Origin of the sequence: Pseudomonas sp. Fl5BN2 (genome assembly GCF_009908205.1) — a bacterium.
GTDB lineage: Bacteria > Pseudomonadota > Gammaproteobacteria > Pseudomonadales > Pseudomonadaceae > Aquipseudomonas.
Genome location: NZ_JAAARL010000004.1, coordinates 57,672 through 115,342, shown reverse-complemented (window position 1 = coordinate 115,342; position 57,671 = coordinate 57,672). Strand labels below are relative to the sequence as shown.

Annotated in this window: 50 protein-coding genes (2 of these 50 cut by a window edge); 15 read left to right on the top strand and 35 right to left on the bottom strand. The window is 62.8% G+C overall.

Going from position 1 to position 57,671, the window contains the following annotated elements; all coding sequences use genetic code 11:
- The 4 genes from GV819_RS06835 to GV819_RS06820 all read right to left on the bottom strand — a co-directional run.
- Positions 1–76 carry the 5' end (the start) of a CpsD/CapB family tyrosine-protein kinase gene (locus tag GV819_RS06835; RefSeq protein ID WP_161754791.1) on the bottom strand. The gene continues 569 nt to the left of window position 1, outside the view, so only the first 76 of its 645 coding nucleotides appear in the window; it begins with the start codon at positions 74–76; its stop codon lies beyond the left edge, outside the window.
- 1 nt (position 77) lies between these two features.
- Complete coding sequence (locus tag GV819_RS06830; RefSeq protein WP_161755279.1) at positions 78–830, bottom strand: sugar transferase; 753 nt, start codon at positions 828–830, stop codon at positions 78–80.
- A gap of 63 nt (positions 831–893) precedes the next feature.
- On the bottom strand, positions 894–1,913 hold the full coding sequence (locus GV819_RS06825; protein WP_161754789.1) for an NAD-dependent epimerase: 1,020 nt from the start codon (positions 1,911–1,913) through the stop codon (positions 894–896).
- Complete coding sequence (locus tag GV819_RS06820) at positions 1,910–3,262, bottom strand: UDP-glucose dehydrogenase family protein (RefSeq protein ID WP_178124723.1); 1,353 nt, start codon at positions 3,260–3,262, stop codon at positions 1,910–1,912. Before GV819_RS06820 ends, GV819_RS06825 begins: the two co-directional genes overlap by 4 nt.
- 645 nt (positions 3,263–3,907) lie before the next feature.
- On the opposite strand from GV819_RS06820, the gene GV819_RS06815 reads away from it, so the two are divergent.
- Positions 3,908–5,209, top strand: coding sequence for an OprD family porin (locus tag GV819_RS06815; RefSeq protein ID WP_161754785.1), 1,302 nt, complete (start codon positions 3,908–3,910; stop codon positions 5,207–5,209).
- Positions 5,210–5,360: 151 nt separating this feature from the next.
- Here the strand turns inward: GV819_RS06815 and GV819_RS06810 are convergent, their stop codons facing one another.
- The 7 genes from GV819_RS06810 to GV819_RS06780 form a co-directional block, all read right to left on the bottom strand.
- Positions 5,361–6,296, bottom strand: a complete 936-nt coding sequence (locus GV819_RS06810) for a carbohydrate kinase family protein (RefSeq protein ID WP_161755277.1) — start codon at positions 6,294–6,296, stop codon at positions 5,361–5,363.
- Positions 6,297–6,309: 13 nt separating this feature from the next.
- A complete protein-coding gene (xylB, locus tag GV819_RS06805) occupies positions 6,310–7,806 on the bottom strand; it encodes a xylulokinase (RefSeq protein ID WP_161755275.1) in 1,497 nt (498 codons plus the stop codon).
- Positions 7,806–9,281: a mannitol dehydrogenase family protein gene (locus GV819_RS06800; protein WP_161754782.1), complete on the bottom strand. Its 1,476-nt coding sequence runs from the start codon at positions 9,279–9,281 to the stop codon at positions 7,806–7,808. The genes xylB and GV819_RS06800 overlap by 1 nt, the downstream gene beginning before the upstream one ends.
- Positions 9,282–9,299: 18 nt before the next feature.
- Positions 9,300–10,403 (bottom strand): ABC transporter ATP-binding protein, encoded by a 1,104-nt coding sequence (locus tag GV819_RS06795; RefSeq protein WP_161754780.1) that lies wholly within the window; start codon positions 10,401–10,403, stop codon positions 9,300–9,302.
- A gap of 23 nt (positions 10,404–10,426) precedes the next feature.
- Positions 10,427–11,257 carry a carbohydrate ABC transporter permease gene (locus tag GV819_RS06790; protein ID WP_161754778.1) on the bottom strand — a complete coding sequence of 277 codons (831 nt, stop codon included), beginning with the start codon at positions 11,255–11,257 and terminating at the stop codon, positions 10,427–10,429.
- 10 nt (positions 11,258–11,267) lie between these two features.
- A complete protein-coding gene (locus tag GV819_RS06785; RefSeq protein ID WP_161754775.1) occupies positions 11,268–12,194 on the bottom strand; it encodes a carbohydrate ABC transporter permease in 927 nt (308 codons plus the stop codon).
- Between the two features lie 156 nt (positions 12,195–12,350).
- Positions 12,351–13,661: an ABC transporter substrate-binding protein gene (locus GV819_RS06780; protein WP_161754772.1), complete on the bottom strand. Its 1,311-nt coding sequence runs from the start codon at positions 13,659–13,661 to the stop codon at positions 12,351–12,353.
- A 351-nt stretch (positions 13,662–14,012) separates the two neighbouring features.
- Between GV819_RS06780 and GV819_RS06775 the strand changes: the two genes are divergently transcribed.
- The 8 genes from GV819_RS06775 to GV819_RS06740 all read left to right on the top strand — a co-directional run bounded on the left by GV819_RS06775 (position 14,013) and on the right by GV819_RS06740 (position 24,957).
- Positions 14,013–15,035, top strand: coding sequence for an AraC family transcriptional regulator (locus GV819_RS06775; protein ID WP_161754770.1), 1,023 nt, complete (start codon positions 14,013–14,015; stop codon positions 15,033–15,035).
- A gap of 254 nt (positions 15,036–15,289) precedes the next feature.
- Positions 15,290–16,954: an AMP-binding protein gene (locus GV819_RS06770; protein ID WP_161754768.1), complete on the top strand. Its 1,665-nt coding sequence runs from the start codon at positions 15,290–15,292 to the stop codon at positions 16,952–16,954.
- A 14-nt stretch (positions 16,955–16,968) separates the two neighbouring features.
- Positions 16,969–17,730, top strand: a complete 762-nt coding sequence (locus tag GV819_RS06765) for an SDR family NAD(P)-dependent oxidoreductase (protein ID WP_161754766.1) — start codon at positions 16,969–16,971, stop codon at positions 17,728–17,730.
- Positions 17,731–17,742: 12 nt separating this feature from the next.
- A complete protein-coding gene (locus GV819_RS06760; protein WP_161754764.1) occupies positions 17,743–18,933 on the top strand; it encodes an acetyl-CoA C-acyltransferase in 1,191 nt (396 codons plus the stop codon).
- Positions 18,934–18,945: 12 nt separating this feature from the next.
- Positions 18,946–20,073 (top strand): acyl-CoA dehydrogenase, encoded by a 1,128-nt coding sequence (locus tag GV819_RS06755; RefSeq protein WP_161754762.1) that lies wholly within the window; start codon positions 18,946–18,948, stop codon positions 20,071–20,073.
- A 21-nt stretch (positions 20,074–20,094) separates the two neighbouring features.
- On the top strand, positions 20,095–20,868 hold the full coding sequence (locus GV819_RS06750) for an enoyl-CoA hydratase (protein ID WP_161754760.1): 774 nt from the start codon (positions 20,095–20,097) through the stop codon (positions 20,866–20,868).
- 334 nt (positions 20,869–21,202) lie between these two features.
- The gene (locus GV819_RS06745) at positions 21,203–23,374 is read left to right on the top strand and encodes a T6SS effector phospholipase Tle3 domain-containing protein (RefSeq protein ID WP_161754758.1); all 2,172 of its coding nucleotides are present in this window, start codon (positions 21,203–21,205) and stop codon (positions 23,372–23,374) included.
- The gene (locus GV819_RS06740; protein ID WP_306108852.1) at positions 23,374–24,957 is read left to right on the top strand and encodes a type VI lipase adapter Tla3 domain-containing protein; all 1,584 of its coding nucleotides are present in this window, start codon (positions 23,374–23,376) and stop codon (positions 24,955–24,957) included. The genes GV819_RS06745 and GV819_RS06740 overlap by 1 nt, the downstream gene beginning before the upstream one ends.
- Positions 24,958–25,089: 132 nt before the next feature.
- Here the strand turns inward: GV819_RS06740 and GV819_RS06735 are convergent, their stop codons facing one another.
- The 5 genes from GV819_RS06735 to GV819_RS06715 form a co-directional block, all read right to left on the bottom strand.
- The gene (locus GV819_RS06735; protein WP_161754756.1) at positions 25,090–26,241 is read right to left on the bottom strand and encodes an acyl-CoA dehydrogenase family protein; all 1,152 of its coding nucleotides are present in this window, start codon (positions 26,239–26,241) and stop codon (positions 25,090–25,092) included.
- A gap of 4 nt (positions 26,242–26,245) precedes the next feature.
- Positions 26,246–27,352: an enoyl-CoA hydratase/isomerase family protein gene (locus GV819_RS06730; protein WP_161754755.1), complete on the bottom strand. Its 1,107-nt coding sequence runs from the start codon at positions 27,350–27,352 to the stop codon at positions 26,246–26,248.
- 166 nt (positions 27,353–27,518) lie between these two features.
- Positions 27,519–28,928 (bottom strand): ArnT family glycosyltransferase, encoded by a 1,410-nt coding sequence (locus GV819_RS06725; protein ID WP_161754754.1) that lies wholly within the window; start codon positions 28,926–28,928, stop codon positions 27,519–27,521.
- Positions 28,925–29,917, bottom strand: coding sequence for a glycosyltransferase family 2 protein (locus GV819_RS06720; RefSeq protein WP_161754753.1), 993 nt, complete (start codon positions 29,915–29,917; stop codon positions 28,925–28,927). Before GV819_RS06720 ends, GV819_RS06725 begins: the two co-directional genes overlap by 4 nt.
- The gene (locus GV819_RS06715) at positions 29,904–30,317 is read right to left on the bottom strand and encodes a GtrA family protein (RefSeq protein ID WP_161754751.1); all 414 of its coding nucleotides are present in this window, start codon (positions 30,315–30,317) and stop codon (positions 29,904–29,906) included. Before GV819_RS06715 ends, GV819_RS06720 begins: the two co-directional genes overlap by 14 nt.
- Positions 30,318–30,699: 382 nt before the next feature.
- On the opposite strand from GV819_RS06715, the gene GV819_RS06710 reads away from it, so the two are divergent.
- Positions 30,700–31,563 (top strand): LysR family transcriptional regulator, encoded by an 864-nt coding sequence (locus GV819_RS06710; protein WP_161754749.1) that lies wholly within the window; start codon positions 30,700–30,702, stop codon positions 31,561–31,563.
- A 76-nt stretch (positions 31,564–31,639) separates the two neighbouring features.
- Here the strand turns inward: GV819_RS06710 and GV819_RS06705 are convergent, their stop codons facing one another.
- From GV819_RS06705 to arnB, 11 genes are all read right to left on the bottom strand, one after another.
- Positions 31,640–32,338, bottom strand: coding sequence for an HPP family protein (locus tag GV819_RS06705; RefSeq protein ID WP_161754747.1), 699 nt, complete (start codon positions 32,336–32,338; stop codon positions 31,640–31,642).
- A gap of 190 nt (positions 32,339–32,528) precedes the next feature.
- Positions 32,529–33,044: a GNAT family N-acetyltransferase gene (locus GV819_RS06700; protein ID WP_161754745.1), complete on the bottom strand. Its 516-nt coding sequence runs from the start codon at positions 33,042–33,044 to the stop codon at positions 32,529–32,531.
- A gap of 42 nt (positions 33,045–33,086) precedes the next feature.
- Positions 33,087–34,712, bottom strand: coding sequence for an ArnT family glycosyltransferase (locus tag GV819_RS06695; protein WP_161754743.1), 1,626 nt, complete (start codon positions 34,710–34,712; stop codon positions 33,087–33,089).
- On the bottom strand, positions 34,713–36,077 hold the full coding sequence (locus GV819_RS06690) for a UDP-glucose dehydrogenase family protein (protein ID WP_161754740.1): 1,365 nt from the start codon (positions 36,075–36,077) through the stop codon (positions 34,713–34,715).
- Positions 36,074–36,487: a 4-amino-4-deoxy-L-arabinose-phosphoundecaprenol flippase subunit ArnF gene (gene arnF, locus GV819_RS06685; protein ID WP_161754738.1), complete on the bottom strand. Its 414-nt coding sequence runs from the start codon at positions 36,485–36,487 to the stop codon at positions 36,074–36,076. Before arnF ends, GV819_RS06690 begins: the two co-directional genes overlap by 4 nt.
- The gene (gene arnE / locus GV819_RS06680; RefSeq protein ID WP_161754736.1) at positions 36,484–36,828 is read right to left on the bottom strand and encodes a 4-amino-4-deoxy-L-arabinose-phosphoundecaprenol flippase subunit ArnE; all 345 of its coding nucleotides are present in this window, start codon (positions 36,826–36,828) and stop codon (positions 36,484–36,486) included. Before arnE ends, arnF begins: the two co-directional genes overlap by 4 nt.
- A complete protein-coding gene (arnT, locus tag GV819_RS06675; protein ID WP_161754734.1) occupies positions 36,825–38,474 on the bottom strand; it encodes a lipid IV(A) 4-amino-4-deoxy-L-arabinosyltransferase in 1,650 nt (549 codons plus the stop codon). The genes arnE and arnT overlap by 4 nt, the downstream gene beginning before the upstream one ends.
- Entirely contained in the window at positions 38,471–39,355 is an 885-nt protein-coding gene (gene arnD, locus GV819_RS06670) for a 4-deoxy-4-formamido-L-arabinose-phosphoundecaprenol deformylase (RefSeq protein ID WP_161754732.1), read from the bottom strand. Before arnD ends, arnT begins: the two co-directional genes overlap by 4 nt.
- The gene (gene arnA / locus GV819_RS06665) at positions 39,355–41,361 is read right to left on the bottom strand and encodes a bifunctional UDP-4-amino-4-deoxy-L-arabinose formyltransferase/UDP-glucuronic acid oxidase ArnA (protein WP_161754730.1); all 2,007 of its coding nucleotides are present in this window, start codon (positions 41,359–41,361) and stop codon (positions 39,355–39,357) included. Before arnA ends, arnD begins: the two co-directional genes overlap by 1 nt.
- Positions 41,358–42,377: an undecaprenyl-phosphate 4-deoxy-4-formamido-L-arabinose transferase gene (gene arnC / locus GV819_RS06660; protein ID WP_161754728.1), complete on the bottom strand. Its 1,020-nt coding sequence runs from the start codon at positions 42,375–42,377 to the stop codon at positions 41,358–41,360. Before arnC ends, arnA begins: the two co-directional genes overlap by 4 nt.
- A gap of 5 nt (positions 42,378–42,382) precedes the next feature.
- Complete coding sequence (gene arnB / locus GV819_RS06655) at positions 42,383–43,522, bottom strand: UDP-4-amino-4-deoxy-L-arabinose aminotransferase (protein ID WP_161754726.1); 1,140 nt, start codon at positions 43,520–43,522, stop codon at positions 42,383–42,385.
- A gap of 461 nt (positions 43,523–43,983) precedes the next feature.
- On the opposite strand from arnB, the gene GV819_RS06650 reads away from it, so the two are divergent.
- Positions 43,984–44,925, top strand: a complete 942-nt coding sequence (locus tag GV819_RS06650) for a site-specific integrase (RefSeq protein WP_161754724.1) — start codon at positions 43,984–43,986, stop codon at positions 44,923–44,925.
- A 10-nt stretch (positions 44,926–44,935) separates the two neighbouring features.
- Here GV819_RS06650 and GV819_RS06645 read toward each other — a convergent pair whose 3' ends face one another.
- The 4 genes from GV819_RS06645 to GV819_RS06630 are packed head-to-tail and all read right to left on the bottom strand — an operon-like array spanning position 44,936 to position 48,873.
- Positions 44,936–45,148 carry a FecR/PupR family sigma factor regulator gene (locus GV819_RS06645; protein WP_161754722.1) on the bottom strand — a complete coding sequence of 71 codons (213 nt, stop codon included), beginning with the start codon at positions 45,146–45,148 and terminating at the stop codon, positions 44,936–44,938.
- A gap of 26 nt (positions 45,149–45,174) precedes the next feature.
- Positions 45,175–46,245 (bottom strand): ABC transporter ATP-binding protein, encoded by a 1,071-nt coding sequence (locus tag GV819_RS06640; protein WP_161754720.1) that lies wholly within the window; start codon positions 46,243–46,245, stop codon positions 45,175–45,177.
- Complete coding sequence (locus GV819_RS06635) at positions 46,242–47,852, bottom strand: ABC transporter permease (protein ID WP_161754718.1); 1,611 nt, start codon at positions 47,850–47,852, stop codon at positions 46,242–46,244. Before GV819_RS06635 ends, GV819_RS06640 begins: the two co-directional genes overlap by 4 nt.
- 4 nt (positions 47,853–47,856) lie before the next feature.
- Positions 47,857–48,873, bottom strand: a complete 1,017-nt coding sequence (locus tag GV819_RS06630; protein ID WP_161754716.1) for an iron ABC transporter substrate-binding protein — start codon at positions 48,871–48,873, stop codon at positions 47,857–47,859.
- 265 nt (positions 48,874–49,138) lie between these two features.
- On the opposite strand from GV819_RS06630, the gene GV819_RS06625 reads away from it, so the two are divergent.
- From GV819_RS06625 to GV819_RS06610, 4 genes are all read left to right on the top strand, one after another.
- Positions 49,139–49,573 (top strand): tetratricopeptide repeat protein, encoded by a 435-nt coding sequence (locus GV819_RS06625; protein WP_161754714.1) that lies wholly within the window; start codon positions 49,139–49,141, stop codon positions 49,571–49,573.
- A gap of 75 nt (positions 49,574–49,648) precedes the next feature.
- Positions 49,649–50,104, top strand: coding sequence for a glucosaminidase domain-containing protein (locus GV819_RS06620; protein ID WP_161754712.1), 456 nt, complete (start codon positions 49,649–49,651; stop codon positions 50,102–50,104).
- Positions 50,098–50,568: a hypothetical protein gene (locus GV819_RS06615; protein ID WP_368668872.1), complete on the top strand. Its 471-nt coding sequence runs from the start codon at positions 50,098–50,100 to the stop codon at positions 50,566–50,568. The genes GV819_RS06620 and GV819_RS06615 overlap by 7 nt, the downstream gene beginning before the upstream one ends.
- 31 nt (positions 50,569–50,599) lie before the next feature.
- Complete coding sequence (locus tag GV819_RS06610) at positions 50,600–50,869, top strand: hypothetical protein (protein WP_161754710.1); 270 nt, start codon at positions 50,600–50,602, stop codon at positions 50,867–50,869.
- Positions 50,870–51,067: 198 nt separating this feature from the next.
- On the opposite strand, the gene GV819_RS06605 is transcribed toward GV819_RS06610, so the two are convergent.
- The 4 genes from GV819_RS06605 to GV819_RS06590 all read right to left on the bottom strand — a co-directional run.
- Complete coding sequence (locus GV819_RS06605; RefSeq protein ID WP_161755271.1) at positions 51,068–51,580, bottom strand: sn-glycerol-3-phosphate transporter; 513 nt, start codon at positions 51,578–51,580, stop codon at positions 51,068–51,070.
- A 90-nt stretch (positions 51,581–51,670) separates the two neighbouring features.
- The gene (locus GV819_RS06600; RefSeq protein ID WP_161754708.1) at positions 51,671–53,149 is read right to left on the bottom strand and encodes an alpha/beta hydrolase; all 1,479 of its coding nucleotides are present in this window, start codon (positions 53,147–53,149) and stop codon (positions 51,671–51,673) included.
- Positions 53,150–53,281: 132 nt separating this feature from the next.
- On the bottom strand, positions 53,282–56,554 hold the full coding sequence (locus GV819_RS06595; RefSeq protein ID WP_161754706.1) for a carboxyl transferase domain-containing protein: 3,273 nt from the start codon (positions 56,552–56,554) through the stop codon (positions 53,282–53,284).
- Positions 56,555–56,586: 32 nt separating this feature from the next.
- On the bottom strand, positions 56,587–57,671 hold the 3' portion of the coding sequence (locus GV819_RS06590) for an AMP-binding protein (RefSeq protein WP_161754704.1). It continues 607 nt past the right edge of the window; the window shows 1,085 of its 1,692 coding nt (coding positions 608–1,692); its start codon lies beyond the right edge, outside the window — the gene reads right to left on this strand; the stop codon is at positions 56,587–56,589.

The window sequence follows — 57,671 nt, the reverse complement described above, 5'->3', positions numbered from 1 at the left end:
GGTCGAGCACGGTCACCGCCAGGTTGCTTTCGCTGGGGCTCTGGATATTCAGACTGGCAAAGGTTGCTGCCGCCATTTCAACTTGCTCCGTGGCCATTGAGGACCTTGAAGGGGGTTTTGATCAGGATCTTCAGGTCGAGCCAGGGGCTCTGCTGGAAGATGTACGTCATGTCGAGGGTTACCCGACCGTCGAAATCCACGTCGCTGCGCCCGGACACCTGCCACAGCCCGGTGATCCCGGGGTAGATGCTCAGCCGGCCGAGGTGGTGTGCCTTGTAGGTCTGGGCATGGAACGAGGTAGGGCGCGGACCGACGATGCGCATTTGGCCGAGCACCACGTTGATCAGGTTCGGCAGTTCGTCGAGGCTGGTGCGGCGCAGGAAACCGCCAATCCCGGTGATCCGTGGATCGCGGTCGATCTTGAAGTCCACCGAGTCCGGGCCGTGCTTGTTCAGGTGGCGCACCGAGTCCTTCAAGGCCTCGGCGTTGACCACCATGGTGCGAAACTTGTACATGCCGAAGCGCCGGCCACGAAAGCCGGTACGCAGCTGCACAAAGAACACCGGGCCGGGGCTGGTGAACTTGATCAGTAGCGCCACCACCAGCAGCAGTGGCGACAACAGCACCAGCAACAGCGCCGCCAGCAGCGCCGAGGTCAGGCGCTTGCTGCGTGACAGGGTCCAGGAGCGACCGCCGTCGCGGCCGGTGATCCAGCCGTGGTGCTGCAGATCGATGGCGGCCTGGACCTTGCGCCGGAACGGATCGTTGCGCCGGTCGATGCGAGCAGGGGCCGGCACCTCGGTTGCAGGCGATGAGAAGGGTCTTTCCATATCCACCGGAAGTACATCCATTGCAAAAGGTTGGGGGGAAACGCGCAGGGGCGGGGCGTCGGTTCAGGACGCGCCGCGTTGGTAGTAGCTCAAGTACCATTGGACAAAGCTGCGCAAGCCTTCCTCCAGCGGCACCTGTGGCCCGAAACCGGTGAGGTTTTCCAGGGCGCTGACATCGGCGCAGGTGTTGAGTACGTCCCCGGGTTGCAGGGGCAGGTAATCCACCTGCGCCTGACGGCCGAGGAGTTTTTCCAGGGTCGCCACGTAGTCCTTGAGCTCCACCGGGCGCTGGCCACCGATGTTGAACAGGCGCCAGGGCGCCATGCTGGTGGACGGGTCTGGCTGTTCGCGGTTCCACAGCGGATCGCGCACCGGCGGCTTGCCCAGCAGGCGTGCCAGGGATTCGACGATGTCGTCGATGTAGGTGAAGTCGCGCTGGTGCATGCCGTAGTTGAACAACTTCAGCGGTCGGCCCTGGCTGATCGCATCGGCAAACAGGATCGGCGACATGTCCGGCCGGCCCCAGGGGCCGTACACGGTAAAGAAGCGCAGGCCGGTGGCCGGCACGCCGAACAGATGGCTGTAGCTGTGGGCCATCAGTTCATTGGCTTTCTTGCTCGCCGCGTACAGCGACAACGGGTGGTCGACGTTGTCGCTGACCTTGTACGGGGTCTGCTGGTTGGCGCCGTACACCGAGCTGGACGAGGCGTAGATCAGGTGCTCTACCGGGTAGCGCCGGCACATCTCCAGCAGGTTGAGAAAGCCGCTGAGGTTGCTGTCCAGGTAGGCCTTGGGATTCTCCAGGGAGTAGCGCACTCCGGCCTGGGCGGCGAGGTTGATCACCACCTGCGGGCGGACTTCGGCGAACAGCCGTTCCAGGCCCTCGCTGTCGGCCAGGTCCAGGCGTTGCAGGGGGAAGTGCCCCACTTGCTGCTCCACCCAGCGCACTCGGTCGCGCTTGAGCTGGGGGTCGTAGTAGTCGTTGAAATTATCCAGCCCGGTGACCTGATGCCCATCCTTGAGCAAACGCAGTGCGGTATGGGCGCCGATGAAACCGGCGGCCCCGGTGATCAGGATATTCATGCGTCGAGCGCCTCCGGAACGCGATACGGCAGACCGATGCTCAGGTAGTGCAGGCCGGCGTCCGCAGCTTGTTGCGGGCTATAGAGGTTGCGACCGTCAACAATCAGGCGATCCTTGAGCGAGTCGCGCAGCATCTTGAAGTCCACCACGCGAAAGGCTTTCCATTCGGTGCAGATCACCAGGGCGTCGGCACCTTGCAGGGTGTCGTCGCGGGTAGCGCACAGCAGCAGGTCGTCGCGATAGCCGTACAGGCGCCGGCATTCGGTCATGGCTTCCGGGTCGTAGGCATGCACCTTGGCCCCGGCTTCCCACAGCGCTTGCATCAGGTAGCGGCTGGTGGCTTCGCGCATGTCGTCGGTGTTGGGTTTGAAGGCCAGGCCCCAGAGCGCAATGACCTTGCCTTGGAGGTTGTCCCCCAGGTGTGCCTTGAGCTTGCGAAACAGCACATGGCGCTGCTGTTCGTTGACGTCGCGCACGGTCTTGAGCATGTGCGGCTCCAGCCCGTGGCTTTCTGCGGTGTGGATCAACGCTCGCAGGTCCTTGGGGAAACACGAGCCACCGAAACCGGCACCGGGGTAGATGAAGTGATAACCGATGCGCGGGTCGGCGCCGATGCCCTTGCGCACGGCGTTGATGTCCACGCCCAGGCGCTCCGCCAGGTTGGCCATCTCGTTCATGAAGCTGATGCGGGTGGCAAGCATCGCGTTGGCCGCGTACTTGACCAGTTCGGCGCTGCGGTTATCCATGAACATCAAGCGGTCATGGTTGTGGTTGAACGGTGCGTACAACTCAGTCAATTGCTGGCGGGGCAGGTCGTGGGCACAGCCAACGATGATCCGATCCGGACGCATGCAGTCGGCCACTGCCGAGCCTTCCTTGAGGAACTCCGGATTGGAGACCACATGCACCCGCAGCTGGGACTTGCCCAGGTCCGCCAGTTGTTCGGCAACAGTCTCGACCACCAGGTCAGCAGTACCCACCGGCACCGTGGATTTGATCACCAGGGTTTTGTCGCTGGACATCAGGCAGGCAATGAGCCGGGCCACCGCCAAGACATGGTCGAGGTCCGCAGAACCGTCTTCATTGGAGGGGGTGCCGACGGCAATGAAGATCACTTGGCCATGGCCTACGGCATCGCTGGCCTGGGTGGTGAAGTGCAGTCGACCGGCTTTTTGATTCTCTTCAATCAGGGTCGTCAGGCCCGGTTCGTGAATCGGTGGAATAGAACGTTGCAGCTGGGCGATCTTGTGGCTGTCGATGTCGACGCAGACCACGTTGTGCCCGACATCTGCGAGAGCTACTGCTTGTACCAGACCGACATAGCCAGTACCAAAAACGCTGACTTCCAAGGGAACGACCTCGTCCATGATGAGTGTGGGGTGAGGGCATAGCTCACCTTCCGGAAAACCGCATGCGACACATAGCCGCTACTGCGTTCTTTTTTTGACACTACCATAGGGTGGAGACGTTTAATTGACGTTTGTCGGTGTTGCATAAATGGCGCAGGTGTATTATTTATTTTAAAAAAACTATAAATACCTTATAAAACAACTAGTTATACCTATTGATGATGGTCGTCATAGAGACTGTCAAATACTTGTTTACTTGTTCAAAAAAAACAATAAATCCGACAAGCGGTAGAAATCTAAGACAAAAGGTTGATGCTTTTTGGCCATTATCGAGAGGAAAACAGGTATTGCCGATGTGTTTCCTGATCAGTCGGACAGTTTTTTTGGCGCTTACTGCCGGGTTGAAAATTGGCGGAATTGATCAGTTTTTCCACGGTTATGCCCGCATTGAATCGAGTGCTGATGGTGCGGGTTTTTCGACCCGCGAGTCAGACTAAAGTCGGGTTGGGACGGGTAGGGCCATCTGCCATCATTGTCGGCCTTCATTGATTCAATCAATTCAACTTGTGATCGCTGATTCGCAGGGTGAATTCCCCCTGGGTCATTCTTTACCTCGCGTCACTGATTTTCTGCTGGAGCCTGTTCATGCGTCCCCCTTTCCCTTTACTCAAACCGTGCCCGTTGCTGGGCCTCGGAGCTGCCGTCCTGTGCTCGGGTTTTACCCCCCTGGCCAATGCCGGAGGCTTCTTCGAGGACGCCAGCGCCAAGCTGGAGTCGCGTACGGTCTACTTCAATCGGGACTTTCGTGACGGTCACAGCAACACCGAGCAGGGAGCTTCCAAGCGCGAGGAGTCGGCCCAGGGTTTGATTCTCAACCTGCAATCGGGCTACACCGAAGGCACCGTGGGTTTTGGCCTGGACGCCTTGGGGATGCTGGGGATCAAGCTGGATTCCAGCCCTGATCGCAGCAACAGCGGCCTGCTGCCGTCCAGCGGGCACGACCCGCGAGGTTCGGCGGATCAGTACGCCAAACTGGGCCTGACCGCCAAGATCAGGGTGTCGCAGAGCGTCCTCAAGTACGGCGCGCAATTGCCGGATTTGCCATTGCTCAAGTACAACGACGGGCGCCTGCTGCCGACCATGTTCAATGGCGCGGTACTGACCTCCAGGGAGATCAAGGACCTGACCTTGACCGCCGCGCGCCTGGACCAATACACCGCCCGGGATTCCACCGATGCCCAAGACATCCGTGTGCATTGCAAGAACAAGCGCTATGCCTGCAATACCACCGCGGACCACTTCGACACCTACGGCGTGGACTACAAGTTCAACGACCGCCTGAGCGGCCAGTACCACTACGCCGAACTGCAAGACATCTACCGTCAGCATTTTGTCGGTTTGCTGGCGAACCAACCGTTGGGGCCTGGCGTACTGAAAGCTGACCTGCGCCTGTTCAAGAGCGCCGACAGCGGCGCCGAGCGAGCAGGCAGCATCGACAATCGGGCCCTGAGCAGCATGCTCGGCTATAGCCTTGGCGGGCACGTGTTCAGCGCCGGCTGGCAGCGTATGTACGGTGATAACTCGATGCCGTACCTGGATGGCAGCAACCCGTACCTGGTGAACTACGTCCAGGTAAACGACTTTGCCGCGATCCAGGAACGCTCCTGGCAATTGCGCTATGACTACGACTTCAAGGCCATTGGCCTCAATGGCCTGAGCTTTCTCACCCGTTACGTCAGCGGCGACCACATCAAGGTCCCGGGCAGCCTGCGCGAAGGCCGCGAGTGGGAGCGTGACAGCGAGCTCAAGTACGTGGTGCAGAGTGGCACTTTCAAGGACGTCAGCCTGCGCCTGCGCAACGCCAGCTACCGCAGCAACTACCAGAAAATTGCCCGTGACATGGACGAGACCCGCCTGATCGTCAGCTACAACTTTTCGATCCTCTGATCCTGCCGGCCTTTACCGGCAAGCCGACTGTTGCGCGGTTGCGATTGTCCCCGGCGGTTGTGGGCTTAGGCTTGCCAACCAAGGCGCTGCCGGCATCGGTGCACGTTTTGCGGGCCTTTCTGCCGGCCCGCGTGACACTGTGCCGCCGAGCCTACAGCTGGTGGCGGTAGGGCAGTTCGGGGCCGGTCTGGGTGCAGGTCAGGGCCGCGGCGCCCACGGCGAATCGCAACTGGGCGTCGATCTGCTCGCGGCTCAAGCGGTCCAGGCCCTGGGCCGAATCCAGGCGGTGTTCGGTCAACCAGGCAATCAACGCCGCCTGGAAGGTGTCGCCGGCGCCCACCGTGTCGGCCACCGTGACTTTTTGCGCGGCTACCGACCAACTGCCATGAACGCGACTGAAAACGGTCGCGCCCTGGCTGCCCCGGGTCAGGAACACCAGCTTGGCACTGTGCTCCAGCCAACCCTGGATCAGCGCTTCAGGCGCCTGTCCCGGGTACAACTGGGCCAGGTCTTCATCGCTGACCTTGATCAGGTCGGCATGCTTCACAAGCTCCCCAATGCGTTGGCGCCATAGCTGGATATCCGGCTGCGGGTTGAGCCGTACATTGGGATCGAGACTGATCAAGCGCCGGCCGCGCTCGCGACGGACCAGGGCCAGCAAGGTATCGGCGATCGGTTGCACCACCAGGGAGAAGGAGCCGATGTGCAGCCCGCGTACTCGCTGATCCAGCACCGGCAGGTGCGCTTCCAAGAGCAGGCGGTCGGCGCAGCCTTCGCCACGAAAACTGTAGTGGGGCGAGCCGTCGGCCCCTACCGCGACCATCGCCAGGGTGGTGGGCGCGTCGAACTCGCGCAGGTAGTCGGTATTCACGCCCTCGGTTTCCAGCACCTGGCGCAGGCGCTGTCCCAGGTAATCCCGGGACAGCCCGGCCAACAGCGCAACGTCGATGCCCAGTCGGCGCAATCCCACTGCCACGTTGAACGGTGAACCGCCGGCCAGCGCCTGGAAGTTCAGGGTATTGGCCCGGTTACTTGCCTGATCCACGCTGAAAAAATCGAACAGTGCCTCGCCACAAACCAGATACATAGTCATTCGCTCCTCAAAGGGTTGCCAGATGCTGTCGATAGCGTTCATACAGCGGCCCGTAGGCGCTCACGTGTTCGGCTCGGGGCCAGGTTTCACTGCCTGGATCGAGGTGCACGCAGCGCTCGCAGAGCTGCCCCAGGCTCAAGGCCGGATCCGCCTGGCGACCATGGCACCAGGCGGCCTGGATCGCCGCCCCGAGTGCCGCGGCTTCGACCTCGCGGGGACAGATCACTGGGGTATGCATGATATCGGCGACCATCTGCCGCCACAGCGGACTTTTTGCCCCGCCGCCAATCAGGCGGATGCTCTGGCTCTGCAGCCCACCCGCGCGCAGCAGGTCGAGACCGTAGCGCAAACCGAAGGTGGTGCCTTCCAGTACTGCACGGCACAGGTTGGCCTGGGTCAGGTTATCCAGGGTCATGCCCAGCAGGCTGCCCCGGGCATGGGGCAGGGCGGGAACCCGCTCGCCGTTGAAAAACGGCAGCAGGCACAGGCCTTCGGCGCCGATGGGGGCCTGGGCGGCCCGTTGATTGAAGGTCTCCAGGTCGAGCGCCAGCAATTCGCGCACCAGGCGGGTGGCGTTGGTCAGGTTCATGGTGCAGATCAATGGCAACCAGCCGCCGCTGGAGGAGCAGAAACTTGCCACCCCGGCCTGGGGGCTGACAGGCGGTTGCGCGGCGTAGGCGTAGACCGTACCGGACGAGCCCAGGCTCATGGTGATGATGCCGGGCTCGATGTTGCCGGTGCCGATGGCCCCGAGCATGTTGTCGCCACCGCCACTGGCCACCAGTGCGCGGGGGTTGATGCCCAGTTGCCTAGCGATCTGCGGCAGCACCCGGCCCACCGGGTGGTGGGCCTGGAGCAATTCCGGCAAAGCATTTTCCAGGCCTCCATCAGGGTCGATGTGGGCCAGCAGGGCGCGGTCCCAGTCCCGGCTGCGAATATTGAAGTAACCGGTACCGGAGGCGTCGCCGTATTCGCTGCAACTGCGCCCAGTGAGCCAGAAGTTGAGGTAATCGTGGGGCAGCAGGATGTGCGCGATGCGTTGGAACAGCAGCGGATGCTGTTCTTGGGTCCAGAGCAGTTTCGACAGGGTGTAGCCGGGAGCGATGGCGATGCCCAGGCGATCCAGGGAGCCTTGCTCACCCCCCAGGTAATCCAGCAAGCGCTGGTTTTGCCCGACGGTCTCGGTGTCGCACCAGAGCTTTGCCGGGCGCATTGCCTGGCCTTGATCATCCAGCAGCACCAGGCCGTGCTGCTGGCCGGCAACGCCGACACCGAGAATCTGCTGGCCATCGACGCCGCTGGCGTGCAGTGCCTGGTGAGTGGCGGTGATGCAGGCTTGCAGCCATTGCGCGGGGTCCTGTTCTCGGCGGCCGTTGGCGTCGCTGATCAGGCTGTGGCGCGCGCTGCCGTGACCCAGGACTTCACCGCGCTGGCTGTCGAGAATCAGGGCCTTGGTGCCCTGGGTACCGCAATCGATACCGAGGTACAGCGCTGGCGTGCTCATCATCGGGCCAGCACCTGCTGCAAGGTCGCGCTGACACCGTGCTCGCGCAAGCTGTTGAAGCAGCGCTCGAAGGCATCGACGAACGCTGTGGAGCGGGCAATCGTCGGGCCGAAGATATCTTCTACCCCCAGCAGTCGTTGGCTCAGCAAGGTGTCATCCGCTACCAGGGCCTGGCAGAACTCGGCCCGGGGATCGGGGATCCGGTAGCTCGCGCCGTTTTCATCGACGCCCTTGAGGTACAGGGCCCAGGCCGCCACCACCAGCGCCGCGCGCTCTAGATCACGGCCGTCGGCGATCAGGCGGCGGAGGGTCGGCACGGTGAATTTTGGCAGTTTCGATGAACCGTCGCTGCACACGCGCTCCAGTTGGTCGGCGATCGCCTGGTTGGAAAAACGCTGGACCAGGGTGTTCTTGTACGCGCTCAAGTCGATGCCCGGCACGGGGGCCAGTTGCGGGGTCACGTCCAGGTCCATGTAGGCGCGCATATAGGCAACGAACAACGGGTCGTTCATGGTTTCGTGGACGAAGCGGTAGCCCTTGAGAAAGCCCAGGTAGGTCAACGCCAGGTGGCTACCGTTGAGCAGCTTGATCTTCATCTCCTCATAGGGCGTGACGTCGTCGGTGAATTGCACGCCGACCTGTTCCCAGGCGGGACGACCATTGACGAACTTGTCCTCCAGGACCCACTGCGCGAACGGTTCGCAGACCACCGGCCAGGCATCGTCGATGCCGTGCTGGTCGTGCAGCTGCAGGCGGTGGCTGGTGCTGGTCATGGGGGTGATGCGGTCGACCATGGCATTGGGAAAGCTCACCTGGCTGGCGATCCAGTCATGCAGGTCGGCATCGCGCCGTGCGGCAAAGGCCAGCAGCGCCTTGCGGGTCACCGCGCCGTTGTGCGGCAGGTTATCGCAGGACATCAGGGTAAACGCGGGAGTCCCCTCTGCCCGGCGCTTGGCCAGGGCCGCGCAAAGGAAACCGAACACAGTGCGTGGTTGCTGGGGATGGGCCAGATCGTGCTGGATCTGCGACAGATGGAGCATGAACTCGCCGGTGCTGTCGTCGATGCAGTAGCCACCCTCGGTAATGGTCAGGGAGACGATGCGGATCTGCGGGCTGGCGAGTTTGTCGATCAGCGCCTGGGCACCGTCCTCGGCCAGCAGCATTTCACTGATGGCGCCGATCACCCGCACTTCGTGGGTCTCGCCGTCACCCAGCTCGAGCAGGGTGTACAGATAGTCCTGGCCCGCCAGGTCGTCCCGGGTACGGCGGTCGTCGGGGCGCAGGCCGGCCCCGCAGATGCTCCAGTCCAGGCCCTGGCCCTGGTTCATCAAGGCATCGGTGTACCAGGCCTGGTGGGCGCGGTGAAAACCACCGACGCCGATGTGCACGATGCCTTGGCGGGTGTCGGCGGCGGTGTAGCTGGGGATGTTCACTTGGGGCGGCAGCTGGCTGAGATTGAAGCGATTGAGTTTCATGCGAAATGCTCTCGGGGATCAGGCGGCGGCGCGCAGCGAACGGGGGACGGCGACACCTTCGGCATCGAATAAATGACAGTGCTCGGGGGCCAGCCGCAGGTTCAGCGACTCGCCGTAGCGGCTCGCCAGATCGCCGCGGATGCGCAGGGTCAGCGCTTCGCCGGTGGCGCTCAGGACGTGGCAGAAGGTATCGCTGCCCAGGCGTTCGGCAACGTCGGCGGTGACTTGCAGGCTGCCGGGGCCTGGTTCCCCCAGTTCCAGGTGCTCAGGGCGAATGCCCAGGGTCACCGGGCTGCCAGGCTTGAGCTGCGGGCTGCTCTGCGCCAGGCGCAAGCGCGCCCCGGCCGCCAGTTGGATCTCACAGCCCTGGCCGTCCATCTGGCTGACATTACCCTGGAGGAAGCCCATCTTCGGCGTGCCGAGAAACCCTGCGACAAACAGGTTGGCGGGGTGGTGGTAGAGCTCCAGGGGCGAACCCACTTGCTCGATCCGGCCACCGTTGAGCACCACCACCTTGTCGGCCAGGGTCATGGCTTCCACCTGGTCGTGGGTCACGTAGATCATGGTCGCCTGCAACTCCTTGTGCAGGCGCGCCAGCTCCAGACGCATCTGCACCCGCAAGGCGGCGTCGAGGTTGGACAGCGGTTCGTCGAACAGAAAGATCTTCGGATTGCGCACGATCGCCCGGCCGATGGCGACCCGCTGGCGTTGACCGCCGGAGAGCTGCTTGGGCTTGCGTTCAAGCATCGGCCCGAGTTCGAGGATGCGCGCCGCTTCCTCGACTTTTTTCTGCACCAGATGCTTGTCGACTCCGGCCAGGTCCAGGGCAAAGGACATGTTCTTGCGCACGCTCATGTGCGGATACAGGGCGTAGGTCTGGAACACCATGGCCAGGTCGCGCTTGGCCGGGCTGACTTCGGTGATGTCGCGGCCGTCCAGCTCGATGCTGCCGCCGCTGACTTCCTCCAGCCCGGCGATCAGCCGCAGCAAGGTGGATTTGCCGCAGCCCGAAGGGCCGACGAAGACCACGAACTCCTTGTCGTGCACCTCAAGGTCGATGCCCTTGATGATGGAGAAACCTTCGAAGCCTTTTTGCAGATTGTGGATTTTCAAATGAGCCATGGAATCTCTCCGGATTTCAATGATTACTTCACCGCGCCAAAGGACAGGCCACGCACCAGCTGCTTCTGGCTGAACCAGCCGAAGATCAGGATCGGCGCGCAGGCCAGGGTCGAGACCGCCGAGAGCTTGGCCCAGAACAAACCTTCGGGACTGGAGTAGGAGGCGACCAGCGCGGTCAGCGGGGCGGCATTGGCAGACGTCAGGTTCAGCGACCAGAAGGCCTCGTTCCAGCACAGGATCAGCGACAGCAGTGCGGTGGACGCCAGGCCGCCCTTGGCGATCGGCAACAGCACCCGGAGCATCTCCTGGACCAGGGTTGCACCGTCCAGGCGGGCGGCTTCGAGGATGTCCCGGGGAATGTCCTTGAAGTAGGTGTAAACCATCCACACCACGATCGGCAGGTTGATCAGGGTGTAGATCACGATCAGCGCAATCCGCGTGTCCAGCAGGCCCAAGCTCTTGGCCAGCAGGTAGATCGGCATCAGCACGCCCACCGGCGGCAGCATCTTGGTGGAGAGCATCCACAGCAGGGTGCGCTTGGTGTTGCCGGTCTCGTAAAAGGCCATGGAGTAGGCCGCCGGCACCGCGATCAGCAGGCTCAGGGCCGTGGCACTGAAGGCAATCACCACCGAGTTCCAGGCGAAGCTTGCGTAGTTGCTGCGCTTCTGGATATGCAGGTAGTTCTCCAGGGTCGGGGTGAAGATGAACTGCGGCGGCGTAGCGAAGGCGTCGATTTCGCTCTTGAAGCTGGTCAGCACCATCCAGAAGATCGGGAAGAAGATCAGGATCGCGATGGCCCAGGCCAGGGTGCCCAACAGCAGGCTTTGCAGGCGTCGGGATTGTTGCAGGGTCATGGCGCGCACCTCAGGGCTGGTCAGTCAGGTTTTTGCCGATCATCCGCACCAGGATGATCGCGGCGATATTGGCGATCAGCACGGCGATCAACCCGCCGGCGGAAGCCATGCCGACATCGAACTGCACCAGCGCCTGGTTGTAGATCAGGTAGGCCAGGTTGGTCGAGGCGTAGCCCGGCCCGCCATTGGTGGTGGTGAAGATCTCGGCGAACACCGAGAGCAGGAAGATCGTCTCGATCATCACCACCACGGCGATCGGTCGCGCCAGATGGGGCAGGGTCAGGTGCCAGAAGATCGCGATGGCCCCGGCGCCATCCAGGCGCGCGGCTTCCTTCTGTTCCTGGTCCAGGGACTGCATGGCGGTCATCAGGATCAGGATGGCGAACGGCAGCCACTGCCAGGAGACGATGATGATGATCGACAGCAGCGGGTAGTGAGCCAGCCAGTCCACCGGCTGGGCGCCGAACAGCTTCCACAGTGCGGCGAGGATCCCCGACACCGGATGGAAGATCAGGTTCTTCCAGATCAGCGCGCCCACCGTGGGCATGATGAAGAACGGCGAGATCAGCAGCACCCGCACCAGGCCGCGACCGAAGAACTCGCTGGCCTCCAGCAGCGCACTGATCAGCACCCCGAACACCACGCTGATCAGCAGCACGCTGCCCACCAGCAACAAGGTGTTGGTGGCCCCGGGGAGGAAACCCGAGTCGCTGAGGAAGTAGCTGAAGTTTTCCAGGCCGACGAACTGATTCTCGCCGGGGTAGAGCAGGTTGTAGCGGATCAGCGAGAAGTACAGGGTCATGCCCAGGGGCACGATCATCCACAGCAGCAACAGCGCCACCGAGGGGCTGACCAGGAACCAGCCGGGGTTGGCCAGGCGCCGCTTGCGGGATGCCGCCTGCGGTTGCACATGGAGCTTGGCAGTCGAGGTATTCATGAGGCTCACAACCAGTTGGGTACAAGAGTGCGCGACAGCGCGCTGGCATTGCCGGCGGACGGTAGGCGCTGGCTTGCCAGCGAAGGCGCCCGTCAGCCAGGCACAAGGCTCGGGGGCCCATTCGCCGGCAAGCCGGCTCCTACAGGAAGCGCCGGGTCACTTGGGGTAGCCGGCGCGTTGCATCTCCCGCTCGGTGGTCTGCTGCGCCGCAGCCAGTGCCTGATCCACAGTGGTCTGGCCGATCAGCGCGGCGGAGAACAGCTTGCCGACCTGGGTGCCGATGGCCTGGAACTCGGGAATGGTCACCAACTGGATGCCGATGTAGGGCACCGGTTTCAGCGTCGGCTTGCTCGGATCCGCAGCTTTCAGCGATTCCAGGGTGACTTTGGCGAACGGCGCGGCGCTCATGTAGGCCTCGCTGTAGGTGGAGGCCCGGGTGCCCGGCGGCATATTGGCGATACCGTCCTGTTCGGCCACCAAGGCCGCATATTCCTTGGAGGTGGCCCAGGTGGTGAAGGTCTTCGCCGCTTCCTTGGCCTTGGAACTGGCGGGAATTGCCAGGGACCAGGAGTACAGCCAGGCGCTGCCCTTATCGGTGACTTGATGCGGCGCGTAGGTGAAACCCACATGTTCGGCGACCTTGCTCTGGCTCTGGTCGGTGACGAAGGAACCGGCAACGCTGGCGTCGACCCAGATTGCGCACTTGCCGCTGTTGAACAGCGCCAGGTTCTCATTGAAACCATTGCTGGAAGCCCCGGGCGGACCGGACTTCTTCATGGTGTCGACGTAGAAGCTCAAGGCATTCTTCCATGCCGCGCCGGTGAATTCAGGCTGCCACTTGTCGTCGAACCAGCGCGCACCATAGCTGTTGGCCAGGGTGGTGATCAGCGCCATGTTCTCGCCCCAGCCAGCCTTGCCCCGCAGGCACAGGCCGTATTGTTCCTGCTCGGGTTTGTTGAGCTTGGCGGCGAACTCGCCGATCTGCTCCCAGGTTGGCCGCTCGGGCATGCTCAGCCCGGCGGCCTTGAACAAGTCGGCGCGGTAGTAGGTCATCGAGCTTTCGGCGTAGAACGGCAGGGCGTACAGGCTGCCCTTGACCGACAGGCCTTCGCGCACCGAAGGGAAAACATCGTTGAGGTCATAGGCGGCGGGCAGGTCCTGCATCGGCTGCAACCAGCCCTTGGCGCCCCAGAGTGCGGCTTCGTACATGCCAATGGTCAGCACGTCGAACTGTCCGCCCTGAGTGGCGATGTCGGTGGTCAGGCGCTGGCGCAGGACGTTCTCTTCCAGAACCACCCAGTTCAGTTTGATGTCCGGGTGCTCGGTTTCGAAGGTCTTGGACAGGCGCTGCATGCGGATCATGTCGCTGTTGTTGACGGTGCCGATGGTCAGGGTCTGGGCGCCGAAGGTGACGCTGCTGAGGGTTATGCAGGTGCTGAGGAGCAGAACTTTGGTGCAAGGTTTCATCGGTCACTCCTCTTCTGCGCCAGTGATGACGACAGAAGGACGATTATTGTTGTTATGTCTTCCGCCAGGGAGGAAGAATGTGGGCTGATTACAGCCCTCTAACGCGGCGCTGACAAATCATCCCTGACACTTCAATTGGTACTTTTTTGCACTGAGGCAGTCGGGGTGAGTGAGCTTGGCTGGCGGTTTTCGGGGCTTGGCTGGCATCAAAGGCGGTGCGGCAGGGGCGGATCCGTATTGGTTTTCAAGCCCAGGACGGGCCGTCACTTAGCCCAAAGCCCACTGGCTTTTTCCCGGCCACTGCCTAAGATGGCCGTCCTGATCCTTTCACCCGGGAAGCCGTTGGCCACGATGTCGGAAAAAGACACCATCTCCATGCAGCTGGTGCGCGAGGCCCTGCTGCAAAGCTGTGCGCCGGGCGCGGCCACCGATGAAGTGCTGAACAAGGTCGGCATCGATCCAGCCGGTTTGCAGCAGGGCACGGCCCGGGTCCCGGCCGGCGCTTATGCGCGGCTCTGGCGCCTGTTGGCGCGGCGTCTGGACGATGAGTTTTTCGGCATGGACCCGCGCCAGCTGAAATCCGGCAGCCTGGCCTTTCTCTGTCGTTCGGCCATCGCCCAGCCGACCCTGGCCACAGGCCTGGACTCGGTGCTGGGGTTCCTGTCGCTGATGTTCGAACGCCTGCCGGCGCAACTGGTGCACCAGCAAAGCCTGGCGCAGATCGTCCTGCTGGAAGAACCGCACGAACCGCGCCGGGCGTTCACCTATTTCACCTACTGGATGATCGTCCACGGGGTGGCCTGCTGGCTGGCCGGGCGGCGCATCCCGATCCTGGCCATCGAGCTGCGCTGCCCCGAGCCGGATTTCTGCGACGACTACCGGGTGATGTTTTCCGACAACCTGCGCTTTGATCGCCCGCGCACGCGGATGATCATCGCCGCCGACTGCCTGGACCTGCCGATCAAGCGCAGCGAAGAAGAACTCAAGCGTTTCCTGGCCCATGCCCCGGCCAATATCCTGGTCAAGTACCGCGATCCCGAGAGCCTGGCCAGCCGGATCAAGCATCAACTGCGGCAACTGCCCGGGGAACAGTGGCCGGAGAGCGAAAGCCTGGCCCAGAGCCTGTGCATGTCCGCCTCGACCCTGCGCCGACGTCTGGCGGAAGAGGGCCAGAACTACCAGGCGCTCAAGGACAGCGTGCGCAAGGAGCTGGCGATTGTCTGGCTGGCAGAGCCGCAGATCAGCTTTGCCGAGATTGCCGGGCGCCTGGGTTTTGCCGACACCAGCTCGTTCTACAAGGCCTTTCGCAAATGGTCCGGCTCCAACCCCGGGCACTACCGCAGCCTGATCCTCAACGACCCCAACCCCCTGTAGGAGCCGGCTTGCCGGCGAAGAGGCCCTGAAGCCTTGTGCCGCCCTGGCTGGCGCCTTCGCTGGCAAGCCAGCTCCTACAACGAACACGCCCGGGCCACCCTGGGCTGCGATGCCGGTGGGCACAGCAGGCTCTTGGCCAAACCGGTCACGCAACTTGATAGCTTTGACCATTGTCCCGCGCGGGCTCTAGCGCCAGTATTTGCCTGATTTTCATGAGGTTCCCATCCTAATAAGAACAGTGAGGGATTCTGGCAATGCGCAACTACCTGTCTGCCACCGAAGATTTCAACTATCAGCACACCGTCGATGCCGCCTTGGCGGGTTCGCTGTCGGCGCTCAACGCTTGTGTCGAATGCTGTGACCGGCATGCATTGCCCGGTCGTATCGCACTGTTCTGGGAGGGCCGGGACGGCAGCAGCGCCAGCTACACCTTCACCGAACTGCAGGACAAGGCCGCACGCCTGGCCAACTTCTTCCTGGCCCAGGGGGTAGGCAAGGGCGACAAGGTCGCCGGGCTGCTGCCGCGCAATGTCGAGTTGCTGATCACGGTGTTGGCCACCTGGCGCATCGGCGCGGTGTACCAGCCGCTGTTCACCGCTTTCGGCCCCAAGGCCATCGAGCACCGCCTCAACAGTTCCAAGGCCAAGCTGGTGGTCAGCGATGCAGGGAACCGGCCCAAGCTGGCGGAAGTCGCTGAATGCCCGACCATTGTCACCGTCGGCGGAGCCAAGGGCCAGGGCATCGTGCGCGGTGATTTCAGCTTCTGGGCTGAACTGGAGCAATACCCGGCCCAGTGCGAGCCGCTGCTGCTCACCGGCGAAGACCCGTTCCTGCTGATGTTCACCTCCGGCACCACCGGCCCGTCGAAGGCCCTGGAAGTACCGCTCAAGGCTATCGTTGCGTTCCAGAGCTACACCCGTGACGCGGTGGACCTGCGCCCCGAGGATGCGTTCTGGAACGTCGCTGACCCGGGCTGGGCCTACGGCATCTACTTCGGCGTTACCGGGCCCTTGGGCCTGGGCCACCCGATCACCTTCTACGACGGCCCCTTCACCCTGGAAAGCACCTGCCGGGTGATCAACAAGTACGGCATTACCAACCTCACCGGTTCGCCCACGGCCTACCGCCTGCTGATCGCCGGTGGCGAGCAGTTCGCCCGCTCGATCAAGGGCCGCCTGCGCATCGTCAGCAGCGCCGGCGAGCCGCTCAATCCTGAAGTCATCCGCTGGTTCGCCGAGCAACTGGACGTGGTGATTCACGACCACTACGGCCAGACCGAGCTGGGCATGGTGTTGTGCAACCACCACGGCCTGGAGCATCCGGTGCATGTCGGCGCCGCCGGTTTCGCCTCGCCGGGGCACCGCATCGTGGTCCTGGACGAGCAGTACCAGGAGCTCGGCGTCGGCCAGCCGGGGATTCTCGCCATCGACCGCAGCCAGTCGCCGATGTGCTGGTTCGCCGGTTACGCCGGGGTGCCGACCAAGGCCTTTGTCGGTGACTACTACCTCAGCGGCGACACCGTCGAGCTGAACCAGGACGGCAGCATCAGCTTCGTTGGCCGCAGTGACGATGTGATCACCACCTCCGGCTACCGGGTCGGTCCGTTCGACGTGGAAAGCGCACTGATTGAGCACCCGGCCGTGGTGGAAGCCGCAGTGGTCGGCAAGCCTGACCCGGAGCGCACTGAATTGGTGAAAGCCTTCGTGGTGCTCAGCGAGCAGTACCGGGCCACCGCGGAACTGGCCGAGGAGCTGCGCCAGCACGTGCGCAAGCGCCTGGCGGCCCATTCCTACCCCCGTGAAATCGAATTTGTCAGCGACTTGCCGAAAACCCCCAGCGGTAAATTGCAGCGCTTTATCTTGCGCAACCAGGAAATCGCCAAGGCTCAAGAGGCCGCGGCGTCCACCGCTTCAGCGTAAACAGGACTGAAATGATGCAGATCGAAAACAAGGTTTTTCTCGTTAGCGGCGGTGCTTCAGGGCTCGGCGCAGCCAGTGCCGAAATGCTTGTGGCGGCCGGCGCCAAGGTGATGCTGGTGGACCTCAATGCCGAGGCGGTAGCGGCCAAGGCCCAGCAGTTGGGTTGCCAGAGCGTGGTCGCCGACATCAGCCAGGAGGCTGCGGCCGAAGCGGCGGTGCAGGCCACGGTCAAGGCCTTTGGCGGGCTCAACGGCCTGGTCAACTGTGCCGGCATCGTGCGTGGCGAGAAGGTCCTGGGCAAGAACGGCCCGCATGCCCTGGCCAGCTTCAGCCAGGTGATCAACGTCAACCTGATCGGCAGTTTCAACCTGCTGCGCCTGGCCGCGGCAGCCATCGCCGAGAGCCCGGCCGACGCCGACGGCGAGCGCGGAGTGATCATCAACACAGCATCGATCGCCGCCTTCGACGGGCAGATCGGCCAGGCCGCCTATGCCGCGTCCAAGGGCGCCATCGCCAGCCTGACCCTGCCGGTCGCCCGTGAACTGGCACGCTTCGGCATCCGCGTGATGACCATCGCCCCGGGGATTTTTGAAACCCCGATGATGGCCGGCATGAGCGACGAAGTACGCGCTTCCCTGGCTGCCGGCGTGCCGTTTCCGCCACGCCTGGGCAAGCCCGTCGAGTACGCCGCGTTGGTGCGGCATATCATTGAAAACAGCATGCTCAACGGCGAGGTGATCCGTCTCGACGGTGCCTTGCGCATGGCCGCCAAATAAGGAGGATTCATCATGTCCATTGCTCAAGATCCGATTGTCATCGTCAGCGCCGTTCGTACCCCCATGGGCGGTTTCCAGGGTGAATTGAAAGGCCTCAGCGCCCCGCAGCTGGGGGCTGAGGCGATCCGCGCCGCAGTGCAGCGTGCCGGCATCGCGGCCGATGCGGTACAGGAAGTGCTGTTCGGCTGCGTGCTCGCCGCCGGCCTCGGCCAGGCCCCGGCGCGCCAGGCAGCCCTGGGCGCGGGCCTGGACAAGGGCACCCGCTGCACCACCCTGAACAAAATGTGCGGCTCCGGCATGGAGGCGACCATTCTGGCCCACGACATGCTGCTGGCCGGCAGTGCCGAGGTGGTGATCGCCGGTGGCATGGAAAGCATGTCCAACGCCCCGTACCTGCTGGACCGTGCCCGCAGCGGCTACCGCATGGGCCACGGCCGGGTGCTTGACCACATGTTCCTCGACGGCCTGGAAGATGCCTACGACAAGGGCCGCCTGATGGGCACCTTTGCCGAGGACTGCGCCGAGACCCACGGCTTTACCCGCGAAGCCCAGGACGCCTTTGCCGTGACCTCCCTGACCCGTGCCCAGCAGGCGATCAAGGATGGCCTGTTCAAGGACGAGATCGTGCCGTTGCAAGTGATGATCGGCAAAGAATCGAAGCTGATCAGCGACGACGAACAACCGCCCAAGGCCAAGCTGGACAAGATTGCCGCCTTGAAGCCGGCGTTCCGCGACGGCGGTACCGTGACCGCGGCCAACTCCAGCTCGATCTCCGACGGTGCTGCGGCCCTGGTCCTGATGCGCCGCTCCGAAGCCGAGCAGCGTGGCCTCAAGCCGCTGGCCGTGATTCACGGGCATGCGGCATTCGCCGACACCCCGGGGCTGTTCCCGGTGGCGCCGGTGGGCGCTATCGAGCGGCTGATGAAGAAGACCGGCTGGTCGCTGAACGAAGTCGACCTGTTCGAAATCAACGAAGCCTTTGCGGTGGTCAGCCTGGTGACCATGGCCAAGCTGGAAATTCCCCATGCCAAGGTCAACGTCCACGGCGGCGCCTGCGCCCTGGGCCACCCGATCGGTGCTTCCGGTGCGCGGATCCTGGTGACCCTGCTGTCGGCCCTGCGCCAGAAAGGCCTGAAGCGCGGTGTTGCTGCCATCTGCATCGGCGGCGGCGAAGCCACGGCCATGGCCGTTGAATGCCTGTAACGAGGACTAGCGATGTTGCCCAATGACGAACAACTGCAGATCAGTGACGCGGCCCGGCAATTCGCCCAGGAACGGCTGAAGCCCTTTGCCGCCGACTGGGACCGTGAGCACCGGTTTCCCCGGGAGGCCATCGGCGAAATGGCCGAGCTGGGCTTCTTCGGCATGCTGGTGCCCGAGCAGTGGGGTGGCTGCGACACCGGCTACCTGGCCTACGCCATGGCCCTGGAGGAAGTTGCCGCCGGCGACGGCGCCTGCTCGACCATCATGAGCGTGCACAACTCAGTGGGCTGCGTGCCGATCCTCAAGTTCGGCAACGATGCGCAAAAGGAGCAGTTCCTCAGGCCTCTGGCCAGCGGCGCGATGCTGGGTGCCTTCGCCCTGACCGAACCCCAGGCCGGTTCCGATGCCAGCAGCCTGAAAACCCGGGCCCGCCGTGATGGCGACCACTACGTGCTCAATGGCTGCAAGCAGTTCATCACCTCGGGGCAGAACGCCGGGGTGGTGATCGTCTTCGCGGTCACCGATCCGGCAGCCGGCAAGCGTGGCATCAGCGCCTTTATCGTGCCCACCGATGCCCCTGGCTATAAGGTCGCGCGGGTCGAGGACAAGCTCGGCCAGCATGCTTCCGACACCTGCCAGATCCTCTTCGAGGACGTCAAGGTGCCAGTGGCCAACCGCCTGGGCGAGGAGGGCGAAGGCTACAAGATCGCCCTGGCCAACCTTGAGGGCGGGCGCGTGGGCATCGCTGCACAATCGGTGGGCATGGCCCGGGCGGCGTTCGAGGCCGCACGCGATTACGCCCGTGAGCGGGAAAGCTTCGGCAAGCCGATCATCGAACACCAGGCGGTCGCCTTCCGCCTGGCAGACATGGCCACCCAGATCGCCGTGGCACGGCAGATGGTGCACTACGCCGCGGCCCTGCGCGACAGCGGCAAGCCGGCGCTGGTGGAGGCCTCGATGGCCAAGCTGTTCGCTTCGGAAATGGCCGAGAAGGTCTGTTCTGCGGCGTTGCAAACCCTGGGCGGCTATGGCTACTTGAGCGACTTCCCGCTGGAGCGGATCTACCGTGATGTGCGGGTGTGCCAGATCTACGAAGGCACCAGCGACATTCAGCGCATGGTCATTTCGCGCAACCTCTGACTTTTTAGCAGGAGCTGATTCATGAGCTACGAAACCATTCTGTTGGACATCAAGGGCCGGGTCGGCCTGATCACCCTCAATCGTCCCCAGGCACTGAACGCCCTCAATGCGCAGATCGTCAGTGAGGTGAACCAGGCCCTGGATCGCCTGGAAGCCGACCCGCAAATCGGCTGCATCGTTATCACCGGTTCGAAGAAGGCCTTCGCCGCCGGTGCCGACATCAAGGAAATGGCCGAACTCACCTACCCGCAGATCTACCTCGACGACCTGTTCAGCGACAGCGACCGAGTGGCCAACCGCCGTAAGCCGATCATCGCCGCGGTCAACGGCTTCGCCCTGGGCGGCGGCTGTGAGCTGGCGCTGATGTGCGACTTCATCCTGGCCGGTGACAACGCCAAGTTCGGCCAGCCGGAAATCAACCTCGGGGTGCTCCCGGGCATGGGCGGCACCCAGCGCCTGACCCGCGCCGTGGGCAAGGCCAAGGCCATGGAAATGTGCCTGACCGGGCGCTTTATCGATGCCGTGGAAGCCGAGCGTTGCGGGATTGTCGCGCGCATCGTGCCCGCCGATGAGTTGTTGGAAGAAGCCCTGAAAGTGGCCGCGCTGATTGCCGGCAAATCGGTGCCGGTGAGCATGATGATCAAGGAAAGCGTGAACCGCGCCTTCGAAGTCAGCCTGTCCGAAGGCGTGCGCTTCGAGCGCCGGGTGTTCCATGCGGCATTCGCCACCCTGGACCAGAAAGAGGGCATGGCGGCCTTCATCGCCAAGCGCGACCCGCAGTTCAAGGACCAGTAACGTCCAGGGCACGCGCTCAGCAAGCCAGTTCCAGAGGTACAGGAATCGCAGCCAAGGCTGCGATTTTTTTGCCTTGGAAGTACCTGTGACAGTGGGCCGCGCTGCGCTCAGAACGCTTTTGAGACAGTTCCTAGATTTATTCCCTGGTGCTTTTGTTATGGTCTGACGCCGGTTTTTTTTGCCCAGCATCAGTAGAAGGTCAGGCCTGGCACCCGTGTCGTCAGGCCAAACCATTCAGCCCTGCTACGCAAGCCTCGTCCCTGAATGGATTGGACGTGACCCGGCTGGACGACGTGAAAGGTTGTCTTTCAGGTCACCAAGGAGCGAATGCACAATGAATGACGCCGTTCGGATGAGGACCATTTGCACCGGCCAGGCGATCACCATGCCGGGCGGTGGTGATGTGCACCTGATCGCGACTCCGCCCAAGCCCTGCGTGACCATCGTCGTGCATGGGGTCAACGACTTGGCCGGTTGCTACGAGCGCATCGAGCGCGGCTTGTGTGCGGGGCTGAATGAGCGCCTGGACATGCCGTCAGTGCTGCCCAACGGCATGAGCAACCCGGGGTTCCTGCGCTCGGCCAGCTACAGCCTGCCCGAGGAGGATGGTGGCAAGGCCAGCAACCCGGATGCGGTGTATTACCGGCGCAAGTTCAGTGCCGCGGCCAATGGCGCGGACACGCGAAGCGTAGTGATCCCGTTCTATTGGGGGTTTCGCGAGGAAGAGGGGAAGATCATCAAGGATGCCCCTCACGGCGAGTGGATGGACCGCAATAGAAACCGCCTGGACAAGAGCGGGACCAAGGAAGGCGGCCAGTTCGCCAACGCCACCACCAATCTGCCGGACATGTGGGGCGAAGGCTTCAACGGTTTTCCGTTTGGCATCATTCCCCTCAATATGATTGGGGGCCAGCGCAGTCATCCGCTGTTTTCAGCTGCGGGGCGCCGTTACATGGTGCTGGCCGCCATGCGCCTGGCGATGTTGATCAAGATCATCCGCAAACGCTACCCGAATGACACCATCAACGTCGTCGGGCATAGCCAGGGCACACTGCTCAACCTGCTGGCGCATGCCTTTCTCAAGGATGAAACGGTACGCCCGGCCGACGGCGTGATCATGCTCAACTCGCCCTACAGCCTGTACCAGCCATTCAACGACAAGCTGCAGAACTGGCTTGGGCAACAAACCACCGGGGCACGGATCGCGACCCTCAATGGCATCCTGCAATTCATTGCCCACAGCCCTAATTCGGTTCCGGCGCTGTCGAGCGTCGCCCTGAAAAACTGCCAGGGTTATGGCGCCATTGGCGGGTCGGGCTGGAGCGGCGGGCCTGCGTCGCAAACCACCATCGATGGTGAAAAGATCTCGTTCAACGAGCGCGACAACCGCGGCAGTATCTACCTCTACTTCACCCCTCAGGATCAGGTCGTGGGCCTTTCCAACGTGCAGGGGATCGGCTGGCGCGGCGTCGACGATAGCGTTGACGGCCAGGCGGTGCGGACGCTGCTGCCGATACAGTTTCATCAGCGGATCTTTACCTTGCGCAAGCGTAATGGCGAAAAGGAAGCGATCGGCAAACATCTGCCTCCTTACGTCTACCCGTTGATCCTTGAGGGCGAAGCAACCTGGGAAGACAGCGGTTTAGGGCTAATGGACCGCAGTGGAAGGGGCACTCTCAAACCGGGTATGCGAGTACTGTTGACCGCGCCGTTATTGCCCGTGCCGACAGAGGCCGACTTCGCCACGGATGGCGTTGTAACCGCTCCGGGGGTGGAGTCGGACAGTGGTCTGTACCAGATCATGGATAATCTGGACCCCATCGATGCGCTGATTGGCCTGAGCAATGACAAGTCGCTGCTGATCAAGAAAGCCTGGAATCCCAAGGATCCGAAATATGCACGCCAAGAGACCCTGGAGGAGGCCGTAGCGTTCAAGCACGGCCGTGATCCCGTTAGTGTGAAAAAGGCCCGTGATGATCTCTACGAGATGTCCCAGCGCGCCCATGTGTTTACCTCACGGGCTCTGGGCAATGGCCAGGTACTGATTACCCGGGGAGAAACGCCGTACGAAGCCGGCTTGCGCCTGCAAGGAGACGAGTTTCGAGAAGCGCAGTCGTTTCACTCGGGCATCCCGAACAATCCGCAGCACAGCCGGCGGGTGCTGGCGTATGACGTGGCGATTGGGGCGGGGGAGAGCGTGGATGATCTGACGTTCTATGCGTATTTGTGTCGGGTGGCGGATTGGCGGTTGGATTGGAAAAGAACTCGAGCTAGTGCGAACTCTCAGTTTGATACAGAGCTAGACCTTCCCGATGAGGATGTGGAGAAACTCTATCGTCAAGAGGAGAGCAAGAGTCGAGACCTGATCGACTCCACAGTGGCGTATCGCACGAGTGGCGAATTGCCGGACATTGTCGGCAAGACCAAAATGCCCAGCTTGGTGGCCTCTCAGACCTGGAGTGAGTATCAACGCGGAAACCCCGTCCGTTCTGGAGGAGAAGTCTGATGCGCTGCATATTCTCGTGCTTATCCATTACCTGCCTGCTCATGAGCAGTCATGTGGGCCAGGCGGCCGAACTCCCGCTTGCAGTGACTCGTTGTTTTTCCAGCCCCGCCACACCCGTTTCTGCCTATGTCCCTGCCAAGGAGGCAGCCTCTATGTCTGCTGATACTCGTTATCGTGCCCCCGTTACTTCACCTCGCTTGGAAACCTTGGATGTCCTCAGCATTGGTGTAAGTCTGGATATATTTAGGCAAGGCCAGGCCTGGCAGGCTCTGCAACAACAAAACGCTACGCAGTTCGAAGCCCTGCACGTTGGCAGCATCTTGCCTATGGACCCCACGAAGTATCCCCAGACTTCCGATGATAAGGATATGGCCTATGACAAGCGGGAAACGGACGCACTGGAGTTGGGACTAAGGGACTTTATGGAGAAGTGGCCAATCCCCACCATCACTGTGGTTCGTGGCTGGAATCCTAAAGTACCGAATCTGCGTTTCACTCCTGAAAGGACTCAAGAAAGCCTGTCTGTCATGGTCAATGACATGCGAACACCTGCGGGGCTGCATTGGCATCGAATTCGTAATTTTCAGGACGGTATCGTCTGTAACGATACTCCCGAGGGTGTGATGGAGTTCCTGTTCCAGATATTTGAGCGCAATCCAGATCTTCCGGCGGTATTGGTTTACGCCAATGAAGGTTTCAGCATGTCATATGCGCTGTCAGCCAAAAAGGCTCCACTGATTGGTGGGCCTGGGCCACGTAAGCAAGGTGAACTCACCGACTCAATGGTTGCTCTGGTCATCGGACGTCCCGAGCGGGTCGAGTGGCTGCGCTACTACGCTCAGTTCGCCAAGACAAACAAAAACCCCATCGACCCCGAGTTCACCGGTTGGGGCTGGCGTAAACCCGCTGTGGAATTCCAACCCTCGGAGTTCATTCCCCAACCCTGGACCAAGCGGGCCTTTGAGCAATGGGATGCACTGCCGGTACTGGCCAAGATCCATCGCCCCGTCACGATTTCACTGCAACGCCCGGATAATGGCGAGCGCCTAAAGCCCGATGCCTTGAGCGCACAACTGGCCACAGGCTGGAAAAAGGCCACCGACGAACTCACCCCAAAACCCTCTCGTTTGTTCTACGACGCTGGCTTGAACAGGACGCCACTGGCCGAACTGATACCGGCCCTCAGCGTTGCCCATAGCGCCTTGGACCTGCTCGACTCGCGAGAAAGCTACGACCTCACCCAGCGCCTGGGGGACACCGGCGCAGCGTCTCCTTTCGTGGGCATTGCCTTGGCGACCATGGCCAGTTACCTGAATGCCGACACCAGCGTGGTGATGCCCATGCGTCGCCAGGACCAGGCAACGATCATCGCTGTCACCTCACCCACACCCGGTCAAAAGCCTGTTGGCAGTCACCATTTTGGCGTGACGCTGATGCCGCAGACCGCCAGCAGTGAAGACAACACCCCTGTAAAACCAGCCCCAGCGGCGGCATCGCGCATGCCGGTGGTGGAAGAGGATTACACGCTGGAAGAGTTCCTGGCTGAGTTGAGGCCTAAAGATAACTGGATGGATGATCTCTAGCGGCTGGTATTCAACCGTAGCTTTGATGGATACAGATCAAAGGCAGAGGACGCTTCCCTGAGAAGAGGGTCTCTGTGGCGAAAATAAAAAATCGCAGCCAAGGCTGCGATTTTTCATCTCAAGCTGCGGCGCTCACAGTTGGTAGTGCTTCAACTCCCGGGCAATCAGCATGCGCTGGATTTCGCTCGAGCCTTCATAGATCTGGGTAATCCGCGCATCACGGTAGTAACGCTCCACCGGATAATCCTCCAGGTACCCATAACCGCCATGAATCTGTATCGCCGAGGAGCAGACCTTTTCGGCCATTTCCGAAGCGAACAGCTTGGCTTGGGATGCCTCCGACAGGCACGGCTGGCCGGCGCTGCGCAGACGCGCGGCGTGCAGGATCAGCAAGCGCGCGGCATTGAGCCGGGTGTGCATGTCCGCCAGCAGGTTGGCGATGCTCTGGTGCTCGATGATCGGTTTGTCGAACTGCACCCGCTCCCGGGCGTAGGCCAGGGCCGCTTCAAAGGCGGCGCGGGCAATGCCCAGGGCCTGGGCGGCGATGCCAATGCGGCCGCCTTCGAGGTTGGACAGGGCAATCGCCAGGCCTTTGCCCCGTTCTCCCAGCAGGTTGGCTTGGGGAATCGTGCACTGGTTGAGGGTCACGGCGCAGGTGTCGGAAGCGCGGATGCCCATTTTGTGTTCGCTACGATCGACCACAAAACCCGGGGTATCGGTGGGCACCAGGAACGCCGACAGGCCTTTCTTGCCCAGCTCCGGATCGGTCACGGCGAAGACGATGGCCAGCTGCGCACGCTTGCCATTGCTGACGAACTGCTTGGCACCGTTGATCACCCACTGGCCGTCGCGCAGTTCGGCGCGGGTACGCAGGTTGTGGGCTTCGGAACCGGCCTGGGGTTCGGTCAGGGCGAAGCAGCCGATGGCCGCGCCACTGGCCAGGCGTGGCAACCATGCCTGTTTCTGCTCCTGGCTGCCGTAGTTGAGGATTGGCCCACAACCCACCGAGTTGTGGATGCTCATCAAGGCCCCGGTGGCGCCGTCGCCAGCGGAGATTTCTTCCACGGCCAGGGCGTACGCCACGTAGTCGAGATAGCTGCCCCCCCATTCCTCGGGCACCACCATGCCCAGCAGGCCCAGTTCGCCCATCTTGCGCACCAGGGCGTCGTCGATCCAGCCGGCTTTTTCCCAGGCCTGGGCATGGGGCGCGATCTCGCCTCGGGCAAAATCCCGGGCCATGTCGCGGATCATTACTTGTTCTTCGGTCAATTCGATGTCGTGCATGAGTTCAGCTCCCGCTGCCGTCAAAACCGCTGAAGAAGCTCGCTACCCGTTCGGCTTCAAGGGCCTCCAGGGTCGGCGGGTTCCAGTGCGGGGTCTTGTCTTTGTCGATGATCAGGGCGCGCACGCCTTCCATCAGGTCGCCGCGCTCGAACCACTGGCGGTCCAGGTGCAGTTCCAGGGCGAAGCACTGTTCCAGGCTCAACTGGCGACCCTGGCGCAGCATCTCCAGGGTCACAGCCATGGCCAGGGGAGAGCGGCTCTGCAACAGGTCGGCGGTAGCCAGGGCCCACGCGTGGCTGTCGGCCACCGTCACGCTGTGCAATTGCTCGACGATGCTGGGCAAGTCGGGCAGGGCGAAGAAGTGATCAATGGCCGGACGCAGGGCTTCGAGAGGGGCATTGGCCAGGGTTTGCACGGCCAGTTTGGCCAACAGGCCTTGCAGGTCCTTGAGCGGCGAGTTGCCCCACTGCAGGCGATCCAGGCGCTGCTCCAGCAGGCTCAGCTTGTCGCTCTCCAGGTACCAGTCGGCCAGGCCGCAATACAGGGCGTCGGCGGCGCGGATCTGCACGCCGCTGACGCCGAGGTAGGTGCCCAGTTCACCGGGAATCCGCGACAGGAAATAGCTGCCGCCGACATCCGGGAAGTAACCGATGGCCACTTCCGGCATTGCCAGGCGGCTGCGCTCGGTGACCACGCGCAAATCGGCACCTTGCACCAGGCCCATGCCACCGCCGAGGACGAAACCGTCCATCAGGGCCAGTATCGGCTTGCGGTAGCGGTGCAGGGTTAGGTCCAGGGCGTATTCCTCGACGAAGAAATCCTCGTGCAGGGTGCCGCTGTTTTGGTAGCTGTCGTACAGCGAGCGAATGTCGCCGCCGGCACAGAAGGCCTTTTCACCGGCGCCACGCAAGACCACGGCATACACGTCCGGGTCCTGGGCCCAGGCATCCAATTGTTGCTGCAAGGTACGCACCATCGACAGGGTGATGGCATTGAGACCGGCGGGGCGGTTGAGGGTCAGGTGGCCGATGCGGTTGCGCACCTCGACCAGCACTTCGTCCGGGGTGGCGTCGAGTTCCCGTGGCGCCTGGGATGAAACCTGAGCAGTCATCACTAACTCCCTGCTTTTATTGTTTTTTACATGAGGCTCGCGCGCGAGCATCGACGGATCGTAACAGTGCAAATTTGCCCAGTACAACCGTAAAAACTGCAGGTTGACTGTGCATTTTTACATCAAGGAAAAAACACGCTCTGGCCTGCCGGAAGTCGGCGGCCGTTCAGCGCCTCACACACTTGAACAGCACACTCTGGCTGGCCCGCAACTGTTCGGTGCAAGCCAATGACGCCAACTCGGCAAGCCCGTGCTTCAGGTCCTTTTCGCGGCGTGCCAGATAGAACCGGGGGGTGTTTGGCAGCAAGGAAAAATCCTCTATTTGTCGAGCCTGGCCAGCGCTGTAGAACTCCCCTGAGTACGAGCGTCGCCCCCAGTAGTAAAGCGGACCGGGTTCGCTTGCCTGGAGCACTGTCCAGGCGGTCGCCAGCGCCTGCTGATTGTTCGGCCGGGCGAACAGCGACCCCTCGATGACTGCCAGCAACAAGCCGACGGGGAGCAATAGCGCGCTGCCCAGCGCCGCAGCCCGGCCAAAACGGCCTGCGGTGGGCTGCCGGGTTGGCCAGGCCGTCGCCAGCAACAAGCTCCACGCTGGCAACGCCGGCAGGACGTAAGTCCAGAGGATATTTCCCGACAGGGTAAAAAACGCCGGTGTGACCAATGCCCATAAGGCCACGAAGCTGAAGTAGCGAAGCTGGGCCAGGTATTGCCGGCGCTGCAGCCATAACAACGGCAACCACAGGCTCCAGGGAAACAGCGCCAGCAGCAGGTCCAGCCAGATGCTGCCCGCGGGTCGTGCGTGGGCGCTGCCATACAGGTCGCCAGCCCAGTCGCTGACCACATAGCGCTTCCAGTGCTCACCCACGAGGAAATAGTCGAGGAAGCCAGGGCTGCGTATCTCCGCCAGCACGTACCAGGGCACGGCCACCAACAGCATCAAGCCCAGGCCCGGCACCCACGGCAGGCGCCAGAGCGCTTGCCATTGTCGATTGAACAGCGTCCAAAGCCCGGCCTGGGCCCCGACCAACACCAGGACCAATGGCCCTTTGGCCAGCAAGCCCAAGCCCAGGCCGAAAAACCCGGCCAGCGCCCAACACCGATCACCCCGCACCGTGCCACGCCAAAAACCATAGGTTGCCAGGAGCAGGGCAAAGCCCAGGGCCGGATCGGTCAGCACCACGCCGGCGCTGAGAAAACCAAGGGTGGTGCTGGAAAAGATGATTGCTGCATACAGGCCGGTACGCAGGTCGTGCTCCTCACGAGCAAATCGCAGGATGAGCAGGCAACTGCCCAGGTGAAACAACCAGGCGGGAAAACGCACCGCGAACTCGTTGACACCCAGCAGTTGCATGCTCAGCGCCTGACTCCAGAAGGCCAGCGGCGGCTTGCCCCAAAACGGCACGGCGTAATCGAACATCGGGGTGACCCAATCATCGAGTTCGAGCATCTTGCGGGCCATTTCTCCATAACGGGCCTCAGAGGTATCCATCAGCGGGTACAACCCGAGGCTGATCAGGCGCAAGCCGAGGATCGCCAGTAGCAGCCACCACAACGTACGAATGGAAAGTCGGCTCATCCGTTTTGCTCTTCTTTGCCAAGCTGCCGGGTCGCTGGCGCTGCCAGACGCTTGGAAAACCCGCCGAAGGTGCTGCTGAGCAGGTACACCGGGCGGCGCTTGACCTCGCTCAATGTGGCACCGATGTATTCGCCAACCAGGGCCACGCCCAAGGCCAGCATGGCGCCGACGCCGAGGATGAAATCATGAATATCCAGGCTGCCGGTACCGATCTGCTGGGCAATGTAGAGCAGGGTCAGGACAAAGATCGACGCACTGAGCAAGCTGAACCAGCGCAGGGGTTTGCGTGAAAAGGCCACGATGCCTTCGATCGCCAGGTCGACCAGGGCCAGCGGCCCCCACTTGGATTGACCGGCGCCACGGGCTACGCGGTCATAAGGCAACTCGATGGTCTTGAACCCCAGCCAGTTGACCATGCCCTTCATGAAGCGCGCACGTTCGGGCATGGCCCGCAGAGCCTGCAATGGCGCAGCGCCAATCAGACGGAAATCACTGACGTCCTGCGGGACCGCATATCGGTCGACCAGTAGCCCTAGCAGGCGGTAGTACAACCTGGCGCTGATGCGCTTGCCGGCGGTATCGCCGCGCCGATCGCTGCGTTGCATGTTGACGATGTCGCAACCGGCCAGCCAATGCTCGACCATCAATGGAATCAACTCCGGAGGATCTTGCAGATCGGCATCGATAAACAGGATGGCCTCGCCACCGGCATGGTCAATGCCCGCGGCCATGGCCGACTCCTTGCCAAAGTTGCGAGAGAGATTAAGGCAACGCACCTGTGGTGTCTGGCAGAGTTCGTCGAAGATAGTCAGGCTGCCGTCGTTGCTGCCATCGTTTACATACAGGACTTCATGGCGAATCTGTAACTTTCTCATGGCTGACATCAATCGGGCATGAAACTCCGGCAATACATGAGCTTCGTTATAACAGCAGATCACCACGCTCAAGAGGCGTGTTCCCAGAGCATTCACATCATCAGAACGTTTCATGCTTGAATGTCCAGGTTCGATTAATCCAGTAGCTGACAAGTGTCAGGCTTGCCGTGCTGAACATCTGTACCAGCAATGGCGACTGGGGCCAGCGATCCAGTAACAGCAACATCATCAGCGCGTTTCCCAGGTTGTAAGCGAAGGCCGTAAGGCAGAATCGCAGTATCTGGCCATGCCACGGAGCCTGCGCACCCTGGGCAAAGGTCCAACGCTTGTTGCCCTGATAGCTGATCAGCGTGCCGGCTACTGCGCCCGCCAGACTGGCGGGCAGTGGCGCCACAAAGTTGATCAGCAACAGGAACATGCAGTAATGACTCGCCGTGGCCAAGCCACCAACGATCAAGTAGCGCGGAAGTTGAATGGAGTGTTGTCGTTGAATGCTCTCCAGGAAACGCAACATCAAATGCTCCTGTATTTAACAGAGAAGGCTGTGGTGATCGGAATGGCGATTATGCTGCCATAAGCGGTCATTAATCGACGCCTGCCTAGTAAAAAGGCTACTTGTTTTTACGGTAAAATGTTTCAAGACTTATAGTTGCAAAAATGTTATTTGTTGTCGGCCGTGAAGGCACTTGCAAGATGTCAGGCTGGTAATAATAACTTGCCGTATTTAAATAACAGCAATGTTATTGGTTCGTCATTTAGTTGTTTTGTTATTTACTGGTCGGTGAGGGCATCAAGACTTCAAACCGGTGCAGGAACATCGGTTGCTGCGGGAACAAGGGCGCGTCTTTTGGGCGTCGCGGCTACAATGGCGCTCGACTTTGCAACGACGAGGCACCATGGACATTGATCTGGCCCGGACCTTCCTGGAAATCGTCCGCAGCGGCAGCCTGATCGCCGCTGCCGAGCGCCTGCACCTGACCCAGACGGCCATCAGCGCCCGGGTGCAGAATCTGGAAGGCCAGCTCAACTGCAAGCTGCTGGTGCGCAACCGCGCCGGCGCCAGGCCGACCGCCGACGGCGAGGCGTTTATCGTCTATGCCAATCAACTGGTGCAGACTTGGGAAGCTGCCCAGCGCGACCTGCCGCTGCTGGCGGGTTATCGCAACGTGCTGCACATCGGCGGTGAACTGAGCCTGTGCAACCCTCTGATGCTCAACTGGGTACGGCGTCTGCGCCAGGCGCTGCCCAACCACGCGGTGCGCACCCAGATTGCCGAAGGTACCAGCTTGCAGCGGCAACTGGAGCTGGGGGTACTGGACGCGGCGCTGGTGTTCCAGCCGTTGTATTCAGCGGGATTGCAGGTGGAGCAATTGCTCGAAGAAAAGCTGATTCAGGTACGCCTGGCAGGGCGCCCCGATCCCTATGTGTATATCGACTGGGGCGAGGACTTCCGTCGTCAGCACGATGCCGCCTTGCCGGAGCAGGCCAAGGCCGCGGTCGGTTTCAACCTGGGGCCGCTGGCTTTGCAGTTCATTCTGGATGCCGGCGGCAGTGGCTATTTCCGTACCCGGGTGGTCCAGAGCTATCTGGACAGCGGTGTGCTGGAGCGGGTGGAAAAGGCACCGGAGTTCAGCTTTCCCACCTACCTGCTGTACGCCCGCGAACGGGACTCGGCCGCGTTGCAGCAGGCCTTCGAGGTCTTGCGTGAGGTGATCGAGCATGACCACGACTGGTCCCAGCGCTGGTCACCGCTGGTATGACCCGAGCCCGGCCGCTCTGAGGCGCGCTTGCGCGGGCAGGCCGGCGTCCATGAGGAATATGCTGAGGGCGGTAGTTTCAGGGGCGTGACGACAGGACCTGGCCAATGCTGCGCCGCCGGGCGTGGGCTTCGCTGGCGTGGATCAGTTGTTCGAGGTCTTCGGGGGTGACGTCGAAAAACTCTTCCATCTCCGCCAGGGCCAATTTCAGGTCCTCGGCGGTAATCGCCAGGTTGTCGCTGGCGGATGCCAGGACCACGGGGACATCGCTCGACCCCTTGGGGTAGCGAATCCTCGTCAGGTTGTTGTAGGCCAGGGCACTGAATAACAGGCTGGCCGCCGCCAGCATCACCGGCCCCAGTTCCCGCCATTCCAGGGCCATGCTGGCCGGGTCCGCCAGCACCAGAGTCAGGGCCAGGGCTCCGGCCGGTGGGTGCAGGCAACGCAACCAGCACATCAGCACCAGGGCCATTCCGGCTGCCAGGCAGGCGCTGCCCAGGGTACGCCCCAGGACATGGGCCACCAACAGGGCCACCACGCCAGCGCACAGGTAGCCGCCGAGGATCGACCAGGGTTGCGCAAGGGCACCGGAAGACACCGCGAACAACAGCACCGCCGAAGCGCCAAGTGGGCCGATCAGGTGCAGTGCCACTGGCATGCCAAAGACTTGGGCGCAGAGCCAGACGCTGAACAGGGTGCCCAGGGCCATGCCGATGGCGGCGCGGCTCCATTCCAGGGGGCGGGTATTGATGGCGGCGGGCTTCCAGCGGGCAAACATTGGCAAAATGATCCATTTCCAGCACAGCAGGCAAAAAGAAGGGCTTGTCTGGAGCACCAGAAAGCCCTTGAACGTTCCAGCATTTGGGGGAGGAACCGGCACAGTCTGCCGAGGAATCCGTTGGCTTACAAATTCATAATAATGCTGTTTAAGTGCAATATTTTTGCACTTTACCTGGGCAGGCAGAACCCTACAAAGTCAGGCGCATGACACACCGGCGTTCTACGGGCAGTCCATGCCGGGCTTCATCGGCCAGGACCTGGCGCAAGCGCGGCGCCAATTGCTCGGCCTCCAGGGTGACAAAGCCCAGGCGTTGATAGAAAGGCTGGTTCCACGGCAGTTGGCGGAAGGTGCTCAGGGTCAGGGCATCCAGCCGCTGCTGCTGGGCATATTCGCGCGCCGCCTGCAGCAGCCGTTTACCAATGCCCTGGCCCTGGTAGCCACGGGCGACGGAAACCTCCCATACATGCAACTCGCGGTCACAGGTTTCGGCGTTGAGAAAACCGCAGTGCACACCGTCCACCGTCACCGCGACCCAGACCGGGTGGCGCTGGATGTTCTGTTGATGGCTGGCGACATCCGCCACTTCCGCCTCTGCCAGCCAGGCCAGTTGCGGATCCTCGCGGAACAGCTCGGCGGCTGAGGTTTCAATGGCGGGAAGAAAGGCTGCATCGGGCACTCGCGCCCGGCGAATCACAATAGTCATGGGCGCGAGTGTAAGGAGCCTGCGAGGGGCTGTGCAACGCTTTCAGGGTTGTGCGCTGACGCTCTTGGGCAGGTGCAGGAGGACGAAGTCATTCTTGTCGAAACGCCCGCTCAGCACCGGGGTCAGTCCCGCCAGGGGCGTACCCTGCAGGCTGGCCAGATCGCTCTGGTCGATGATCACCCAGGCCGGGCCCGGCACCTTGGCCAGGGCGGCGGGCTGATCGGTGAACTGTGGTTGCAGGTCCTGGTCCAGGTTGACCATGAACTTGATCGCCTTGGCGTCCTTGCCCATGCGGTGCAGGATCACCGGCGCCGGGTCCGCTTCGATCAATTGCATGGCCGCGTGGCTGAATGCCCGGGTGTCATAGAGCTGGTGTTCCACCGGTTCGAACACACCGATGTAACAGGCCCAGACCGCGGCCACCGCACTGTAGGCCAGGCCCACGGCGCGCCACTGGCGCTTGAACAGCAGCCCCAGGGACAGCAGTTGCAACAGGCCCAAGACCAGCAGCATCGGGGTGAGGTCAGTCAGATGTTCGGGAAACCTGCGGCGCAACACCATCAGCCCGACGATCAGCAACCCCGGAAGCAACAGCCACAGGCCCTGGATCAGTCCGCGCAGACAGCCCATGACTCGCCCCCGGCCGGCCTGGAACGGGTAGGCCGCGATGATTGCCGCCATCGGCAGCATCGGTAGCAGGTAGCGGGCTTTTTTCGCCTGGGGAATCGACAAGCCGATCATCACCACCAGGCCCGCGGCGGTGCACAGGCGCAGCAGTTTCAGCGCCGGGCCCTGTTCGGCGGAGCGAGTCAGTAACACCGCGATCCAGGCCAGGATTGCCAGTGGGAAGGCCAGGGCGTAGTTGCCCAGGGAGCTGGTGAAGTAATAGAACACGCCGCTGGAGCCTTCGCTGCCGTCCATGCGTCCCATGAATTGCATGCGGATCACATCATCGACAAAGACTTGGCCGCCGCTGAGCTTGGCCAGCCAGAGCAACAAGGCAACGCAGGCACCCAGCAGCAACAGGGCGCTGAAGCCGACGCTGAACAGGCGGCGCCACTGGCCGCCCAGCAGGTAATAGCTGCACAGCATGCCGGTGGGGATTACCAGGCCGATAGGCCCGCGAATGGCAAAACCCAGGACCAGCAGGAGGAATATCCAGCCCAGGTGGCGCCGGGCGCCAAAGTGGTCATGGGCATACCCCAGGTAGAACACCGCCAGGGACACGGCGGCGAGCATCTGGTCCAGGGATACCGCGCGGGTTTCACTGATAAAGGTGTTGCTGAGCAACAGCAGGGCGACGCTGAGCAAGGCCCAGGTCTTGGAATAGGGCGCCAGCAGGCGATAGATCAGGCTGACGATCAGCGCCGAGGCGATAGCCGTGGGCAACCAGGCGGTGAAGCTGGTCACCTGGCCCGAGGGCAGGGAAAACAGCCAGACCAACAGGGTCGAGGCGCTGGAATAGTCGGCGTAAGGCTGGCCATAGGTGGTGGGGAAGAACCCCGGCCCATGGCGCAGCATCTCCTTGGCGAAGAGCACGAACCGGGAGTCGAAACCGATCGCCGACTGATGGTCGGCGCCGGCACAGAACAGCAGCAAGGCCACCAACCCCAGCCCCAACGATTGCCAGAGAAGTGTGTTCGAAGGGGAGCTGGAGTGAGTGTTCATTCAGGCCTCTGTGGACCACTGCTGGTGAGGAATCGGCAGGTTGCGCGATTCGCCGCGACCAATCGGGAAGTAGGTGAAGCCATTGCGCGCCAGGCGCTCGGCGTCGTACAGGTTGCGGCCATCGAAGATCACCGGCGATTTCAGGCGCTGCTCGATCAAGTCGAAATCCGGCGCCTTGAACTGTTGCCACTCGGTGCAGATGATCAGTGCGTCGGCACCCACCAGCACCGATTCCGGGGTGCCCATGAGCATCAGCTTCGATTCGTCCGGGTACAGCTTCTGGGTTTCCTGCATGGCTTCCGGGTCGAAGGCACGGACTTCGGCGCCCGCGGCGAACAAGGCATCCAGCAGCACCCGGCTCGGCGCATCGCGCATGTCGTCGGTGTTGGGCTTGAACGCCAGGCCCCAGACGGCGAAAGTCTTGCCCGCCAGGTCGCCCTTGTAGAAGGCCTTGACCCGTTCGAACAGCTTGTGTTTCTGCCGCTCGTTGATGGCTTCCACCGCTTGCAGCAGATCACTGGTGCAATGGGCTTCCTGGGCGCTGTGAATCAACGCGCGCATGTCCTTGGGGAAGCACGAACCGCCGTAGCCGCAGCCCGGGTAGATGAAGTGATAGCCGATGCGGGTATCGGCGCCGATGCCCAGGCGCACCGATTCGATGTCGGCACCCAGGTGTTCGGCCAGCTCGGCGATCTGGTTGATGAAGCTGATCTTGGTGGCCAGCATGCAGTTGGCGGCGTACTTGGTCAGCTCGGCGCTGCGCAGGTCCATGAACATGATGCGGTCGTGGTTGCGGTTGAACGGCGCATACAGGTCGCGCATCACGTCACGGACTTCTTCACGTTCGCAGCCGATGATGATGCGGTCCGGACGGCGGCAGTCGGTGACCGCCGAGCCTTCCTTGAGGAATTCCGGGTTGGAGACGATATCGAACTGCAGGGCACGGCCGTCGAGGGCCTTTTCGATGTGCGCCTTCAGGGTGTCGCCGGTGCCCACTGGCACGGTGGATTTTTCCACCAGGATCGCCGGCTGCACGCGGTGGCGAGCCACCGCATCGCCCACCGACAACACGTAGCGCAGGTCGGCCGAGCCGTCGTCGCTGGAAGGCGTGCCCACGGCGATGAACAATACCTGGCCGTGCTGCACCGCAAGTTTTTCGTCGCTGGTGAAGTGCAGGCGCTTGGCTTCGAGGTTTTCCTTCACCAGGCTGGCGAGCCCGGGTTCGAAGATGCTCACATGTCCCTGTTGCAGCTGTTTGACCTTTTTCTCGTCGATGTCCATGCAGATGACATCATGGCCGACTTCAGCCAACACGGCGGCTTGTACAAGGCCGACGTAACCACTTCCAAATACGCTGATTTTCATGGGGTATTCCTGGGACTTGTCGCGGGTGCAGATCGAGAGTTGATGGTGATGACCCCAAGGATGACCAAGGCCACCCCGAGGGTTTTGGAAAGCGTGAACGGTTCGTTGAACAGCGGCAGGCTGGCGGCCAGCAGGTAGACCAGGGCGTAGCTGATGCTCAGCAGTGAATAGGCCCGACCCAGCGGCAGGTCGCGCAGGGCCAGCAGCCAGCAGAGCATCGACAGCGCGTAGGCGCCGATGGCCGCGACGACCACCGCCAAGGCGGCCAGATCGACGCTGCCGGCGGCCAGGGCCGCCAGCCACTGGTCCGGGGCGGGCAGGCGGGTCATGCTCCAACGCATGCCCAACTGGGCGCCGCTGACCAGGGCCACACTGCCCATGGCGAAGGCAAATCCCTTGGCCCGGCTCATGCGTGGCGACTCAACAGCAACACGCCGCCAATCACCAGGGCGACCCCCAGCCAATGACGCCGGTCGATGTGCTCACGGAAGACGAAATGCGCGATCAGGGTGATGAACACGAAATTCAGGCTGAGCATCGGGTAGGCCACGCCGACTTCCATGCGTTGCAACACCAGCAGCCAGACCAGCAGGCCCAGGCCCAGGCTGAACAGGGCCAGCCACAGCCAGGCCGAGCGCAGCTTGTCCAGCACCGAGGAGGGGCGATCGCGCCAGCTCTCCACGGCGAACTTCTGTGCCACCTGGCCCAGGCAGGTCAGCCCGCAGGCCAGGAGTAGCAGCAACAGGCTCATGGCTGACTCTGGGGAATGATGAAGATCACGATATTGCCTTGTTCGTAACGCTTGGCGTCCTTGGGCAGCAATTCGACTTCATGGGCTTCGTCACTGCTCTTGACCCGCATCACCACGCCCACCGAGCCCTGCTTGCGGGCTTCGGCGATCCAGGGCTGGACCTGGGACAGGTCGACCTTGCGCAGGGCCGTGTCTTCATAGGCCAGGCCGTACTTCAGCTCGCCTTCGGTGTTGTACAGGGTCACGTCGGGCCGGCGCAGACGCCAGGCCAGCGCGGATGCAGCGCCCAGGTCGTTGCTCAGCAAGGCCTTGGCCTGACCCAACTCGGCCACGTGATCGATGATGAACTGGTCGGGAATCTTGTTGTAGACCACCGAGTTGGGCAGCGCCGCCGGGGCCAGGGCCACCAGCAGGAAGCTGCCCAGGGCCGGCGCCGCCCACAGCGTCTTCGGACGCATGGCCTGCAGCAGGTTGCTGAAAATCCAACCGAGCAACAGCACATACACCAGGATCAAGTGCTGTGGCTCATCCACATACACCGGCTTCTTCATCTGGAAATACACCAGGGCCAGCAGGCCCAACAGCCCGGCCACCAGGTTGAGCACACCATTGAAGCCAATGATCCGGGTCTTGTCCGCGGCCAGGCGGTCCATCAGGGTGTTGCCCATCAACAACGCCAGAGGCAACAGGCATGGCAGGATATAGGCCGGCAGCTTGCCTTTGCTCAGGCTGAAAAAGGCCAGGGGCAGCACCAGCCACAGCAACAGGAAACCGCTGCTGCTCAAGCGTCGCTGCTGCCAGGCCTGCTTGAAGGTGGCCGGTAACAGCAGGACCCAAGGCACGCTGAAACCCACCAGCAACGGCAAGTAGTACCACCAGGGCGAGGCATGCTGGGCATCATCACCGGCAAAGCGGCGGATGTGCTCGTGCCAGAAGAAGAAACGCCAGTAGTCAGGTTCCTGGGAATGCACCGCCAGGGCCCAGGGCAGGCTGACCAGAATCGCCACCAGCACGCCAATGCCACCGTAGGTCAGCAGTGGGCGCAAGCGTTTTTGCCACACGGCGTAGGGCAGAGCCACCAGTACCGGCAGCAGCCAGGCAAGAAAACCCTTGGTCATGAAGCCCATGCCACAGGCCAGGCCCAGCAGCACCCAGGCGAGCACGCGGCCACGCGGGGTCTGGCAGTCGAAGGTGAACCACAGCGCCACCAGGCTCAGGTTGACCCAGAAGGTGAACTGCGGATCGAGGTTGGCGTAGCCGGCTTGCAGTGCGACCACGGTGAAGCTCATGTAGAGCAGGGCGCTGGCCAGGCTCTTGCGCGGATCGTTCCACAGGCGCCGGGCCAGCAGATAGGCCAGGACCACACTCAGGCCAGTGCTCAGGGCCGAAGCCACGCGCACACCGAACAGGTTGTCGCCAAACAGCGCCTGGCCGATGGCGATCATCCAGTAGCCGGCCACGGGTTTTTCAAAATAGCGGATGCCCATGAAATGCGGCGATGCCCAGTGCCCGCTCAGGAGCATTTCCTGGCTGATCTGCGCATAGCGGGTTTCATCGGGAATCCACAGGCCGTGGGTGGCCATGGGCAGCAGGTAGAACAGACCAAATGCGATCAACAGCAGAGGCAGGGCCCAACGTCTGGTCATGCGCCTTGCACTCCCAGCCAGCCTTCACGGCCTTCCAGGGCGCCGCGCACCACTTGGCCCACGGGCAGGCTGGCAATGTCGGCCGGGAGCATGTCCCCCAGGGGCTGGAAATGGATGTCGCGCTGCTTGGCACTGGCCAGCAGTTGGCGGAAGTCGTTGGCCATGAGAATCCCTTCTACTTCGGCGTGCACGGTATAGACGTTGAGCTTGTCCGGGCTGAACCGATCGAGGATGTAGCGGTTGAAATCGTTGGCGGCAACTACCGGACCGACCACTTCGTCGAAGGTCGGCAGGTCCACCGGAATCTGTGGCGCGCCCAGGCTGCCGTCCGCCAAACGTGGCTGGAACAGGCTCTGGCCGCGGCAATCACTGTTGTAGCGAAAACCGAATTGTTGCTTGGCTTCGATGACTCGCTCATCGGCGCGCCAACCGGCGGACGCCGAGCAGCTCACCGCTTGCCCGAGAATATCGTTGAGGCTGTCGACGCCACGGCGGATCTGTTCGATCAGCTGTGCCTGACTCCAGCGCCCGGTGTTGGCCTGCCAGCCATGGTGATCCCAGGCGTGCAGGCCGACTTCATGGCCGGCGGCCAGGGCCTGGCGCATCAGATGCCCCAGGTCGCGGCCAATAGGTTTGCCCGGCCAGGCAGTGCCGGCCAGGAGAATATCCCAGCCGTACAGGCCCGCAGCATTGGACCGCAGCATTTTCCAGAGGAACTGCGGACGGATCAGGCGCCACAGGTGGCGCCCCATGTTGTCCGGCCCGACGCTGAAGAAGAAGGTCGCCTTGACCCCGGCTTCGTCCAGCGATTCGAGCAGCCGCGGCACCCCCTCCCGGGTGCCGCGGTAGGTATCGACATCAATGCGCAGACCTGCCTGCATCAGCGCACTTCTTTTTTAGAGCGATCGGCAATTTCGAGCATCGCCTCACGCAGGAAGAAGTCCAGGGTGTTGCCGATGGTTTCGCTCATCTCCACGGTCGGCTCCCAGTTCAGCAGGCGCTTGGCGTTGTCGATGCTTGGCTTGCGGTGTTCCACGTCCTGGTAGCCAGCGCCATAGAACGCCTTGCTTTCGACGTCGCGGAAACCGGCGAACGGCGGGAAGTTGCTGCGCAGCGGGTGAGCTTCGAACTGACGCAGCAGCTCTTCGCCCAGCTGACGGATGCTGGCTTCGTTGTCCGGGTTGCCGATGTTGACGATCTGGCCGTTGCAGCAGTCGTTTTCGTTGTCGACGATGCGTGCGAGGGCTTCGATGCCGTCGGCGATGTCAGTGAAGCAGCGCTTCTGCTCGCCGCCGTCGAACAGACGGATCGGTGTGCCTTCCACCAGGTTGAGGATCAACTGGGTGATGGCGCGGGAGCTGCCGATGCGTGCCGAGTCCAGACGGTCCAGGCGCGGGCCCATCCAGTTGAACGGACGGAACAGGGTGAAGTTCAGGCCCTTGGCGCCGTAAGCCCAGATCACCCGGTCCAGCAACTGCTTGGATACCGAGTAGATCCAGCGCTGCTTGTTGATCGGACCAACGATCAGGTTCGAGGTGTCTTCGTCGAAGTTCTTGTCCTGGCACATGCCATAGACTTCCGAAGTCGACGGGAAGATCACGCGCTTGTTGTACTTGACGCAGTAGCGAACCAGTTTCAGGTTTTCTTCGAAGTCCAGCTCGAACACGCGCAGCGGGTTGCGGGTGTATTCGATCGGGGTGGCGATGGCCACCAGCGGCAGGACCACGTCGCACTTCTTGATGTGATATTCGATCCACTCGGAGTGAATGCTGATATCGCCTTCGACGAAGTGGAAGTTCGGGTGGCTGCGCAGGCGCTCGATGGCATCGGAGCCGATGTCCAGGCCGTAGACGTCGTACTTGTCGTCACGCAGCAGGCGCTCGGACAGGTGGTTACCGATAAAGCCGTTGACGCCGAGGATCAGTACGCGAGTACGACGTGGCTTGCGACCGGATTCAGCGCCGCGCAGCACCGAACCGTCCACCAGGCCCAGTTCATTGGCCAGTTGTGGGCCACCCAGGTACAGGCCGTTGGCGTTGCGCTGGCCCGAAGTGATCACCAGGGAGTCTTCGCCACAGGCGATGCGCAGTGGGTCGACGCTGATGACCCGGCCTGGGGCCTGGCCTTCGTTGCCCTGCATGACCTCGGCGCTCCAGACGATCAGCTTGTGCTCGCCCACGTCGCAGAAAGCACCCGGATAAGGTTGAGTGACCGCGCGCACCAGGTTGAACAGTTCTTCGGCCGGGCGTTTCCAGTCCAGCTTGCCGTCCGCCGCGGTGCGACGACCGAAGTAGCTGGCCTTGGATTCGTCCTGGGCGGTTTCGTTGATCTTGCCCTGGGCCAGTGCCGGCAGGGTGTCGCGCAGCAGGCTGGCGGCCGCGTCACGCAGTTTGTGGTGCAGGCTCAGCGCGGTGTCGCTGCGCTCGATGGCAACGCGTTCCTGGGCAATGATGGCGCCGGCATCGGCGCGCTTGACCATGCGGTGCAGGGTCACGCCCGTCTCGGTTTCGCCCTTGACCAGGACCCAGTTGGCCGGTGCACGACCACGGTAGTGCGGCAGCAGGGAACCGTGCAGGTTGAACGCGCCTTTACGGGCGGTGGCCAGCAGCGGCTCGCTCAGCAGGTTGCGGTAGTAGAAGGAGAACAGGTAGTCGGGGTCGAGCTTGCTGATGCGCTCGATCCACAGCGGGTGGTTGGCATCTTCCGGAGCATGCACGGCAATGCCCTTGCGTGCGCACAGTTGAGCAACCGAGCCGTAGAAGGTGTTTTCCTTGGGATCATCGGCGTGGGTAAAGACCGCAGCGATCTCATAACCTGCATTGAGCAGGGCTTCGATGCCTGCACAGCCGATATCGTGGTAGGCGAAGACGACAGCTTTATTGCTCATGGCGAAACCTGATCAGTATGGGTGGAAGATAAACCGTCAACAGTCACAGCAGGGGCAGGGGCCGCGGGCTGGCTGCGCAAGACTCTTTCGATGAAGAAACGCGGGCGGGCCCGCACATCGCTGTACATGCGCCCCAGGTATTCACCCAAGAGACCCATGCCAATGAATTGGCCACCGGTGAACACGAAGAGCACCGCGAACAGCACGAAGGTGCCGTCGCCGGCCCAGGTGGCGCCGAAGATCAACCGCAGGAAGATCAGCGCCAGGGCGAAGAGGGCGCCGATGCCGGCCATGCCGAAACCGATGATGCTCAACAGCCGCAGGGGCGTGGTGGTCATGCAGGTGATCAGATCGAACATCAGATTGATCAGGCGCATCGGGCTGTACTTGGAGTCGCCGTGTTCGCGCTCGGCGTGTTCCACCAGTACCTCGGTGGTGTGGCGGGCGAAGCTGTTGGCCAGGATCGGGATGAAGGTGCTGCGCTCGGTGCAGGCCAGCATCGCGTCGATGATGGTCCGGCGGTAGGCCCGCAGCATGCAGCCGTAGTCGCTCATGGCAACCCCGGTAGAACGTTGCACCGCCAGGTTGATCAGCTTCGATGGCCAGCGGCGTAAGGCCGAGTCCTGGCGATTGTTGCGTACGGTGCCGACCACGTCGTAGCCGAGTTCGGCCTGGGCCACCAGGCGCGGGATTTCTTCCGGCGGGTTCTGCAGGTCGGCGTCGAGGGTGATCACCACGTCGCCGCGGCATTGCTCGAAGCCGGCCATGATTGCCGCGTGCTGGCCGTAGTTGCGGTTGAGGATCACCGCCACCACCGGGCTGCCTTCGCGTTCGGCGGCGGCTTGCAGGATGTTCGCCGACTCGTCGCGACTGCCATCGTCCACCAGGACGATTTCAAAGTCGTGCTTGAGCAGGCGGCAGGCTGCTTCGGTGCGCCGCAACAGCTCGGGAAGGCTCTGTTCTTCGTTGTAGACCGGAATGACGATCGACACGAACTGAATCGGATAAGGTTTCAAAGGCTTCAGTCCAAGAGGTTTTCAATGGCACCGGCAACCCGTTCGACGTCGTCGAGGGTCATGTCCGGAAACAGTGGGATCGAGCATAGCCGCGCCGAGTTCCATTCGGTATGGGGCAACTGCACATGCGCAAAGCGCTGTCGGTAATAGGTATGCATATGGGTCGCAATGAAGTGAATGCCGGTGCCGATGTTCTGCTCCTGCAGGCCCTTCATGAAGGCTTCGCGGTCAATGCCGCAGCGTTCGGCGTCGATCCGCAGGATGAACAGGTGCCAGGCATGCTGCTGCGGGTACTGGGGCAGGTGCAGGGGTTGTACCGGCAAACCGGCGAGGCGTTCCAGGTAAGCCTGGGCCAGTACTTCACGCTTGGCGTTGATCTCGTCCAGGCGCTGCAGTTGCACCAGAGCGATGGCGGCGTTCATGTCCGCCAGGTTGTACTTGAAGCCCGGCTCGATCACCTGGGCCTGGGGCTTGCGGCCGTGGGTCAGGCGATCGTAGGCATCTACGCCCAGACCGTGAAACTTGAGCATGCGCACTCGGTTGGCCAGGGCTTCGTCATCGCTGACGAACATCGCGCCTTCGGCGCAGGTCATGTTCTTGATTGCGTGAAAGGAAAAGATTGCCGTGCCCTGGGCACCGATTGCCCGTCCACGGTAGGTGGTGCCAGCGGCGTGGGCGGCATCTTCGATCACCGTGATCCCGTGTTTGTCCGCCAGGGCGTACAACGGGTCCAGATCGAAGGCGGCGCCGGCATAGTGCACCGGAATGATCGCCTTGGTGCGCGGGGTGATGGCCGCCTCGATGGTCGCCGCGTCGCTCATCAGGGTGTCGGGGTCGACATCGACGAACACCGGGGTCGCGCCCAGCAGGCAGATCATGTTGGCGGTGGAGACCCAGGTTTGCGAGGGAGTGATCACCTCGTCGCCCGGGCCGATGCCCAGGGCCAGCAGGGTGATGTGCATCGCACCGGTGGCCGAGGACAGGGCCACGGCATGACGGGCGCCAACGCGCTCGGCGAAGTGCTGTTCGAGTTCTTGGTTTTTCGGGCCGGTGGTGATCCAACCGGAGCGCAGAACCTGCTCTACGGCAGCAATCTCTTCTTCGCCGATACTCGGGCGCGAGAAAGGAAGGAAAGCCTGGTTCATGGTTACCTCGGGTTTACACAATGCAAAAGCCGGAAATACGGGGTGCAGCGAAAGAACGGGTGATTCAGGGGGAGCGGGGAGGTCATGCAGTCATCTAGGCACATCCTGTTATCAAGCCAGCGTGGCGTTCCATGCAGCGCCTCAGTAAAGACTATGTTTGTGAAAAGTAAATGTGGATCAAGGTGTTATCTTTGCAATCTGAGAAAATGCTGCACTCGGAAGGCGGGCTGTCGGGGCTGAGATTAAGCGCAAAAATGTGAAACTAATATGAAAAATAAGGCAAAAGTCCGTTTTTCTGCCAACCAGACAGCAAGTGTTCAGTTTGTTTGTAAAGTTATTAATCAACTGAGCGCCGGCGACTGTTTTAGCGGGTTTCCAGCGGATAGAAAAGGGGGCGCCACCAGGCTTTTTATCAGTGCCCCCAGGTGCCACCCAGTGCAACCCTTGATCTCGGAGACCCTATGACTGTGTCGGCATTCAATGCCGCCGGTAGCGGCGCCACTGCCAACCCGCTTTGCCTGTACCTGGCACGCCTGGCACCTTCCAGCCAGTCGACCCTGCGCTATGTGTTGCAGGATGCTGCTGACCGCCTGGGTTACGAAGACCTCAACCTGGAGGACATTCCCTGGCACCAGTTGCAGCCCGAGCAGGTCACCGCGCTGGTAGCCACCTTGCGCCGCGACGGCTATGCGCCCAACACCTCGTCGCTGTACGTCAACGCTTTGCGCGGGGTGATGAACGAGGCCTGGCGTGCCAGCCTGATCAGCCAGGACCACCTGCTGAAAATGCGTTCGGTCAAGGCCATCAGCGGTACGCGCCTGTCCCGGGGGCGCAATCTCAAGCGCGGGCTGATCCAGGATTTGCTGGCGGTGTGCGCCGCCGACCCACGTCCCCAGGGCGTACGCGATGCTGCAATCATCGCGGTGCTCTACGGCTCGGGCATGCGCAAGTCCGAGTCGGTGAACCTGGACCTGGCCCAGGTGGATTTCGCCCAGCGCAGCCTGCAGGTACTGGGCAAGGGCAACAAGCAGTTGATCAAGTACGCCCCGACCTGGGCCTTCGACAAGTTGCAGGCCTGGCTGGAGCTGCGGCGCGCGCAATTGCCCGAAGGGCAGGGGGATGACCTGTTCCTGTTCAACCGGATTCGTCGTGGCGGCCACATCACCCGCGAGCGCATCAGCAAGCACGCGATCTATTACATTGCCCGGCAACGGGGCGCCCAGGTCGGGGTGCGCATCATGCCCCACGATTTTCGCCGTTCGTTCATTACCCGGGTGATCGAGGAGCATGACCTGTCAATTGCCCAGAAGCTGGCGCACCACACCAATATCCAGACCACCGCCAGTTACGATATGCGTGACGACAACGAGCGCCGCCGGGCCATTGACCGTTTCGATCTGTGAAGGCTCAGGCTCAAGGAGCGAGAACCGACGGCGACAGCTGTCCGGCGAGGTCCCAGACCTCAAGCATCCTGGCGTATTCGAAGGCATGACTCGGATCGCCCTGTAGCCAGTCTTCGAACGCCCGGCGCTCCTCCAGGCTGCAATCGGCTTCCCGCAGGCGCATGCACCAGTGGGCGGCCTGCATCATCAGGTAGTCACCTGTTTCGCCAGCGGGCTCAGTCATCGTTCAATCCTGGCTCAAGGTGGTGCTCAATTGGCGGGCTGCGCATCCAGCACATGGGCATGTCCCAGAGTGGTTACTCGCACGCGGCTGCCGGTCTGTGGTGCATGCAGCCCCGAGCTGCGAACCGGCAGCAGTTGTTCGGCACCGCTGGCCGTGGCAATGCGAATGCTCAGGGTGCAGGTGTTGCCGGCGAAATCACAGTCGCTGACCACTCCGACACAGCCCGTGCCATCCCCGGCTTCCGGAGCGTCGGCGCTCAGTTGCAGTTGCTCGGGCCGCAGCATGATCCGCGCCGGGCCCTTGAGTGAGTGATCGCGGACTGGCACCAAGCCCAGGTCGCAGTTGGCCATGCCATTGTCGAGCTGTGCCGGCAGCAGCACCGCGTCACCGAGAAACATTGCGGTCTGCGCATCTCGCGGGCGCTGGTACAACTCCAGCGGCGCCCCCGCCTGGATCAAGCGACCCTGGCGCATCACCGCCAATTGGTCGGCAAAGGACAGGGCCTCGGCCTGATCATGGGTGACCAGCACGCTGGTGATCCCGGCGTCCGCCAGCAAGCGGGCCACGGCCTTGCGCATCGAGGCCCGCAAGCCGGTATCGAGGGCGGAAAAGGGCTCGTCCAGCAGCATCAGCCTGGGGCGCTGGGCCAGGGCCCGAGCTAACGCTACCCGCTGCTGTTGGCCGCCTGACAGCTCGTGTGGCCAGCGCGCGGCCAGGCTGGCGTCCAGCGCGACCATGTCGAGCAACTCGGCGATGCGCGACTGTTTGGCCGCCTGCTTACCCGGCAGGCCGAAGCCGATATTGGCCGCCACGCTCAGGTGTGGAAACAGCGCACCGTCCTGCGGCACATAACCGATCAGGCGTTGATGGGCCGGTACCGCGCCACGGCCATCCACCAGGACCTGGTCGTTGAGGGTGATGCGACCGCTGTCGGGAAACTCGAAGCCGGCGATCATCCGCAGCAAGGTGGTCTTGCCGGAGCCGGAAGGACCGACAATCGCCGTGCGGCTGCCGGCCGGCAAGCTCAGGCTGATGTTGTCGACCGCCGGCACGCTGCCGAAGGATTTGTGCAGTGCATGGAGTTCGAGAGTGTTCATCGGCCCGCCGTACGTCTGGATTGATGGTAGAGAAGGCCGGTCAACGGCAGTGAAAGCACAATCATGATCAACGCATAAGGCGCCGCGGCGGCGTAGTCGATCTCGCTGGTCCTGGCCCAGAAGCCGGTGGCCAGGGTCCGGGTGCCATTGGGGGCCAGCAGCAGGGTGGCAGTGAGCTCATTGCTGATGGCCAAAAACACCAGGGCCGCGCCGGACGCCGCCCCCGGCGCGGCCAAACGCAGGGTAATGCGCCACAGCGCCTGCGCCGGGGTGCGGCCCAGGCTGCGGGCGATATTCTCCAGCTCCACCGGAGCCTGGGCGATACCGGCCCGCAAGCTGACCAGGGCCCGGGGCAGGAACATCAGTCCATAGGCCAGCAGCACGGTGATGCTGGTCTGGTAGATCGGCCGGGCGTACTGCACCGTGATCGTCACCAGCGCCAGTGCGACGACGATGCCCGGCAGGGAACTGGTGATGTAGTTGCAGCTTTCCAGCAGTCGCAGCAACGGGCCGGGCGCGCGAATCGACAGCCAGGCCATGGGCACCGCCGCGCAGGTAATCAGCAGGGCGCCGAGGCTTGCCAGCATCAGGGTCTGACGCAGGCTGGGCAGCAACTCCGGCACCTGCCAGACCTCGATACCGCCGGCCAGCAGCCAGTTGCCCAGGGTCAGCAGTGGTACCCCCAGGGCCAGGACGCTGGTCAGGATCGGTACGACCAATGCGCCGTACCGGGACCCGCCGCGCAAGGCCTGGATGCGCTGGGTTCGTGCAGCACCGGAGCCGACCCGGGCATAGCGCGCCTGGCCCCGGGTAGCGGACTCCAGGCTCAGCAACACCAGGCAGCACAGCACCAGAATCCCCGCCAGCATGTTCGCCGCCGGGCCGTTGTAGGTGGATTGGAACTGGTCGTAGATGGCGGTGGTGAAGGTATCGAAGCGGATCATCGCGTACAGACCGTACTCCGCTAACAGATGCAGGCCCACCAGCAGCATGCCGCCGCCAATCGCCAGCCGCAGTTGCGGCAGTACTACCCGCAGGAACACTGCTTGGGGCTTGAGTCCCAGGGACTCGGCAACATCCTCGATGGCCGGGTCGAGCCGGCGCAGGGACGCAGCGACCGGCAGGTAGACAAAGGGAAAATAGGCAATCACCGACACCAGCACGGCCGCAGGCAGCCCGTGCAGCGAAGGCAACAAGCTGACCCAGGCATAGCTGTGGACGAACGCCGGCACCGCCAGGGGCGCCACGGCCAGCAGCGACCAGGCACGTCGTCCGGGCAGGTCGGTGCGCTCGGTCAGCCAGGCCAGGGCCACGCCCAAGAGCACACACAGGGGCAGAGTCAGGATCAGCAACAGCAGGGTGTTGTACAGCAGCTCCGCCACTCGCGGCCGCAACACCAGCTGAGCGATGGTCGCCCAGCCGGTCTGGATCGAGATGCCGACCACAAAACCCAGAGGCAGCAGGGCCAGCAGCGAAACCAGGAGTGCCGCGCCCATCAGCCAGGGCGCCGAGGATTTACCCAGGGCGCGCCGCCGATAGCCGCTCAAGGCTGGCGCAGTGGTCGCGCTGACTGCGCCGGGACGGGGCAGGGTCAAGTCGTCGGCCATGGGCTTAAAGGATTCCGGCCTGGGTCATCAGGTCAACGGCCTTTTTGCTGTTGAGTTTCGCTGCGTCGACCTTGGGCGCATCGAGTTCGGCCAGCGGTACCAGCTTGGGATTGGACTGAGCGCCCAGGCCCACCGCGTACTCATAGGAGTTGCCGGTCTTGAGCACATTCTGCCCCTGGGGGCCGGTGATCCACTTGAGGAATGCCTGGGCCTGTTCCTGGTGCTTGCTGGAGGCCAGCACCGCGCCGCCGGAGAGGCTGACAAAGGCGCCCGGATCCTGGTGCTTGAAGTAGTGCAGGGCGGTGTTCTTGCTGTTTTCGCCAGTCTTGGACTGATCGACGAAACTGTAATAGTGATAAATCACGCCGCTGTCGACCTGGCCGGCGTTGACCGCCTTGAGCACCGCGCTGTTGCCGCGATAGACCGCGGCATTGGCTTTCACACCCTTGAGCCATTCCAGGGTCGCGGCTTCGCCCTTGAGTTCCAGCACCGCGCTGACAATCGCCTGGAAGTCGGCGCCGGCCGGCGAGGCTGCCCAGCGGCCTTTCCAGCTCGACGATGCCAGGTCCAGCAGGGATTTAGGCAACTCGGCCGCGCTCAGCTTGGCCGGGTTGTAGACAAACACCGTGGAGCGGGCGGCAATCCCCACCCATTTGCCGTGGGCCGGACGATAGGCTGCGTCGATCTGCTCCAGGGTGGCGGGTGCCACCTTGGTGAACAGCCCGGCGTTATCCACCAGGGCCATGGCCGGGGAGTTCTCGGTGAGGAACACGTCAGCCGGCGAGGCCTTGCCTTCTTGCACCAGCTGGTTGCCCATTTCGCTGTCATCGCCGTTGCGCAGGGTCACCTTGATCCCGGTGTCCCGGGTGAAGCCTTCGACCCAGGCCTTGGTCAGGCCTTCGTGCTGGGCGTTGTAGACCAGGATGCCGTCGGCATCGGACGCGGCGTAGGCATGCCCAGCGGCGAGAAAGGCGCTGGCCAGCAATGCGCGCTTGAATAAGGAAGAGAGACGAACGGTCATCTGATTGCAGCTCCTGCGGTTGTTGTTGGAATGCGTCTGAACCACGGACAGGGTCCATCGGGACCACTAAAACAATGCGAATCATTTGCATATGTAATCTGCGCGCAATGTAGATATGCAAACAAGAAAAATTCGTCAAATTTATGGTGAATCCATGTCATTTCTGTTTTGATTCGTAGCCACCTATCAGAGGCTGCGCCCTCGCCGCACAGTCATTCGCCGGTCACTGAACAGAGCCGGCATTACCAGCAAAGGATTGCGTGCCATGCACGAAGATCGGCAATTGCCCGATTCGCTTCATGAACAGCTTCAGGCCCTGTGTGCCAATGGCGACAAGCTGGCCGAGGCAGAGCGCTATAGCGAAGCCCTGGTGCACTACCAGGCTGCCTGGAAGTTGCTCCCCGAACCGCAGAATGACTGGGAAGCGGCCACCTGGGTGCTGGCTGCCATCGCCGATGCGCTGTTCCTGTCAGGTCAATTCCAGGAGGCGCGCGCAACGTTGGAATATGCGATGACCTGTCCCGATGCACTGGGCAATCCCTTCTTGCATCTGCGCCTGGGGCAGGTCTTGTTCGAAACCGGCAATGACGACCAGGCGGCGGATCAACTGATGCGCGCCTATATGGGCGCCGGTGAGGAAATATTCGCCCATGATGATCCCCGCTACCTGCAGTTCCTGGCGACCCGGGCCAAGCTGTAGCCGGCGCCCGGACACTCGGGCCCGGCCTCAAGCAACAATGGACATGTAATCACACACTCAAAAGAGGCCGCCTTCTTGAGCGCCAAACTGTGCAACAACATCAGCGCCGTGACCTTTGTCAGCAAGTACAAGGCCGTCTGCCAACCGATTGCCGAGCAACTGGACCTGCCAGTGGAAAACATCCTTGGCCTGGCCGCCCAGGAGAGTCAGTACGGCACCGGGCGGATTGCCCGGGAACTGAACAACTATTTCTCCCTGCACGCGCCGGCACCTTTGCAACGCAGTGCCGAGTCGCCCCAGGGCAATGCCAGCATCAAGGTGGCAACCTTCGACTCCTTCCAGCAATGCGCCCAGTCCTTCGCCTTACGCTATGGCTCAGCGGTGCGCAGCAAGCGCGATCCCATGGCGTTCGCCCAGGCCCTGGTGTTCAGCGGCTATAACAGCGGTGATGCGGCCACGGGTGGACGCAACGGTTTCGCCAAGTACCTGGCGGACATCATCGTCGCGGTCAGAGGACGTTTGGCGTGCTGATCAGACAGGTGCGGGGCTGGATGTTGAGCCTGTCCCTGGCGAGCGTGACCCTTGCGGCCTGTGCTGCCGGCACCCTGCAGCCCGCCGAGGTCAAGGCGTCGGGGCTGACGCGTGAGCAGGCCCAGGCGGTGTTGCAGGTAGCCCTCAAGTACCAGGATTATTCATTGAACAAGCCCGGGGTGTTTGTCGATGGCGACCTGCAGGATGAGCACGGCCAGCCGCCACATCCGGGGTACTTCGACTTCAGCCTGGGCTACAACGCCCCCAAGGCCGGCGCCACCGAGTACTGGGGACTGTTCTCGGTGAGCATCGCCACCGGTGATGTCTGGGAAATCAACCGCTGCAAGCGCCTCACGGGCAGCGAGTTGCGCACCTTGCAGGCTCAGATCATGGCGCGTACCGGCAAGACCCTGGTCGATGAAGAACCCCAGCGCCAGGGCCTGGGTTGTGAGGATCAACAATAGGCAGTGGGCCAGCGGCCTTCAAGAGCCCTTGGTGGTTATGGGCGCTGCGGTTTCAGGTCGCGGCGGCCAACTGGACCACCGCGCAGTACGCTGCCGCGCCAGTCGCGGCGCAGGTGATCAGGCCAAGGCTGTCGGTCAGAGCAATGCCGGCGACGATCAACAGGAAAATGGACGCCGCCAGCGGCTCGCTGTAGACGAAGTGAAGGCAATCGGCAGGTCGCGGCTGTTGATCGAGGCGGTGACCCGCAACCGGGTGAAGAACCTGGCTCCCGATTGCGCCAGGCTCCGGCCGACCGCGTAGGTGTGATGGCGATGGTGCTCGAAGCGGTGGCCGCTGCACTAGGCCCCTAAGCGCTCGATGCGGCGCAATGAATGCCCGCGCTTGGCCCAATCCTTGATGCCCGCGCTCTATGACGTTCCTTGATCGGCTTGGGGGAGGGAAGCAGCCAGCGTCTGCTGCTACCACGCTGGGCCGCGTATCACCTGAGCACCTCGTGGTTCAGAAGCGATAGCCAACGTTGACCATCACCGCTGCCGTGCCGAGCACCACCAGTTCGCTGGCTACCGGGCCGTAATGCACGCCGATCGCCGGAATCAGCACCGGCGCCACGCCAAGGTGGTTCAGCGGGATCTTGTCCTTGTACTCACCCTTGTAGCCCTGGATCAGGCCGCCGCTGAGCTTGGCATACACCGGCCACTCGGCGTTTTCCCAAGCCTTGCCGACATAGGCGTAGTAGGAACGCTGGGAGAATGAGTTACGAAAGGTGCTCACCCCCCACAATTCGCCATCGGCGTAGTTGCGCTCAAGGCCGATCAGGTCTTGATGGTTGTTGTGATCAGGATCATTGCTCCAATGATTGGTGTAGACGCTGGTCTGCACGAGCCAGTAGTCCTGCTGTTGATCGGCTTGCGCGCTCTGCAAGGCGCTCAGTGACAGCAAGGCCGCGCCGACGGTCGTGCAAACAGTGCGGCGTTTCGGGAGAGACAGGCGCAGGGCCCAGGGTCGAATCATCGGTTTCATCGCATTTCCCTGCCGTAGTGGCAGTTGTGCCCCCTCGGAAATCAAGGGGGCAAAAGGGGGCGCACGCTAACATTTGTCTATTCAGTGAATCAATGAAGGCACTGTGGCTTTGTCTATATCCATATCAATACGCTGAATCAGGTAGGAGTAGAACGGATTGGACGTTAGGCGCATCAGCTCATCCATGGGCACCACCAGCACCCCTCGTTCGCCGCGGGCGGCCACGGTGCCCAGATGCACGCCGAAATCCTCGTTGGCGGCGGGTTGGGTGCCATACAAGCCGTCGTCCGAGGGGAACGGTAACGCCACATGCGAGAGGGAAAATACCCCCGGCGGGTAAGTCAGTTCCAGTGGCAGCCGACGGCTGTCCAGGCTCAGGGCCGCGGTGCTGACGGCTTCCAACCTGGCCGTGCCGGTACCCTCATTCGTCAGCACCTGGGTCGCGTAGTTGCGCGGTGGCGCCGGCAACAGATTGGCCAGGGAAGTGACGCTGGCCGGGTCCAGCAGGCCTTCGAAGTCCTGGACCCGATTGAGATCGAAAATCACCAGTTCACTGCCATTGGCCGGTAGCTGGCGGTACAGCCCACTGACCAGGGCCGGGGTACTGACGGTGGCGTCGGCCAGGGACTGGAAGCTCAGAATCGGCGGTAGCCGGGTCAGGCGCGGGTCGCCCACCAAAGCCTGCAACTGGCGTTGCAGGGCATCGGTGAGCAGCCAGGACTGACGCGCGCCATTGACCGGAAAGGAGTTGTACTTGAACGGGTTGTATTCAGGACGCAGGTTCAGCCAGGCGGCCTTGCTGAACGCGGGAAACACCGCGGGCCAGCCGGCCAGCCCGGCAAAACGCGCGGACTGAGCGACGCCGATCATCGGTGAAATCAACACCAGTCGCTGGGCCTCTGGCAATTGCGCATCGCTCAAGGCATCCAGCGCGTACTTGACCGCCAGGGCGCCACCGTTGGAGTAACCGACGATGTGCAACGGCGCGGGGGCCGGCACCTCGGCCCGCGCGGTGCGCAGTGCCAGGCGCGTGGCCGCCAGCCATTCCTGCCAGTGGGCATCGGTCAGGCCCGCCGGCACTGTGCCGTGGCCCGGCAAGCGCAGGCCGATGGCCAGATAACCGTGTTCAAGGTAGCGCTGGGCGATGTGGCGCAGGCTGTAGGGCGAGTCGGTCAGGCCGTGCAGCAGCACCACCACCCCCCGTGGCGTACCAGGCGGGCGCAGCAGGTAAGAGCGGTTCCAGTCTGTGGCAAACCGCGGCGGATAGACCCGGCTGTCCGCGCGGTAGCGGTTGAAGGGTGGCACCTGGGCAGGGTCCAGGGTGTCGGTGACCTCGCGCTTGACCTCGGCGAACACCTGATCCTCGGCCTTGAGCCAGGTCGACCAGTCGGCGTTGTCGAGCTGTTCGACGCTGAGTTCGTGGGGCACCCGCAGGTGCCAGGGTTGCAGCGCCGGGCCACGCTCAGTGTCGTAGATCCGCCAGGCCAGCAGGACCAGGATCGAGACGCCAAGGGTCAGCGCGCCACGCTTGAGCAGTTGAGACAGGGCAGGTGCTATCACGGGGTATCAACTCTTGCAGATGACATGGAGCCGAGCAGCGATACCCGGATCAGAACGCTTCTGATGCGTCATGACCCGCCAAGAATAACAGGCTCCTGCATCGACCCCCGGGCGCTCTGCAGGAGCGGCCGGCTACCAGGTATCGACAAACCCCTGCTCGCGCTCGGTCCACGGCTTCGCCTGGGGCGCGGCCTGCAATCCGCGAAGCAACCAGCAACGGCTGTCGAAGGGGTCGATCACGGCGTCGATCTCCAAATAGCTGGCCATGTTCAAGGCCTTGCCCTGGGCGTAGGCCTTGGCCAGCAGTTTATCGAACAGCGCCTGGCGCGATTGCGCATCGGGCTGGGCCGCCAGCTCCTTGGAGAAGCCCAGGCGAACGGCGCCTTCCAGGCCCATGGCGCCGAACTCGGCGCTGGGCCAGGCGACGGTGAACAACGGGTTGTGGAAACTCCCGGCGGCCATGGCCTGGGCGCCGAGGCCGTAGCCCTTGCGCAGCACCAGGGTGAAGAACGGCACCGTGAGGCTGGCGGCACTGACGAACATTCTCGACACATGGCGCACCGTGGCTTGCTGCTCCGATTCGGGACCGACCATGAACCCCGGGGTGTCGCACAAGGACACCAGCGGCAGGCCAAACGCCTGGCACAGGCGCATGAAGCGCGCGGCCTTGTCGCCGGCCGCCGAGTCGATGGCCCCGCCCAGCACTGCGGGGTTGTTGGCGAGCAGGCCAAAGGCACGGCCCTCGATGCGGATCAGCGCGGTGATCAGCCCCGGGGCGAACTGCCGCCGCAGTTCCAGCACGCTGTCGCGGTCGGCCAGGGTTTCGATCACCCGGCGGATGTCATAGACCCGCAGGCGGTTTTCCGGGATCAGCTGGCGCAGTTCACGCTGGTCCGCGCACAGCCAGTCCTTGAGCGGCCCTTGGAAGTAGCCCAGGTATTGCTTGGCCACCCGTACCGCCTCGGCTTCATCCTGTACCAGGACATCGATCACCCCGTTGGGCCCTTGCACCGTCACCGGGCCCACCTGTTCCGGGCTGAAACGGCCCAGACCGCCACCTTCGATCATCGCCGGGCCGGCCATGCCGATCGAGGCATTGCGGGTAGCGATGATCAGGTTGCAGCAGCCGAGCAATGCGGCATTGCCGGCAAAGCAGCGGCCTGAGGCGATGCCCACTGTTGGCACCCAACCAGAGAGCCGGGCCATGGCGGCGAAGGTGTGGCAGTCCAGGCCCGCGACCCCGACGAAGTCGCTGTCACCGGGGCGCCCGCCACCGCCTTCGGCAAACAGCACCACCGGCAGCCGCCATTCCTGAGCCAGGCCCAGCAGGCGGTCGGTCTTCTTGTGGTTCATCACTCCTTGAGTCCCGGCGAACACGGTGTAGTCGTAGGCCAGCGCCAGGCACCTGGAGCCTGCGCTGTCGAAGTGCTCGGAGTTGATCGTGCCAATGCCGCCCACCAGGCCATCGGCCGGGCTCAGGGCCTGCAGTTCCTCGGCGCTGCGCCGGCGGCGTTGGGCGGCCAGGGCCATGGCGCCGTATTCCATGAAGCTGCCGGGGTCCAGCAGGTCGTCGAGGTTTTCCCGGGCGGTGCGCTGGCCATTCTTGCGGCGCTTGGCCACCGCCTCCGGACGCTGCGCGTCCTGCAGCAACCCGTGGCGTTCGCGGACCTCGGCCAGGTCGCTGCGGATCCATTCAAGGTCCAGCGGCTCCTCGCTGCACTGGCTGTCACCGAGCACTTCGGCCGGTTCCAGAAACAGCAACGGCTGCCCCTCGCTCACCGCGTTACCAACCTGCGCCGCCAGGGCCCGGACGATGCCGCTGCACTGAGCCTTGACCTCGAACTCCATCTTCATCGCTTCCAGCACCGCGACTCGTTGGCCACGCTGCAACTGGTCGCCCTCGGCCACCTCCAGGCTCACCAGTACGCCGGTACTTGGCGCACTGACTGCCAAGGTGCCAGCGGGTGCCTGAGTACCAGCGCTCGGAGTGTCCCGGGCCGCCAGCACTTGCTCGAAAAACAGCGACCGGTGACGCTCGGCGCCGCTTTGCAGCAACTGCGCCCAGTGCGCTTCGACGAACCCGGTACTGAGCTGATACCCGACCACCGCCGGATGCCGCAGCAGGTTTTGCAACAGCCCCAGGTTGCTCGCCACGCCTTCCAGGCGGAACTCGCAGAGTCCGCGATAGGCACGTCCCAGGGCACTGGGGTAATCCGCGCCATGGGCGATCAGCTTGGCCAGCAACGAGTCGTAGCTGGGACTGACCGGATACCCGGCATACCCATAACCGTCGACCCGCAGGCCCGGGCCACTGGGCGCTTCGTAAGCACTCAAGGTGCCAGCCACCGGGCGCGTGCCGCCGTCGGCGAGCTGCTGCTCCAGGTTGATCCGCACCTGCAACGCATAACCCTGGGGCGCCGGTGGCGTGTCCAGCCCCAGGCTCGCCAAGGACGCGCCCGTCGCCAGCCGCAGTTGGCTATGCAGTAAATCGACGCCGGTGATGGCCTCGGTCACCGTGTGCTCCACCTGGATTCGTGGGTTGGCTTCCATGAAATAGAAACTCCCCGGCCGGTCCTGGTCGAGGAGAAATTCGAAGGTGCCAATGCCCTGGTAACGCACCCGGCTGGCCAGTTTCAGCGCGGCAGCGATCAACTGCTGGCGCAGGCCATCGGACAAGTCCGGGCTGGGGGCGATTTCCACCAGCTTCTGGTGACGGCGTTGCAGGCTGCAATCGCGCTCCCACAGATGGCTGACCGCGCCACTGCCGTCCCCCACGACCTGGATTTCAATGTGCCGTGTCCGTTGCAGCAACTGCTCGACATACAAGGCACCGTTGCCGAACGCGGCCTGGGCCTCGGATTGGCAGCGGATAAAGGCCTGTTCCAATTGCCCGCGCTCGGTGACAGCCCGCATGCCGCGGCCACCACCGCCGGCCAAGGCCTTGAGCATCAGGGCGCGGTGCTCTTCAAAGAAGGCCGCGGCCTGTTGCAGGGTCACTTGCTGATTGATCCCGCCGAGCACTGGCACTCCGCAGTCCTCGGCCAAAGCGCGGGCCGCCGCCTTGTCGCCAAACAGTTGTAGCACCTCGGGCGCAGGACCGATGAAGGTCAACCCGGCAGCTTCGCAGTCCAGGGCGAAATCGGCGTTCTCCGCCAGAAAGCCATAGCCCGGATGAATCGCCTCGCAGCCCTGCGCCAGGGCGATGCTGATCAGTTGCTGGCGATCCAGGTAGGCCGCGACGCCACGGCCATTCAGCGCCAGGGCCAGGTCGGCCTTGCGCGTATGCAGGCTGGCGTGGTCGTCCTCGGCGAACACCGCGACGCTGCGAATGCCCAGGTCGGCGCAAGCCCGGGCGATACGGATGGCTATCTCGCCACGATTGGCGATCAACAGGCTCTGGAACATGGCAGTCAGTTCTCACAATAGGGAAGGGCGACTCAAAGCTGGTGTTCCAGCTCGTTCTTCTTGACCTTGCCGGTGGCGGTCATGGGCAGGGCACTGACCAGGCGAATTTCCGGGACCTTGTAGGCCGCCATTACCGCATGGCACCAGCTGGCCAGGGCCTGCGGGTCCTGGGGCGCGTCCGGCTTGAGCACCACAAAGGCCACCGGTTGCTGGCCGCGACGCTCATCGCTGCGGCCGATCACCGCGCAGGCCAACACCTGCGGGTGCTGGCCGAACAGTGCTTCCAGCTCGCTGGGAAACACGCTCATGCCGTTGACCTTGAGCATTTCCTTGCGTCGCCCCAGGTAGCGGATAAAACCCTGTGCAGTGATCTGCCCCAGGTCGCCGGTGTGCAGCCAGCCGTCGCGCAGTACCGCGGCGGAGTCCTCGGGACGTTGCCAGTAGCCCTGCAACAAGGACGGGCTGCGCACGCAGAGTTCGCCTTCGCTACCCAGGGGCAGCAGGGCGCCGCTATCGAAGTCGCAGACCTTGAACTCGGTGCCCGGCACCGGTAGGCCGACAAAGGTCGGCGGGCTCTTGAGGTCGAAGTCGTCGGCCTGCAGGCCGGCGGTGAAGGTGTCGCAGGTGTGGGTTTCGGTCATGCCGAAGCTGAATTCGAACAGCGTGCAGCCGGTCAGCGTGCGCCAGCGCTGGCGATAATCCGGGGTGAGCTTCTTGACGAAGGAGATGCAGCCGGTAGCCCGCAGGGAACTCAGGTCGAAGTCGGCGACGGCGGGGTGTTCCAGCACTTCGGCGGCGCTGTCCACCAACAAGCCGCAGTGGCTGACCCGGTAATGGGCGATCGCCGCCATGAACCCCAGGGCCTCCCAGCGGGCCAGCAACACCAGGCGGCAGCCGGCGTAGACAGGAAACAGCAGGCCAGCGTTTTCCCCGGCGATCCAGAACTCCGGGAGAAAATTCAGCATCACGCTGTGCGGTTCCAGCCCCAGGGCCACGGGTACGAAACTGGCGCAGGTGTAGAGCATGTCACCGTGGCTATGGATGCAGCCCTTGGGCATGCCGGTGGTGCCGCCGGTGTAGTTCAGGGCGGCGATGTCCTCCAGGGCAGGGCGGTGCG

Coding starts and splice junctions, on each gene's coding strand:
- GV819_RS06715 (WP_161754751.1), bottom strand. CDS start 30,317: ATGTTGCGTTTCCTGGAGAGCATTCAACGACAACACTCCATTCAACTT.
- GV819_RS06690 (WP_161754740.1), bottom strand. CDS start 36,077: ATGAAAATCAGCGTATTTGGAAGTGGTTACGTCGGCCTTGTACAAGCC.
- arnT (WP_161754734.1), bottom strand. CDS start 38,474: ATGACCAGACGTTGGGCCCTGCCTCTGCTGTTGATCGCATTTGGTCTG.
- arnE (WP_161754736.1), bottom strand. CDS start 36,828: ATGAGCCTGTTGCTGCTACTCCTGGCCTGCGGGCTGACCTGCCTGGGC.
- GV819_RS06650 (WP_161754724.1), top strand. CDS start 43,984: ATGACTGTGTCGGCATTCAATGCCGCCGGTAGCGGCGCCACTGCCAAC.
- GV819_RS06625 (WP_161754714.1), top strand. CDS start 49,139: ATGCACGAAGATCGGCAATTGCCCGATTCGCTTCATGAACAGCTTCAG.
- GV819_RS06790 (WP_161754778.1), bottom strand. CDS start 11,257: ATGACCCTGCAACAATCCCGACGCCTGCAAAGCCTGCTGTTGGGCACC.
- arnF (WP_161754738.1), bottom strand. CDS start 36,487: ATGAGCCGGGCCAAGGGATTTGCCTTCGCCATGGGCAGTGTGGCCCTG.
- GV819_RS06830 (WP_161755279.1), bottom strand. CDS start 830: ATGGAAAGACCCTTCTCATCGCCTGCAACCGAGGTGCCGGCCCCTGCT.
- GV819_RS06765 (WP_161754766.1), top strand. CDS start 16,969: ATGCAGATCGAAAACAAGGTTTTTCTCGTTAGCGGCGGTGCTTCAGGG.
- GV819_RS06630 (WP_161754716.1), bottom strand. CDS start 48,873: ATGACCGTTCGTCTCTCTTCCTTATTCAAGCGCGCATTGCTGGCCAGC.
- GV819_RS06745 (WP_161754758.1), top strand. CDS start 21,203: ATGAATGACGCCGTTCGGATGAGGACCATTTGCACCGGCCAGGCGATC.
- GV819_RS06780 (WP_161754772.1), bottom strand. CDS start 13,661: ATGAAACCTTGCACCAAAGTTCTGCTCCTCAGCACCTGCATAACCCTC.
- GV819_RS06705 (WP_161754747.1), bottom strand. CDS start 32,338: ATGTTTGCCCGCTGGAAGCCCGCCGCCATCAATACCCGCCCCCTGGAA.
- arnD (WP_161754732.1), bottom strand. CDS start 39,355: ATGCAGGCAGGTCTGCGCATTGATGTCGATACCTACCGCGGCACCCGG.
- GV819_RS06770 (WP_161754768.1), top strand. CDS start 15,290: ATGCGCAACTACCTGTCTGCCACCGAAGATTTCAACTATCAGCACACC.
- GV819_RS06700 (WP_161754745.1), bottom strand. CDS start 33,044: ATGACTATTGTGATTCGCCGGGCGCGAGTGCCCGATGCAGCCTTTCTT.
- GV819_RS06815 (WP_161754785.1), top strand. CDS start 3,908: ATGCGTCCCCCTTTCCCTTTACTCAAACCGTGCCCGTTGCTGGGCCTC.
- GV819_RS06640 (WP_161754720.1), bottom strand. CDS start 46,245: ATGAACACTCTCGAACTCCATGCACTGCACAAATCCTTCGGCAGCGTG.
- GV819_RS06740 (WP_306108852.1), top strand. CDS start 23,374: ATGCGCTGCATATTCTCGTGCTTATCCATTACCTGCCTGCTCATGAGC.
- GV819_RS06720 (WP_161754753.1), bottom strand. CDS start 29,917: ATGAAACGTTCTGATGATGTGAATGCTCTGGGAACACGCCTCTTGAGC.
- arnA (WP_161754730.1), bottom strand. CDS start 41,361: ATGAGCAATAAAGCTGTCGTCTTCGCCTACCACGATATCGGCTGTGCA.
- GV819_RS06735 (WP_161754756.1), bottom strand. CDS start 26,241: ATGCACGACATCGAATTGACCGAAGAACAAGTAATGATCCGCGACATG.
- GV819_RS06635 (WP_161754718.1), bottom strand. CDS start 47,852: ATGGCCGACGACTTGACCCTGCCCCGTCCCGGCGCAGTCAGCGCGACC.
- GV819_RS06730 (WP_161754755.1), bottom strand. CDS start 27,352: ATGACTGCTCAGGTTTCATCCCAGGCGCCACGGGAACTCGACGCCACC.
- xylB (WP_161755275.1), bottom strand. CDS start 7,806: ATGAGCACGCCAGCGCTGTACCTCGGTATCGATTGCGGTACCCAGGGC.
- GV819_RS06825 (WP_161754789.1), bottom strand. CDS start 1,913: ATGAATATCCTGATCACCGGGGCCGCCGGTTTCATCGGCGCCCATACC.
- GV819_RS06725 (WP_161754754.1), bottom strand. CDS start 28,928: ATGAGCCGACTTTCCATTCGTACGTTGTGGTGGCTGCTACTGGCGATC.
- GV819_RS06775 (WP_161754770.1), top strand. CDS start 14,013: ATGTCGGAAAAAGACACCATCTCCATGCAGCTGGTGCGCGAGGCCCTG.
- GV819_RS06810 (WP_161755277.1), bottom strand. CDS start 6,296: ATGTATCTGGTTTGTGGCGAGGCACTGTTCGATTTTTTCAGCGTGGAT.
- GV819_RS06755 (WP_161754762.1), top strand. CDS start 18,946: ATGTTGCCCAATGACGAACAACTGCAGATCAGTGACGCGGCCCGGCAA.
- GV819_RS06605 (WP_161755271.1), bottom strand. CDS start 51,580: ATGATTCGACCCTGGGCCCTGCGCCTGTCTCTCCCGAAACGCCGCACT.
- GV819_RS06695 (WP_161754743.1), bottom strand. CDS start 34,712: ATGAACACTCACTCCAGCTCCCCTTCGAACACACTTCTCTGGCAATCG.
- GV819_RS06750 (WP_161754760.1), top strand. CDS start 20,095: ATGAGCTACGAAACCATTCTGTTGGACATCAAGGGCCGGGTCGGCCTG.
- GV819_RS06595 (WP_161754706.1), bottom strand. CDS start 56,554: ATGTTCCAGAGCCTGTTGATCGCCAATCGTGGCGAGATAGCCATCCGT.
- GV819_RS06795 (WP_161754780.1), bottom strand. CDS start 10,403: ATGGCTCATTTGAAAATCCACAATCTGCAAAAAGGCTTCGAAGGTTTC.
- GV819_RS06800 (WP_161754782.1), bottom strand. CDS start 9,281: ATGAAACTCAATCGCTTCAATCTCAGCCAGCTGCCGCCCCAAGTGAAC.
- arnB (WP_161754726.1), bottom strand. CDS start 43,522: ATGAACCAGGCTTTCCTTCCTTTCTCGCGCCCGAGTATCGGCGAAGAA.
- GV819_RS06760 (WP_161754764.1), top strand. CDS start 17,743: ATGTCCATTGCTCAAGATCCGATTGTCATCGTCAGCGCCGTTCGTACC.
- GV819_RS06710 (WP_161754749.1), top strand. CDS start 30,700: ATGGACATTGATCTGGCCCGGACCTTCCTGGAAATCGTCCGCAGCGGC.
- GV819_RS06785 (WP_161754775.1), bottom strand. CDS start 12,194: ATGAATACCTCGACTGCCAAGCTCCATGTGCAACCGCAGGCGGCATCC.
- GV819_RS06645 (WP_161754722.1), bottom strand. CDS start 45,148: ATGACTGAGCCCGCTGGCGAAACAGGTGACTACCTGATGATGCAGGCC.